Source organism: Pseudomonas auratipiscis, assembly GCF_036324085.1.
In the GTDB taxonomy this organism is placed as follows: domain Bacteria; phylum Pseudomonadota; class Gammaproteobacteria; order Pseudomonadales; family Pseudomonadaceae; genus Aquipseudomonas; species Aquipseudomonas auratipiscis.
The window spans coordinates 1-57,671 of record NZ_JAZDCU010000014.1; the positions used below are offsets into that span (position 1 = coordinate 1).

Genomic DNA, 57,671 nt, shown 5'->3' on the forward strand with positions numbered 1-57,671 from the left:
AGACGCCACAAATCGTCCCTTCAGCAGGCCGAATGGAACCCTTGCGTAGTGGGGCGACGGCCATGGATGGCCGGCGATAATGTGTCAACTATGTCTCCGTACACATGTCCACCATGTGTCCAGTCCATACACCCCGACAAAAAGTGGGTCGCCGTAAGGCCGAAACCAGCCAGTAGCGCCACCCCATCAAACGGATATGCCCATCGACACCCAAGCCACACCCTCCAAAAAGACCCAGCGTCATTACTGTGCCGATTTCGTCGTTCAGGTGATTCAAAGGCATCAAGCCGGCGCCCCCGACAACAAGCCACTCTGTCGATCACTCCCCCAGAACGGACGCGGCCTCCCCATGAAACGCATTACCGTGATCGACTCCCACACCGGCGGTGAACCGACCCGCCTGGTCACCGACGGCTTCCCTGCCCTGGGCAAAGGCAGCATGGCCGAGCGCCGCCAGCTTCTTGCCCAACAACACGACCAATGGCGCAGCGCCTGCATGCTCGAACCGCGTGGCAGCGATGTACTGGTTGGCGCCCTGCTGTGCGAGCCAGTTGATCCGAGTGCCTGCGCCGGGGTGATTTTCTTCAACAACACTGGCTACCTGGGCATGTGCGGCCACGGCACCATCGGCCTGGTAGTATCCCTCGCGCACCTGGGGCGTATCGGCCCGGGTGTGCACAGCATCGAAACCCCCGTGGGCACCGTGCAGGCAACGCTGCATGAAGATCACTCTGTCAGCGTGCGCAATGTACCCGCCTACCGCTACCGCAAGGACCTCTCGCTGGAGGTGCCTGGCATTGGTCTGGTGGTCGGCGACGTGGCCTGGGGCGGCAACTGGTTCTTTCTTATTGCCGATCACGGCCTGCAAGTTGCGGGCGACAACATCGAGGCGCTGACCGCCTACACCTATGCAGTACAGCAGGCACTGGATGAGCAAGGCATTCGCGGCGAAGACGGTGGCCTGATCGACCATATCGAACTGTTTGCCGACGACCCTCACGCTGATAGCCGCAACTTTGTACTCTGCCCCGGCAAAGCCTACGACCGTTCGCCCTGTGGCACCGGTACCAGCGCCAAGCTCGCTTGCCTGGCCGCCGACGGCAAGCTCCAACCCGGCCAGCCCTGGCAGCAGGCCAGCGTGATTGGCAGTGTCTTCGAAGGTTCGTTCGAAACGGCTGGCGAGCGCATCATTCCCACCATTCGCGGTCGCGCCCATATCAGTGCCGAGGCTACGCTCATCCTTCAGGAAGACGACCCGTTCGCCTGGGGCATTCGCCCGTGAGCGGCGCTGCCGTGGCCGATGTGATCGTGATTGGTGCCGGAATTATCGGCGCAGCTTGTGCCCAGGCGCTGGCTGCGCGCGGCCTGCGCGTGCTGGTCCTGGATGCCGGGCTGCATGGCGCCACGGCAGCCGGCATGGGCCATCTGCTGGTGCTCGATGACAACGCCGCGGAATTAGCGTTGAGCCAGTACTCGTTGCAACGCTGGCGTGAATTGGCAAGGCAACTGCCCGACGCTTGCGCCTATCGTAGTAATGGCACCCTCTGGCTAGCGGCCAATGCCGAAGAAATGGCCGTGGCCGAACACAAATACGGTGTGCTGCACGCACAAGGCATTGTCTGCGAACGCGTTAGCGGGCGCGGCTTGCGCCAACGCGAACCGGCCCTGCGTGAAGGCTTGGAGGGAGGTCTGTTGATCAATGGCGATGGCATTCTCTACGCCCCCGCTACCGCACGTTGGATGTTGCAGTCGCCCCGGATCGAGCAGCGCCGTGCGCACGTCACGGCGGTACAGGGTAACAGTGTGCGCCTGGAGGACGGTCAGTGGCTCAGCGCCGAGGCCGTGGTGCTGGCCAACGGCATCCAGGCCACCGATCTGTGCCCGGAGCTGCCCATTGAACCGAAGAAAGGCCATTTGCTAATCACCGACCGCTACCCCGGTAGCGTCACCCATACCTTGGTGGAACTGGGCTATGTAACCAGTGCCCACACTGCCAGCGGACCGTCCACTGCCTGCAATATCCAGCCGCGTCCGACCGGGCAACTGTTCATCGGTGCCTCACGTCAGTTCGGCACCACCGATCCGGGCGTGGAAGGCTGGATGCTGGCTCGCATGCTCAAGCGCGCCACCGAGTACATGCCCGGCCTTGCGCAGTTGAACGGCATTCGCGCCTGGACCGGCTTTCGCGCCGCCAGCCCCGACGGCCTGCCACTGGTGGGCCGGCATCCGCAGCAGGACGGCCTGTGGCTGGCCGTCGGCCATGAAGGGTTGGGCGTCACTACGGCGCCGGCGACGGCGGACCTGCTGGTCGCGCAACTGTTCGACGAAACCCCGCCCCTGGCCGCCCAACCCTATCTGCCGCAACGCTTCCTGGGAGCACTCGCGCATGCCTGACTTGATCCTCGATGGCCGTCCACTGCGTGTGGCTGAAGGTACCAGCGTGGCCGCTGCCCTGGCACTGGGCGGCGATGGCTGCTCGCGCACCGCAGTTGGCGGACAACGCCGCGCACCGCTATGCGGCATGGGCATTTGCCAGGAGTGTCGCGTGAACATCGACGGCCGCCGACGCCTGGCCTGCCAAACCCTGTGCCGCGAGGGTATGCACGTGGAGACCCGGGCATGAGCGAATACACCAACCTGCTGATTATCGGTGCTGGCCCTGCCGGTTTGGCAGCCGCGTTAGCCGCCGCATCTACCACCGCACACATCGTGCTGCTTGACGACAACCCGCTACCGGGCGGGCAGATCTGGCGCGACGGTCCGCAAGCCAAGGTTCCCGCCCTGGCGCGTCAACTGCGTGAACGAGTATTGGCCTGTGCCAATGTGCGCTACCACAGCGGCACGCGGGTAATCGCCTGCCCCGGCCAGAAGACCCTGCTGGTTGAGGATGCAGAGCATGGTTGGCAGATTCGTTATGACAAACTGATTCTCTGCACCGGTGCTCGCGAATTGCTCCTGCCCTTCCCCGGCTGGACGCTGCCCGGTGTCACCGGTGCCGGTGGTTTGCAAGCGCTGATCAAAGCCGGCTTGCCGGTGCGCGACCAGCGTCTGGTGATCGCTGGTAGCGGGCCACTGCTGTTGGCCAGCGCTGCGACAGCCAAAGACAACGGCGCCAAGCTGCTGGCCATCGCCGAGCAGGCATCGCTGGCAGCAGTTGCCGGCTTTGCCGCGCAATTGCCGCGCTGGCCGCACAAGTTGCTGCAATCCTTCACCCTGTTCGACCGCAGTTACCGTACGGGCAGCCATGTGCTTGCTGCCTTGGGCAGCGATCGCCTGGAAGGTGTGCGTCTGAAGCAAAACGGCAAAATCGTGGAAATAGCCTGCGATAGACTCGCCTGCGGCTTCGGTCTGATTGCCAATAGCCAATTAGGTCAAGCCTTGGGCTGTGAAGTGCGCCAGCAAGCAATAGCCGTGAACACCTGGCAAGCCACCTCACAATCCGACATTTACGCCGCGGGCGAATGCACCGGTTTCGGTGGCAGTGAACGGGCCCTGGTCGAGGGTGCCATTGCCGGCCATGCGGCGGTTGGTGACCGTCCGGCGGCGCAGGCATTGTTTTCTCGCCGCGCGCGCTGGCATGGTTTTGCTGCAGCCTTGAGCAAAGCCTTCGCCCTCGACCCGGCGCTGAAGTCGCTGGCCAGCGCCGACACCCTGGTGTGCCGCTGCGAGGACGTGCCTTACGCGGCCCTTGTCGGGCATGCCAACTGGCGTGAAGCCAAACTGGCCAGCCGCTGCGGCATGGGTGCCTGCCAGGGTCGAGTATGCGGTGCGGCCGCCGAATACCTGTTCGGCTGGCAGCCTTCGGCACCCCGCCCACCGTTCAGCCCGGCGCGCATCGAGACCTTGCTGTGCCTGGACGAAACGCCCGGTGCTTGAGGTAAATAGCGGGGGCGCACTATGATCCCGACGGTCGCCCACGGACCGTCAGCGCCATGCACGCCACACTCAACAGCCTCGCCCCCTGCGATTTGCCTACGTTGCTCGACAGCCTACAGCCCATTGCGCCCCTGCTCGATACGCTGAACGACGTGGTGTTCTTCATCAAGGACCTGCAAGCGCGCTACGTTTTCGTCAACCAGACCCTGGCACGCCGTTGCGGGCGCAAACACAGCGATGACCTACTCGGACTGACCGCCGAAAATGTCTTCCCCGAGCGCTTCGGGCCTCTGTATACCGAACAAGATCGGCGAGTATTGAGCAGTGGCCGGGAGTTGGCCGACCAGCTTGAGCTGCACCTGTATTTCGGCAACCAGTCGATCTGGTGCCTGACCCACAAACGCCCGCTCAAGGATGCCCAAGGCAATGTCGTGGGGCTGGCCGGTATCTCCCGCGACTTGCAGTTACCACAATCCAACCACCCGGCGTTCCAGAAGCTCGCCGCCGTCGATGCGCACATTCGTCACCATTTCACCCGCCCGATCAGTCTCGCCGAACTGACCGCAATCGCCGGGCTTTCCGTAGCGCAACTGGAGCGTCACTGCAAACGCATCTTCCAGCTCACGCCGCGTCAGTTGATCCACAAGGCACGGCTGGAAGAAGCCTCACGCTTGCTGCAAGACCCCGAGTTGCCCATTACCGAAATCGCTTTGCGCTGCGGTTACACCGACCACAGTGCCTTCAGCCGCCAATTCCGCGCGCTCACCGGCCTTTCGCCAAGCCAGTACCGCGATAGCCAACGCTGAGTGTTCCTAAATGGGGCGCCGCGTAAGGGCGGTGCTCCCATACGTAACACCCGTTCTGCAGTCGACCCGCCGCACTGAAACCACCCTACAAAACTCCACTTTCCTACAGGTGCCCTAACTCACGGGCTGCCGGCCAATTGCTGGTTCCGGACAAAAACAGGCACGCCCATTGCTAAGAAAATATCGTATACGAAATTATCAATACGATATCTAACAGCACACCCCAGACCACGAGGCATCTATGAAAAACCGCACATTTGCCGTAGCCCTCAGCGCTGTTCTCAGTACTGCCTGTATCGCCAACGCCCAGGCCGACAAGCTCGACGATATTATTGGCTCCGGCAAGCTGCGCTGCGCCGTCACCCTCGACTTTCCACCGATGGGCTTTCGTGACGAAGCCAACAAGCCAGCCGGCTTTGACGTCGACTATTGCAACGATCTGGCAAAAATCCTCGGTGTCGACGCCGAAGTGGTCGAGACCCCCTTCCCCGACCGCATCCCTGCACTGATCTCCGGCCGCGCAGACGTTATCGTGGCGTCCACCTCCGACACCCTGGAACGGGCCAAGACCGTTGGTTTGACCGTGCCGTACTTCGCCTTCCAAATGGTGGTACTGACCCGCGACAATACCGGCATCAATAGCTTCGACGACCTCAAAGGCAAAGCCTTGGGCAATACCAGTGGCACCTATGAAGCCATTGCACTGGAAAAGGACGTGAAGAGCTGGGGTAGTGGCAGCTTCCGTGCCTACCAGTCGCAGAACGACACGCTGCTGGCGGTTGCCCAAGGTCATATCGACGCCACCGTGGTGACCAACACGGTCGCCGCCGCCACCCTCAAGTCTGGCAAATACAAGAACCTCAAGGTCGCCGGTAACGCGCCCTACGTGATCGACTACGTATCGCTGGGCGCCAAACGCAATGAGTACGGTCTGTTGCGCTACCTCGACCTGTTCGTCAACCAACAAGTGCGTACCGGGCGCTACAAGGAGCTGTTCACCAAGTGGGTGGGGACCGAGATCGCCCCGACCGACCTGACCGTACCGCAGGTCTACTACTGAGGTGGGCGGTATGATCAGCACACCCAAACCCCTGGCCGGGCGCTGCCTGGTCGAGGGCGCGGCCCAGGGCGAACTGTTGTTCGCTGATACCGGGCTGAGCTTCTGGGGCGGGGTCGACCCGTTCAGCGGCGAAGTGATCGATCGTCATCATCCGCTCAGCGGCCAGTGCATTGCCGGACGCGTGCTGGCGATTCCCAGCGGACGTGGCTCCTGCACCGGCAGCAGTGTGATGATGGAACTGATCAGCAACGGCCACGCACCGGCAGCACTGGTGCTGACCGAAGCCGACGAGATCCTGACCCTCGGGGTGCTGGTCGCCCAGACCCTGTTCGAGCGCTCCCTGCCGGTGCTGTGCATCGGCAGGGAGGCGTTCGCCGAATTGTCCGGGGCAGGTTTTGCCCGGCTCGAAGGACGACACCTTGAGCTCTTTGCCCAGGCGCCTGCCGATCACTGGCAGGCCCCGGCGTTCTGCCCTGGCGCCAAGGTTTTCAATACCTTCAGTAGCAACCTGAACCTGGCACCGAGCGACCGCGCATTGCTCGACGGCACTCACGGCAAGGCCGCGCAAATTGCGATGCAGATTGTCCTGCGCATGGCCGAGTTGCAAGGCGCCGAGCAACTGCTGGACGTGACCCAGGCACACATCGACGGCTGTATTTATACCGGTCCGGCGAGCCTGCGCTTTGCCCAACAGCTGGTGCAATGGGGCGCGAAGGTGCGCGTGCCGACCACACTCAATTCCATTTCGGTAGACCAGCGCCGCTGGCGCGAATTGGGCATCGACCCAGCGCTCGGCGAGCCCGCCAGTGCCCTGGGCGACGCCTATATGGCCATGGGCGCGCAGTTGAGCTTCACCTGCGCGCCCTACCTGCTGGACAGTGCACCGACGCTGGGCGAACAAATCGTCTGGGCCGAGTCCAACGCGGTGGTCTATGCCAACAGCGTTCTGGGCGCGCGCACTCTGAAGTACCCCGACTACCTCGATATCTGCATCGCCTTGACCGGTCGTGCACCGAGCATTGGTTGTCACCTGGACGAGCAACGCAAGGCGCAGCTGATTGTCGAGTTGCCGGCACTGGACACCCTGGATGACAGTTTCTACCCGCTGCTCGGCTACCACATCGGTGCGCTATCGGGCTCTCGGATTCCGCTGGTGCGTGGGTTGGAACAGGCCCACCCCAGCCTCGACGATCTCAAGGCCTTTGGGGCAGCCTTCGCCACCACCTCCGCGGCCCCCTTGTTCCACATTGCCGGGGTTACACCCGAGGCACTGGACTCCACGCAGGTACTCGAGCCAGCCGCCCACTTGCCTTGCGAGCGCCTGCAACTGAGCGACCTGCTACACAGCTGGCGCGAGCTCAACAGCGCCCGCGAGCCCCGAGTCGATGTGGTGTCGCTGGGTAATCCGCACTTTTCCTTCAGCGAGTTCGCGGCGCTGGATCGTTTGTGCCAGGGCCGCAGCAAACATCCGCAAGTGGTGCTGGCGATCACCTGTGGCCGTGCGGTGCTGGAACAGGCGCGTGCTGCCGGGCATATCGACGGGCTCGAACGCTTCGGCGCAACCCTGGTGACCGATACCTGCTGGTGCATGCTGGGAGAGCCGGTAATCCCGCCCAGCGCACGCACGCTGATGACCAACTCCGGCAAATACGCCCACTACGGGCCAGGCCTGGCCGGCCGCCCGGTGCATTTTGCCAGCCTTGGCGAATGCGTGGAGTCGGCCTGCAGCGGCGTGGCCAGCGGACGGCTACCGACCTGGCTGCAACCCGCTGCATTCAAGGAGAGTCCCGCGCATGTTTGATTATACCTTCCAATGGCGCGCAGCCCTGCGCGCCCTTCCGGACATGCTCGCCGGCGCCTGGGTGACCTTCGAGACCGCGGCCCTGTCGATGATCCTCGGTGTGCTCATCGCCCTGGCCCTGACTGTGATGCGCCAAGGTAAGCAACCCCTGCTGCGCGGCTTTGCCAACACCTGGGTATCCATCGCCCGCAACACGCCGTCGTTGTTCCAGATCTACATCCTGTACTTCGGCCTCGGTTCGATGGGTATGCACGTCAGCTCCTGGATCGCCCTGTTGGCCGGGATCACCTTCAACAACGCAGGCTACCTGGCAGAGAACTTTCGCGGCGGTCTCAAGGCGGTGCCGACCACGCAAATGCGCGCAGCGCGCTCGCTGGGCATGAGCGCCTTCCAGGCTTACCGGATGATCATCATTCCGCAGCTGTTGCGCGTGGTGTTCTACCCGTTGACCAACCAAATGGTCTGGGCGGTGCTGATGACCTCACTGGGGGTGATCGTGGGCCTGAACAACGACCTGACCGGCGTGACCCAGGATTACAACGTCAAGACCTTCCGCACCTTCGAATACTTCGCCCTGGCGGCGGCCCTCTACTACGTGATCGCCAAGGCGATTGTCGCAGTCGCGCGGCTGATGGCCTGGCGGCTGTTCCGCTACTGAGGAGCTCGACATGTTTTCCACCGGTTTTACCTGGAACGACTTCATGTTCCTCCTCGAAGGGGCGTGGGTCACCTTGCAACTGACCTTCTGGGCCATTCTGATCGGCACCTTCGCGGGCTTGCTGTTCGGCCTGGCGCGTGCCTTGTGGCCGCGCCTGAGCCTGCCGCTCGCTTGGATACTGGATGTGTTTCGCAGCGTACCGCTGTTGATCCAGTTCGTGCTGTTCAACTCGTTCAAGAGCATCGTCGGACTGGACATCAGTGCCTTCAGTGTCGGCTGCATCGTGCTGGGCGTGTACACCGCCGCTTACTTCACCGAAATCGTTCGGGGTGGTGTGCTGTCGGTAGCGTTGAGCGTGCGCCGCGCCAGCCGTTCGCTGGGCATGAGCTACCTGCAGGACCTGCGCTGGATCGTTCTGCCAATGGCAACCCGGGTGGCGTTTCCCGGCTGGCTGAACCTGGTACTGGGGGTGATGAAAGACACCGCACTGGTGATGTGGATCGGCATCGTCGAACTGCTGCGCGCCTCGCAGACCATCGTTACACGGATTCAGGAACCCCTGCTGGTGCTGTGCATCGCGGGCCTCATCTACTACGTCATGAGCCTGGTGGTTGCCCGATTGGGCGCCCGCCTGGAAACAAGGTGGCAAGAAAATGATTGAGATCCAGAACGTACATAAATCCTTCGGCAACCTTGAAGTGGTCAAGGGTGTGAGCCTGACCGTGGACAAAGGCGAAGTGGTGTCGATCATCGGTGGCTCCGGCTCGGGTAAATCGACCTTGCTGATGTGCATCAACGGCCTGGAGCCAATCCAGAAAGGCAGCATTCGCGTCGATGGCATCGAGGTGCACAACCGCGCCACGGACCTGAACCGCCTGCGGCAGAAGATCGGCATCGTCTTCCAGCAATGGAACGCCTTTCCGCACCTGACCGTTCTGGAGAACGTGATGCTCGCGCCGCGCAAGGTGCTGGGCAAAAGCAAGGAGCAAGCTGAAGAGCTGGCCGTCAAGCAACTGACCCACGTGGGACTAGGCGACAAGCTCAAGACCTTCCCCGGCAAATTGTCCGGGGGCCAGCAGCAGCGCATGGCGATTGCCCGGGCGCTGGCCATGTCGCCGGACTACATGCTCTTCGACGAAGCCACCTCGGCGCTCGACCCGCAACTGGTGGGTGAGGTACTGGACACCATGCGCATGTTGGCCGAAGACGGCATGACCATGGTGCTGGTCACCCACGAGATACGTTTTGCCCGGGATGTCTCGGACCGGGTGGCGTTTTTCCGTAACGGCCTGGTGCATGAGATCGGCTCGCCGGAGCAAGTGATCGGCAACCCGACGCAGCCTGAGACCGCGGCTTTCCTGAAGTCGGTGAAATAGCAGCATCCACAACGGTGGGATCAACCCCACCGTCACGAAGGCGGTACTCAACATAAGGACCTTCCCCGAATGCGCTCTTCGAAGATCATCCACATCGTCAGTTGCCACGCCGAAGGAGAAGTCGGCGACGTCATCGTCGGCGGCGTCGCCCCACCTCTTGGCGCTACGGTCTGGGAACAGTCGCGCTGGATCGCCCGCGACGAGACCCTGCGCAACTTCGTCCTCAACGAACCCCGCGGCGGCGTGTTCCGCCACGTCAACCTGCTGGTGCCGCCCAAGGATCCACGCGCGCAGATGGCCTGGATCATCATGGAGCCGGCGGACACCCCACCCATGTCCGGCTCGAACTCGCTGTGCGTGTCCACGGTGTTGCTCGACAGCGGCATCCTGCCGATGACCGAACCTGAAACCCGCCTGGTCCTGGAAGCACCCGGCGGTCTGATCGAAGCCGTCGCGCAATGTCGCGACGGCAAGGTGCAGCGGGTCGAGGTGAAAAACGTGCCCTCCTTCGCTGATCGCCTGGATGCCTGGATCGAAGTCGAAGGCCATGGCTCACTGCAGGTCGACACCGCCTATGGCGGCGATAGTTTCGCCATTGCCGATGCCCGCCAATTGGGCTTTGCCATACGCCCCGACGAAGCAAAGGACATCGTCGAGATCGGACTGAAGATCACCCGCGCCGCCAATGAACAGTTGGGCTTTCGTCACCCGACGAACCCGGATTGGTCGCACTTGTCCTTCTGTCAGATCGCCGCCCCCATCGAGTACGAGAACGGCATTGCCACCGGCGCCAATGCAGTGGTTATCCGTCCCGGCAAGATCGACCGCTCGCCCTGCGGCACCGGCTGTTCGGCGCGCATGGCAGTAATGCAGGCCAAAGGCGTGCTGAAGGTGGGTGACCGTTTTATCGGCCGTTCAATCATCGGTTCGCAATTCGATTGCCGCATCGAGTCGCAAACACAAATAGACGGTCGCCCGGCCATCTATCCGTGTATTTCCGGGCGAGCCTGGATCACCGGTACCCATCAATTGATGCTCGATCCAAGCGACCCTTGGCCGCAAGGCTACCGACTGTCGGACACATGGCCCGGCGCATGATCGCTAACCCCTTGATTTAAAAACCACCCCTGTTAATCGGTCAGTAATACGCGAAAAAAAACCTGGTCGAATATAGGCACTTCAAATATCGTATACGAAATACAATAAACAACCGGAGAACATCATGAGCAAGTACGTAAACTGGAGCGGCGTCTTCCCTGCGGTCACCACCCAATTCAACGACGACTTCTCGATCAACCTGGAAAAGACCCACGAGGTCATTTCCAACGTGATCCGTGACGGCGTCTCTGGCCTGGTGGTGTGTGGTTCTGTCGGTGAGAACACCTCGCTGACCGCCGAAGAAAAAATCGCCGTGACCGAAGTCGCCGTCGATGCCTCGCGTGGCCGGGTTCCGGTGATTTGCGGCGTGGCTGAGTTCACCAGCGTGCAAGCTGCCAAAGTCGCCAACGCAGTGCGTCAGGTCGGCGTTGACGGTGTGATGTTGATGCCGGCACTGGTCTACGGCTCGAAACCGTTCGAGACCGCCGAGCACTACCGCTACGTGGCCAAGCACACTGACGTGCCGCTGATGGTTTACAACAACCCACCGATCTACAAGAACGACGTCACCCCGGACATCCTGATTTCCCTGGCCGACTGCGAGAACGTGGTGTGCTTCAAGGACTCTTCGGGCGACACCCGCCGCTTCATCGATGTGCGCAACGAGGTAGGCGACCGGTTCGTACTGTTTGCCGGCCTGGACGACGTGGTTCTGGAAAGCATTGCCGTGGGCGCCCAGGGCTGGGTGTCGGGCATGTCCAACGTGTTCCCCAAAGAAGGCGAAACCATCTTCCGCCTGGCCAAGGCCGGACGCTTCGCCGAAGCCATGCCGATCTACGAGTGGCTGATGCCAATCCTGCACCTTGATGCCCGCGCCGACCTTGTGCAGTGCATCAAGCTCTGTGAAGCGATCGCCGGTCGTGGTAGCGCGCTGACTCGTCCTCCGCGTCTGGCGCTGCCAGAAGCTGATCGGGTCTACGTTGAGCAGATCATGGCCAAAGCCCTGGCCAAGCGTCCGCATCTGCCAGACGTCGGCCTCTGAGTGACAACCGGGCCGGCGCCCCCAGGAGCCGGCCCGCCTGTTTTGCGCCCCCCTCTTTGCCTGGATCCTGGTGGGTGCTTCGCGGATCTCGACCCTTGCCGTCGACCTCACGCGCAAGACCCGTGGCAAGTCGCTGCACGAAGTCGACGCCCGCGCCGATGGGCGTATTGCCGCCGGGCAAACCAGCGCTGCTCGCCTAGGTAATTCTTTAGCTTGAATAACCCCTTCAACAGGAGTGTTCCATGCCGGATATCATCGGCCACAACTACATCGGCGGTGCGCGCAGCGCTGCCGGCAAGCTAACGCTGCGCAGCCACGAAGCCAGCAGCGGTGCAGCCTTACCCTACTACTTTCATCAGGCTACCGGCGAAGAGGTGGATGCCGCTGCTAACGCCGCAGCCCAAGCGTACCCTGCATTTCGTAGCCTGGCGCCACTACGCCGGGCGGAGTTTCTCGACGCTATTGCCACGCAACTCGACGCGCTGGGAGATGACTTCATCCAGTTGGTCACCCGCGAAACGGCACTGCCCAACGCCCGTATCCTCGGCGAGCGCGCACGCACCAGCGGGCAGATGCGCCTGTTTGCCCAGGTACTGCGCCGCGGTGATTTCCTCGGTGCGCGGATCGACCGCGCACAGCCCGATCGCCAACCGCTGCCACGCGCCGATCTGCGCCAGTACCGTCTTGGCGTAGGGCCGGTGGCGGTGTTTGGCGCCAGCAACTTCCCCCTGGCGTTCTCCACCGCAGGCGGCGACACCGCGGCGGCGCTGGCTGCCGGTTGCCCGGTGGTGTTCAAGGCGCACAGCGGTCATATGGCCACCGCCGAGGCCGTCGCCGATGCGATTATTCGCGCCGCCGAACAGACCGACATGCCTAAAGGTGTGTTCAACATGATCTACGGCGCTGGCGTCGGCGAGGCATTGGTCAAACACCCGGCTATCCAGGCGGTTGGTTTTACCGGCTCACTCAAAGGCGGTCGGGCGCTGTGCGACATGGCTGCGGCGCGCCCGCAGCCGATTCCGGTATTTGCGGAAATGAGCAGCATCAACCCGGTATTGGTGCTACCTGAGGCGCTGGCTGTACGTGGCGAACACATCGCCCGCGAACTGGCCGCCTCGGTGGTGCTCGGCTGCGGGCAATTCTGTACCAACCCAGGGCTGGTCATCGGCATTCGTTGCGCGGCGTTCAGTGTCTTCACCGAGCAGTTGGCTGCACAACTGGCCGAACAGCCTGCGCAAACCATGCTCAATGCCGGCACCCTCGCCAGCTACAACAACGGCGTGCAAGCGCTGCTCGCCCATCCAGGCATCAGCCATCTTGCCGGGCAAGCGCAAGTGGGTAATCAAGCTCACCCACAGTTGTTCAAGGCCGATGTACGACTATTGATTGAGGGCGAGCCGCTGTTGCAGGAAGAGGTGTTTGGTCCGGCCACCGTAGTGGTGGAAGTGGCCGATGCCCAACAACTACAGCAAGTCTTGAACAGCCTGCATGGCCAGCTTACGGCAACGTTGATTGCGCAGCCCGAGGATTTGCACACCTACGCCCACCTGCTGCCGATACTGGAACAAAAAGTCGGGCGCGTGCTGTTCAATGGCTACCCCACCGGCGTCGAGGTCTGCGATGCGATGGTACACGGCGGCCCCTACCCCGCGACATCGGATGCACGGGGCACCTCCGTCGGCAGCCTGGCCATCGATCGTTTCCTGCGTCCGCTGTGCTATCAGAACTGTCCGGATGCGCTGTTGCCAGCAGCGTTGCAGAATGCCAATCCGCTGGGTATTGCCCGGTTGGTTGATGGCCAAAGTAGCCGGGCCGCACTGTAGCGACACAGGCTATGTGTCCCGAGGGGCGGGAAATCCCGCTCCTCGGTTGACCTGGCCTGACCTTAGGCCAAGCCCACTGGCGGGGTTAATTCAATAGGGCCTTGAGGTCGTTGTACAAGGCTTCCGGGATTTCTACCCCCTCCTCCAGGCTACGTGCCCGCGCGGCATAGCGACGCTGCGATGGCAACCGCGCGCCCTGTCCTTCGATGTTCTCGAACACCGCTTCGGCCCGGGCCAGGTGTTGATCGGTGGCATCTCCCAGAAAGCGCTGTGGGTCCAGAACGATCAGCAATTCGCCATGGTACGGCGACGACTTGCTGCCATCGGCATGGGCCAGTGATTCAGCACTGGTCAGGTCACCGATCAATGGCCCAGCAATCAGCTCGACCATCGCCGCCAGTGCCGACCCCTTGTGCCCGCCAAACGTCAGCATCGCGCCACGGTCGAGTACCACGTTGGGATCGGTGCTCGGCTTGCCCTGCTCGTCCACGCCCCATCCTTCGGGAATTGCCTTGCCTGCACGCCGATGCAGTTCGATGTCGCCACGGGCAATCGCACTGGTAGCGAAGTCGAATACATAAGGATGTTTGCCTGCACGCGGCCAGCCAAAAGCAATCGGGTTGGTGCCGAACACCGGCTGATGACCACCGGCAGGCGCCACCCAGGCATGGCTTGGGGTAAACGCCAAGGCAACCAGACCGGCCTCGGCCAACTGCTCGATCTCGACCCACAGGGCTGAAAAGTGCACGCAATGATTGATCGCCAGGGCCGCGATGCCGTTGCGCCTCGCCTTGGCTTGCAACAATGGCAAGGCGGCCTGGAACGCCAGTTGCGAAAAACCGCCGCCAGCATCGACGCGTACGATCGATGGCGCCTGGTCGATCACTTCCGGCAGTGCGTCAGGCACCACCTTGCCAGCCTTCAACGAGCTGACACACCCCAGCACCCGGTACAGGCCATGGGATGCACAACCGTCGCGCTCGCCAGCGACGATGGTATCGCTGACCGCCTTGGCATGGTCTGGCGAAAAGCCGTTGTGCAAGAGAATCGAGTTCGCCAACGAATGGGCGTCGGACAGGGTCAATCGGATCATGTTCATCTCCTTGAGCAGACACCCCAGCCTGCCCGAGCGCTGACGCCGAAGCTTGATCGCTTTAGCCCATAGCGATGACGAACTCGGCACAGTCTAGGGTTCGACACCCTCGACGATGATTACCTCGGCCCGGGCTACCCCCTGACGATAACTGCACGCCTGCTGGTACTGCTCCGAGCGATAACAGGCCACGGCCTGCTCGTAGGAATCGAATTCGATAACCACACTACGTTGCGGCGTTGGCCGCCCTTCCATCGCTTCGCTGCGCCCGCCCCGGGCAAGCAAACGACCACCAAAGGCCGCAAAGGCAGCCGGCGCCCTCTGGGTGTATTGCTGATAGTGCGCTGGGTCGCTGACGTCGACATGGGCAATCCAGTAAGCCTTCATTGCATGCTCTCACTTCAAGTTATTATGTATTATGGTATACCATAAATCTTCCAACCTGACAGTGAGTACGCAGCAATGCCCTTCAACAGCATCGAAGAAATCCTGGAGGACTACCGCCAAGGCAAGATGGTCCTGTTGGTGGACGACGAAGACCGCGAAAACGAAGGCGACCTGTTGATCGCCGCCGAGCGCTGCGACGCCCAGGCCATCAGCTTCATGGCGCGCGAGGCACGTGGGCTGATCTGCCTGACCCTTACCGATGACCACTGTCAGCGGCTTGGCCTTGAGCAAATGGTGCCCGCCAATGGCAGCGCGTTCAGCACCGCATTCACTGTCTCGATCGAGGCAGCCCAGGGCGTTACCACCGGTATTTCCGCCGCTGATCGCGCCTGCACCGTCGCCGCCGCGGTCGCAGCGAATGCTCGCGCCGAAGACCTGGTACAGCCGGGACACATCTTTCCGCTGCGCGCCCGGGAAGGCGGTGTATTGACCCGTGCCGGGCACACCGAAGCCGGCTGCGACCTGGCCCGCCTGGCCGGGTTCAGCCCCGCCTCAGTTATTGTCGAAGTGCTCAACGACGACGGCACCATGGCCCGTCGCCCGGATCTGGAAGTGTTCGCTGCCCGACACGGAATCAAGATCGGCACCATCGCCGACCTGATCCATTACCGGCTGAGCAACGAACAAACAGTCAAGCGCATCGGTGAACGCGAACTGCTTACCGTGCATGGCGTCTTTCGTCTGGTGACCTACGAGGACTGTGTCGAAGGCGGCGTGCATATGGCTATGGTCATGGGCAACATTCGCCGTGAGCAGCCAACGTTGGTGCGTGTGCATGTGATTGACCCACTGCGCGACCTGGTCGGTGCCGAGTACGCAGGCCCTGCCAACTGGACCTTATGGGCGGCACTGGAGAAAGTTGCCGCACAAGGCAATGGCGTGGTGGTCATTCTGGCCAACCACGAATCCTCCCAGGCCCTGCTGGAACGGGTACCACACTTGACCCAACCGCCGCGCCCCTACCAGCGCGCGCAGGCGCGCACGTATTCAGAGGTTGGAACGGGCGCACAGATTCTCCAGGACCTTGGCGTGGGCAAGCTGCGTCACTTGGGGCCGCCGCTCAAATATGCCGGGTTGACCGGCTACGACCTGGAAGTGGTGCAAAACATCCCCTTCACTGCCTGATTGGCGCCTTGCGGCAAACTTTTGGCTATTGCTCCGCCTCGGGGAAATTGCGGCAACTCTTGCGCTCGGCCAGCTCCTTGTCGGTGGGACGCTGGTCGACGAACACCGCGTGCCCATCCTTGTAGATTTCCAGGTACCCCCACTCCAGGTCTTGTTCGCGCTGCCCGGGCTGTGGCGGCCTGCGCCACCACGGTTCTCGGCTGATCAGTTCCATGGACACGACTCCGGCTGAAAACATTCTTTCACTATAGACAGTGGCACACGAAGGCTCTGGCCCGTGGCTATACGCCCACCCATCAAGCTGCAGTGATAGCCGGTAGCTTCCAGGCTCTTGCGAAAAGCTTGGAATACCATAATATGATATCCCGTAGACCGAATAATCTGCTGACCGGTACCTGACAGGCCCGCCAGCCGCTACCACGCTTGAAATTGATGCTCCCCACTACAAGGCGGGCAACGCAAAGCCCGCTGATAAACACAAGAAACGAGGGCGTACCTATGCTGTTCACCAAACGCGCAAGTGCAGTGCTGGCTGCCAGCCTGCTGACATTGACCTGCCAGGTTGCCCTGGCCGCCGACAGCCTGAATTTCGTCAGCTGGGGCGGCAGCACCCAGGATGCGCAGAAGCAGGCCTGGGCCGAACCCTTCAGTGATGCCAGCAAGGTCCGCGTGGTCCAGGACGGTCCTACGGACTATGGCAAACTCAAAGCCATGGTCGAAAGCGGCAACGTGCAATGGGATGTGGTCGATGTCGAAGCCGACTTCGCCTTGCGCGCCGCAGCCGAAGGCCTGCTTGAGCCGCTCGATTTCAACACCATCAAGCGTGACCGCATCGACCCGCGCTTCGTTTCCGATCATGGCGTCGGTTCATTCTTCTTCTCCTTCGTTCTGGGCTACAACGAAGGCAAGCTCGGCGCCAACAAGCCGCTGGACTGGAGCGCACTGTTCGACACCAGCACCTACCCCGGCAAACGTGCCCTGTACAAGTGGCCAAGCCCCGGCGTGCTGGAACTGGCCCTGCTGGCAGACGGCGTGGCTGCCGACAAGCTCTATCCGCTGGACCTGGACCGCGCCTTCAAGAAACTCGACACCATCAAGAAAGACATCGTCTGGTGGGGCGGCGGCGCTCAATCCCAGCAACTGCTGGCCTCGGGTGAAGTGAGCATGGGCCAGTTCTGGAACGGTCGCGTCTATGCCCTGCAGCAAGACGGTGCGCCGGTCGGTGTGAGCTGGAAACAGAACCTGGTCATGGCCGACTTTCTAGTTGTTCCCAAGGGCGCAAAAAACAAGGAAGCGGCGATGAAGTTTCTTGCCGAGGCCAGCAGCGCCAAAGGCCAGGCCGAGTTTGCCAATCTGACTGCCTACGCCCCAGTAAACCTCGACAGCATCGGCCTGCTCAAACCCGAACTGGCCTCTAACCTGCCAACCGCTTACGCACAGGATCAAGTCACCCTGGACTTTGCCTATTGGGCCAAGAACGGGCCGACCATCGCCACCCGCTGGAATGAGTGGCTGGTCAAATGAAAGTCGCGATCAATGCCTTGCACGCTGCATCCGGTGCTCCCGGCAACGGCACCCAGGGAGCGGCAGTGACGCACACGACCCCATTTCGTCAGCGCTGGCGAGGTAGCCGTAACCTGCTCCCGGCCTTGCTGTTCCTCGGCCTGTTCTTTTTCGCGCCGCTGATCGGCCTGCTGCTGCGCGGCGTGTTGGAGCCCGTACCGGGCCTTGGTAACTACGAGCAACTGTTCGCCAACTCAGCCTACGCGCGCGTGTTGTTCAACACCTTTTCGGTAGCCGGCCTGGTAACCCTGATCAGCGTACTGTTGGGCTTTCCCCTGGCCTGGGCGATTACCCTGGTGCCCCGCGGCTGGGGACGCTGGCTGCTGAACATAGTGCTGCTGTCGATGTGGACCAGCCTGCTGGCGCGCACCTACTCCTGGCTGGTGCTGCTGCAAGCGTCGGGTGTGATCAACAAAATGCTGATGGCACTGGGCATCATCGATGCGCCGCTGGAGATGGTCCATAACCTCACCGGCGTGGTCATCGGCATGAGCTACATCATGATCCCCTTTATCGTCCTGCCCCTGCAGGCCACCATGCAGGCCATCGACCCGATGGTCTTGCAGGCAGGCTCGATCTGCGGCGCCAGCCCCTGGACCAACTTCTTCAAGGTGTTCTTGCCACTGTGCCGTTCCGGGCTGTTTTCCGGCGCCTTGATGGTCTTCGTGATGTCGCTGGGGTACTACGTGACGCCAGCCTTGCTGGGCGGTGCGCAGAACATGATGCTGCCTGAGTTCATTGTCCAGCAGGTGCAATCGTTCCTCAATTGGGGCCTGGCCAGCGCTGCTGCTGCATTGCTGATCGCCATCACCCTGGTGCTGTTCTACTTCTACCTGAAGTTGCAACCGGAATCCCCGGTCGGCAACAGCAACGGGAGGTGAGCCAAGATGCTCCTGACACCCAACGCCATGAGCCGGCGCTTGCGCTACGGCCTATACACCACCACCGGGCTGATTGCATTGTTCCTGCTGCTGCCGATCGTGTTCATCGTGCTGCTGTCGTTCGGCTCGTCCCAATGGCTGGTGTTCCCGCCGCCGGGCTGGACGCTGAAGTGGTACGGCCAGTTTTTCTCCAACGCCGAGTGGATGGACGCCGCCCTCGCCAGTCTGAAAGTAGCGCTGCTGACGACCGTCTGCGCCGTTGCCTTGGGCCTGCCGACCGCCTTTGCGCTGGTGCGCGGACGTTTTCCCGGGCGCGAGATGCTCTACGGTCTTTTCACCCTGCCGATGATTGTGCCGCTGGTGATCATTGCCGTGGCGGTCTATGCCCTGTTCCTCAAGCTGGGCTACACCGGCACGCTGTTTTCCTTCGTGGTTAGCCACGTCATCGTCGCCCTGCCGTTCACCATCATCTCGATCATCAATTCGCTCAAGCTGTTCGACCAGTCCATTGAAGATGCAGCCGTGATTTGCGGCGCCTCGCGCCTGCAGGCGATCGTCAAGGTGACCTTCCCGGCGATCCGTCCGGGCATGATCGCCGGTGGTTTGTTCGCCTTTCTGGTGTCGTGGGACGAAGTGGTGCTCAGCGTAATGATGGCCAGCCCTACCCTGCAAACCTTGCCGGTAAAAATGTGGACCACCCTGCGCCAGGACCTGACCCCGGTTATCGCCGTCGCCTCGACGTTGCTGATCGGTCTGTCGCTGCTGGTCATGGTGATCGCCGCCGCCCTGCGTCGGCGCAACGAAGTCAGCGCTTGAGCGCCTGGAGAATAATAAAATGAGTGCAGTCCTCAACGAATCCCAGCACGACAAGACGCTGGTCAGCCTGCGTAGCCTGAACAAGCACTATGGCGACTTCGCCGCGGTGGACGACATCAACCTCGACATCCAGGACGGCGAGTTCCTTACCTTCCTGGGTTCCAGCGGCTCGGGCAAGAGCACAACCTTGTCGATGCTTGCCGGCTTCGAAACGCCGAGCAGCGGCGAAATTCTGGTCAGCGGCCAGTCGCTGGTCAACGTACCGCCGCACAAGCGCGACATCGGCATGGTGTTCCAGCGCTATTCACTGTTTCCGCATCTGTCTGTGCGCGACAACATCGCCTTTCCCCTGGCCATTCGCAAACGCAGTGCCGCCGAGCGCGACAAACAGGTCGATGCCATGCTCAAGCTGGTGCAATTGGACAGCTTCGCCCATCGGCGTCCGGCGCAACTGTCCGGTGGCCAGCAGCAGCGTGTGGCGATTGCCCGGGCGCTGGTCTACGAGCCACGCATTCTGTTGATGGACGAACCGCTCGGTGCGCTGGACAAAAAACTGCGCGAAGACCTGCAGGATGAACTGCGCCAACTGCATCGTCGCCTGGGGATCACCATCGTCTACGTCACTCACGACCAGGAAGAAGCGATGCGCCTGTCCCAGCGCATCGCCATTTTCAGCCATGGCAAGATCGTCGGCCTGGGTACTGGCTACGATCTGTACCAGAACCCACCGAATGCCTTTGTTGCCTCGTTTTTGGGTAACTCCAACTTCCTTCGGGTAAGCGCTCATGGCAATGGTGCAGCGAGCTTCGAAGGCCAGCCCCTGGCCATGCGCCTGACACCAGGGTTGGCTGAAGGCCAGGAGGTGTTGCTGATGGTGCGGCCAGAAAAAGCCGTGGCCCTGACAACTGAACAAGCGGCGCACGAACCACTGCCAGCCGGTTGGAATCAGGTAACGGCGCGGGTCGGTGAAGTGCTGTTTCTGGGTGAAAGCCAGACGTGCAGCGTCGTCACACCGGGCGGCACTGCAATGACTGTCAAGGCGCTGTCTGCGGCGGGTATGCCGATGCAGCCTGGTGATCAGGTGAGTGTACGCTGGGCGGTATCCGATGCTTGTGTGTACACCCAATGGGCGCCAAGCGACCTGAACAAAGCAGCTGGAGCGCACTGATACATACACGCCACCATCGATGGGCGTGGGTGGTCTCGAGTCACCGTTGCGCCCTTACTGCGCATGACCAACGCCTCGCTGTTGCTGTTGCTGTGCTTCCACCTACAAAAATCGTGCAGACGCCACAAATCGTCCCTTCAGCAGGCCGAATGGAACCCTTGCGTAGTGGGGCGACGGCCACGGATGGCCGGCGAGCGCCGCAGGGCCAGGGACGGCCCTTCGGCGCGATCCCCACGGGAGCAAGGGTGGAATGAGGGAACCCGGAGCGCAGCGTAGGGCCGGATGCAGGGACAAGGGGTTTTGCCTACTTTTGCCCCGACAAAAGTGGGTCGCCGTAAAGGCGAAACCAGCCAGTGGTGCCACTGCATCAAATGGATATGCTCATCTACACCTGCGCCACCTTCTGGTTCTCACCTACGATAGGCTAATTGTGTAGTCGGTGACACATACAGCCAGCTGCTGATCCATTGGTCGCTAGGCAATATTGCTGCCGGAGCCGCCCCATTTCAGTGCAAACGCTCTAGAATGGGCAACCTTTACCTTCCGGCAACCCCATGGATATCGAGCTCGCCCGCACCTTTCTTGAAGTTGTCCGCAGTGGCAGCCTGGTTTCCGCTGCCGAACGCCTGCATGTCACCCAGACCGCCATCACCGCCCGCGTGCAGAAGCTCGAACAGCAACTGTCCTGCCAACTGTTCATTCGCAGCCGCAGCGGTGCCAGTCTGACTGCCGATGGCGAAGCTTTCGTGGTCTACGCCAATCAGTTGGTGCAAACCTGGGAAGCCGCCCGCCGCGACCTGCCATTACCCGAAGGGTGTCATCAGGTACTACACATCGGCGGCGAAGTGAGTCTGGGCAATCCAATGGTGCTCGACTGGGTCAGCGCCTTGCACCAAAGCATGCCCAGCCATGCCATTCGCAACGAAGTCAGCGACGGCGAATCATTGCTGCGCAAGCTGGAAATGGGTGTACTCGACGCGGTACTGGTATATCAGCCTACCTATGGCCCCGGCTTGCAGGTAGAGCAACTGATGGAAGAAAAGCTCATCCGTATCCGCCGCAAGGACAAACCCGAGCCTTACATCTACATCGACTGGGGCCAGGCCTTCCGCCGTCAGCATGACGCTGCCTTGCCCGAGTGCGCGCGCCCGGCGCTGAGTTTCAACCTCGGCCCCCTGGCGCTGCAGTTCATCCTCGAAAACGGTGGCAGCGGCTATTTCCGCACCCGGGTGGTACAGAGCTACCTGGACAGCGGTATCTTCGAGCGCGTGCCGCAGGCGCCGGAGTTCACCTACCCCACCTACCTGGTACACGCCCGCGAGCGCGATACTGAAGCCCTGCAACAAGCCTTCAGAATATTGCGCCAGGTGGTGGCTGACGGTGACAGCGACTGGTCACAACGCTGGGACCCGATCATCTGAATGTGCTGCGGTGCTGAGCAAGTGCCGCTTGAGCCCGGCAATCAAGTCAGTCTGCGTAATCATCCCCACCAACTGCTGCCCCTCGAGCACAGGCAGGCAGTGCAGCCCTTGTTCGCTGAGTAGAGGAATCAACGCGACAGCCGGTTCTTTGCTGCGCACGGTGATGACCGGTCGACTCATGATCTGCTCGACCCGCACCTGGCGACGACGCACCAGGCCTCGCCAACTGAACCCCTGTTGCGCCATGACTGCACCGACCAGATCGCTGAGGGTGACGATGCCCACCAGTTGCCGCGCCTCATCCAGCACTGGCAAAGCTTTCAAGTGATGGCGCGAGAGCGCTTTCCAGGCCTGCTGCAAGGTCATTCCCGGCGTGGCTTCCTGCACGTCCCGCGACATGACCGAAGCGGCGGTGATGCCACCGAGGCTACGCTGCAACGCATGCTGTTCAGTGGCGGCGATGATCCGCTCAAGCTCATCGCGGGTGATGTCGACAAACTCGCCCAACTCTTCCAGCGCCTGATCCAGGTCTGCGCCACTGACGCCGACCCGCTCACCCGGTGACACATCGGCGGTGTGATGCAGATCCTTTCGTAGCGCCGCCATCTTCGGATAGCGAACCCCGGTAAGACGGTTGTAAATCACCGCCACGCCAACCAATACCAAAGCGTTGAGCATGATCGGTTCAAACACCTTGTCGCCCAGCGCAGTGAGCGAAGGATCGAGCAGAACCACGCTGACGGCGACGCCGCCGCCCGGGGGATGCAGGCAGCGCAACAGGCACATCACCAACAACGACAAGCCAAGTGCCAACGCTGCCACCCACAGCGTCGAACCCAGCCAATGGTGCAGCACCAGGCCGACTACGGTCGCACAGGCATAGCTGCCGACAAAGGGCCAAGGCTGCGCCAACGCCCCGGAATGCACGGCAAACAGCAACACAGCCGAGGCCGCCAGCGGCCCGAGCAAGTGCAGGGCTACTTCGCTACCAAAGGCGTAACTGCTGGCAGCACCAGCCAGAAACAGACCAAGCAATGCCCCCACGCCTGCGCGTAACCATTCTTTTGGGGGGATGTTCAGCGGGGCCGGCAACAGCCGGGTAATCCAGTTGTTCAGACTGCGCGAAGACATGGGATAAAAAGTTACCTGGCAGTAAAAAAAGCCCGGCCAATAGGGCCGGGCTGAGTATCGCGAGGGCAATACCTAATGGGCTCCGTCCATGGAGATGGAATTTTTTGGACTTGCAGGTCATACGTGGAGAGGGATTCTGCCGGGGATGACGCAGGGGGTGGTAATTCAAAAAAATGAGGGGTGAGTGCAATATTTTTGCAGCGTGACTATGTTGTGGCCGCGCCAAGCCTGGGCCGGCAGCGTCGCACACATCTAACGTTTGAGCAGCAAGCCACGTAACAGTAACTCCAACGCTGCAACGCTTTGCGCCAATCGAGCAGTACCGTCTTCACCGTCCGCGATCCAGAACGCCGCTTCCGCCAGACTGCCGTAGATCAATGCGGCCAATGCCTGAGGCTCGGCCTTGGCCAGCATGCCCTGCTCGATGAGATCAGCGATCAGATGCTGCATCGATTCAAGGCAATGGCGCTGCGAATCCGGCGATGCGCCACCCAGTACTGCCCTCGCATCGCGCAACACGATGCGCTGGATTTCCGGTTCCAGGGCCATTTGCAGATAGCCACGGCAACGGTGGCGAAAACCATCCCAAGGGTTCTCGGCGCTGTCAGAGATGGCCTGCAGGCGCGCATCCATCTCGGTGTCGATCTGTGTTACTACTGCCGCCAGCAGCCCCTTCTTGTCACCAAAATGATGATAGAGCGCTCCTCGAGTTAGGCCTGCCTGTGCGGTAAGGTCATCCATCGAAGTGTCGGCATAGCCGCATTCACTGAATACCTTGCGAGCGGTCGCCAGCAAGGTGGCGCGGGTTTCTTCCATATCGGCGCGGGTACGGCGGGCCATTGCGTTTCTCCTTACATACGCCATGCATGTTTGTTTACATTCACCGCGTATGTATATACGCTGTTATTCATACGTCACGTATGTATTGTCATCATACTGCCACGCCAAGGCAAGCAATCGCTCCGCGGAGAACCAGATGGCCAACCCTTATCGACAGCTTTTCGCTGCACCCGGCACACGAGGCTTTGCCTTGGCGGGTCTGCTTGCACGTATTCCTCTGCCCATGACGGGCATCGGCATCATTACCATGCTCGCGCAATTGCGCGGAAGCTACGCGCTTGCTGGGGCCGTATCGGCCACCTTTGTGTTGACCTATGCGCTGCTGTCACCGCAGGTCTCCCGCCTGGTAGATCGCCATGGGCAACGCCGTGTGTTGCCTGCAGCAACGGCCATCAGTGTCATGGGTATGTTGATCGTGCTTGCCAGCGCCTGGTGGCAAGCCGCCGACTGGACATTGTTCCTGGGCGCGCTGCTGACCGGTTTCATGCCCAGCATGTCGGCAATGGTGCGTGCCCGTTGGACGGCGATCTACCGTGGCCAGCCACGCTTGCAGACGGCCTACTCGCTGGAAACTGTATTCGATGAAGCTACTTTTATTGCCGGCCCGCCGTTGGCCGTGGGGCTATCGGTGACGATGTTCGCGCAGGCCGGCCTGCTGGCAGCGGCAGTGCTGCTGATACTCGGCGTATTCGCCCTGCTCGCCCAGCGCGGCAGCGAACCACCGGTCCTGAATCAGAGTACGGCAATTCCAAACAGAAAATCGGTGATCGGCATCGCCAATGTAGGGTTGCTGGCGCTGCTGATGGTAGCGATGGGCATCATCGTCGGCACCGTGGACATCGTCAGCGTGGCTTTCGCCGAACAACTGGGTAAACCGGCTGCGGCCAGTCTGGTGCTGTCCGCCTATGCGGGCGGCTCATGCCTGGCCGGGCTGCTGTTCGGCACCCTCAAGCTACAGATGCCCTTGCACCGTCTGTTGTTGCTGGGCAGTTTGGCCACGGCGGCAACGACACTACCCCTGCTGCTGGCCGGCAGTATTGCGACCTTGGCAGGCACCGTACTGGTAGCCGGGTTGTTCTTTGCCCCCACCATGATCGTGGCCATGTCGCTGGTGGAACGTCTGGTTCCCGAGCATCAACTGACTGAGGGCATGACCTGGTTGTTGGCCGGACTGAATGTTGGTGTAGCCCTGGGAGCGGCGGCGTCCGGTCAGGTCGTCGACAGCTGGAGCGCCCCGGCAGGATTCAACGTCGCACTCTGCGCCGCAGCCTTGTTGTTGCTGGTGGCACTGTGTGCCTATCAGCGCTTGCGCGCCAATGATCAGCTATCACCGGCGGTTGCGGGATAGACGTTAATGCATTTCAAGGATTTGAATCATGAGTACATCTGCAACCACGAACACCTCCTCTACAGCACATTCCTGGCTGGCAGTGATTGCTGTCGGTTTTGCCACCTTCTCTGTGGTGACAACCGAGATGCTGCCTGTGGGCCTGCTGACAACCATTGCCGCTAGCCTGGACACCTCCACCGGCACTGCCGGGCTGATGATATCGCTGCCGGCACTGCTCGCGGCCTTGTTCGCGCCGGTGGTAATCATCGCCGCTGGCGGTATCGAGAGACGCACCATTCTATGCGCATTGCTGGGACTGCTGATGCTGGCCAACATCGCCTCGGCACTCGCGCCAGACATTGTCTGGATGCTCGCGGCGCGGATTGTCGTCGGCCTGTGCATGGGCGGTATCTGGGCCATCGCTGGCGGCTTGGCACCGCGGCTCGTTCGGCGCGACGCCATCGGACTGGCAACATCGATCATTTTCGGTGGGGTAGCAGCCGCTTCGGTTCTCGGCGTGCCGCTTGGGGCACTGATTGGTGACTTCGCAGGATGGCGCTGGGCTTTCGGCGCCATGGCCGCACTCAATGCAGTGGTGCTGGTGCTGCACCTCGCTTTCATCCCCGCACTTACCGTCGAGCGTTCTGCCAGCGTGCGCCTGTTCCTTCAGCAGTTTGGCAATCGTCGCTTGCAATATGGCCTGGGCCTGACCCTGATGCTGGTCGCCGGCCACTTCGCCACCTTTACCTACGTGCGTCCGCTGCTGATGTCCGTATCGGGCTTCGAGGCACAATGGATTGGCGCGTTGTTGTTCGGTTACGGCATTGCCGGTATCGCCGGTAACTTCCTGGCCGGGATCATCGCAGCACGGCGCACAGCGCAAACCCTGATGGCAATTGCCCTGGGCCTGCTGCTGACCCCTGCCCTGTTCCTGAGCATCGGCGGCTCGCACTTGGGCGGTGGTCTGGTGCTGCTGGCCTGGGGCCTGGCCTACGGCGGCGTCTCGGTCAGCTTGATGACCTGGATAATGAAAGCCGCACCCCGGGGGCTGGAAATCGCGACCGCGCTGTATGTGAGCGTATTCAATATCGCCATTGCGGCGGGATCATGGACAGGCGGACAAATCGTCGACAGCTTGGGCTTGAGGGAAAACCTCTACCTACTGGGTGGCTCTGCCACGATTGCCTTGCTACTGGCGCTTGCCATGAGCATGAGCAAAGCCCCGCAGGAAATCGCCGACTCACACTAGCTTGCCGAGGCGATCAACCAGGAGGTGCGAGCCATGCGCAGGCTGCACCGACAGTCGCCGATGCTCAGTTCGTGCGCAGCAGCGCGACAAACGCATCACGGGCCGGATGGTTGACCGATTGCTGATGCCAGTAGAACAGATTATCGACGCCGACCAGCTTCGGCCCAGGTCAATATCGCGCCCTGGGTCTGCAACCATCGCGCCTCGCGCGTGCCAGCAGCAAGGCCTGACGCTCTTCTCCTGCACCGGTAAAAGCGGCACAATCGCCGACTTTTTTCGGAACGGACTCCCCCATGCCGCGTATCGTCATTCTAGGCAACTCCGGCAGTGGCAAGTCGACTCTGGCGCGAGCCTTGGCCAAGCGCCTGGGCGTACCGGTGGTACATCTGGACAGGTTGTTCTGGGAACCTGGCTGGACAGAGCCCGACGCCCAGGCCTTCCGCGCCCGGGTTACCACGGCAGTGGCGGCGGACGCCTGGATCTGCGAGGGCAACTATGCCCGGCGCACCTTTGACCTGCGTCTTCCTCGCGCGCAGCTGGTCATCTGGCTGGACACGCCCCGCCTCACCTGCCTTGTCAGGGTAGGGATGCGCAGTGCCCTGAATCGGCCACGCGCCGATATGCCGGTAGGCTGCAACGAGAAACTCGACAGGGAGTTCCTCAACTTTCTCAAGTACGTGTGGCGCTTCGACCGCGACTATCGCCCTTCTATCGAAGCGGTGCGCCTAACCGTAGGACCACAGGTGCCGGTAATTCACTTGCGCGGTGCCCGGCAGATTGCCGCGTTCCTGCAGTCGCCCGCAGCCCTGCCCGGCTGATCAGTTCAGGCCCAGTTGCTTGGCCCTGGCCACCGCCTGGGTGCGGCGCTCCACACCAAGTTTGAAGTTAATCCGCTGGGCGTGGGTTTTCACCGTGTGCAAGGAGATAAACAGGCTTTCGGCAATTTGCTGGTTGGAGAACCCCTGGGCGATAAGCTTGAGGACGTCCATTTCCCGCCGACTCAACAATGCAGCGGGTTCACTTTCATTGCTGTTGGCTTCGCCGGCCCAGCGCGCCAGCGCCGGGTTGCGCAAGGCAAATGCACGCTCGACACTCGCCAAGCCCATGTGCCTGGCTTGAGCAAGCGCATCCAGCAGCGTTTGCTTGGCCTGTGCGGGCTTGTTGGCGGCGTGCAATGCCTCGGCGAGGCTGAATCCCACTTCGCAGGCCAGGGCGCGGCGACCTTGCTGCTGCGCCAGCGCGTGCAACTGCACAAGCGGGTCCAGGGCCGGCTCGATCACGTTGGTGGCAATGCTCGATTGCAGTTGCACCAGGTACAAGCGCAGGTGCAGATCAGGTGCGCCGTAGGGCGAATAGCTCAAAGCGGCCTTGGGTAACGCGGCCAGTGCTTTCTCCACTTGCGCCGCGCGGCCTTGGCGCAACCAGAGGCGTGCCTTGGCCCGCAGCACCAAGCCCTGGTACAGCGTTTCGTTGATCAGGTTGTACTGCATAGCGCGCTCGGCATCGGAAATCCGCGAAAACGCACGAGACAGATCGCCCTGCACAGCATCGAGTTCGGCCAGGCCCAAGTACCCCCAGAATGCTGCAGGGTCTTCGCACAACTGGCACTCCTGCATCCCCGCGTGAAACGCCTGTTCTGCCTCCGGATAACGTCCCAACTGCACCAGGATAGACGCCATGCGCAGTTGTACCCGCCCGCGCATGGGGCTCGCTTCAGCACCCCAGGCATTTGACAACTCGGTGTACAGACGCTTGAGCAAGGTCTCGGCACGCAACAGTTCACCGCGAATTTCCAATAGTTTGACATGCCCCAGCGCCATTACGCTTTCCATTGCCAAACTGGCATGCTGGCGCGCCTGCTTGGTGGCCTGGCGGTTGAGTTCCAGGGCCTGATCCAGATGCCCCGCAATCAGCGCCAACTCCACCAGCAATGCCATGCTGAATAGGCGCTGGCTCCACGACCGTTCGGGCAATTCGTCAACCGCCTCGCTCAGCCAACGTTGAGCCTGTTCGCCCTGTCCTCGGTGAAAGGCAATATTGCCGCGCAGGGCCTTCCACTGGGCGATGAGTTCGAACTGACGGCCAGCATCAGGTTGCGGCACAAAGCGCGCCAGTTGCTCGGTGTAACTCTGGGCTTCGTCGAGTCGGCCGCTGAGCAGCAACGCCCAGGCATTGAGTATCAACAAGCGCGGGTTGCCGGTTAACAACTCAATCGGCAATTCACGGCGCCATTGCATCAGCTGCGCCAGACTGCGGCCCTGCAACAAGGAGTCGCCGGTAAAACGTTGCATCAGGCTGGCCGCCATCTCGGGTTGTTCGGCACGCACCGCGTACTCCAGCGCCAGACGGACGTTATCCTGGTTCACGTACCACTGGCAGGCCCGGCGAAACACAGCCTTGGCCAGGGTCTCTGGCAATTGTCCGGCCAGTGGCCCCTTGACCGCGGGATGCACTTGATAGACCTGGGCATCGCTGCGCACCGACTCGATGAACAACCCGCAAGCGCTCAGCTGCTCAAGCAAACCGGCACCTTCGCCGACGCCGAGTAGATGCTCGCACAAGCCTGCGTCGAAGTACGGAAGTTGCGCAAGGGTAAACAGGGCCTGACGCCACTGCTCGGGCAGGTCGTCGAGCAGCTCGCGGCGCAGATATTCGAACAGCACTGCATTGAGTGAATCGAAAGGCGGCGGTTCAGTCTGGGTTTTCAACGCCAGCACGTACAAGCGTATACCGGCGCACCAACCCTGCGAGTCCTTATGCACATCACTGATAACCGGCCACGACCAGTGCAGCATGCGTTGCTGCAACAGCTCGTGAAGTTCGTGCTCATTGAAACCAAGCTCGGCACTGCCTAACTCGAACAGATCACCATCGAGCAGCAACCGCGTCAGTTGCAAGGCCGGCCGGCGGCGGCAGGCCAACCACCAGTTGACGTGTGCGCCCGCGCCCAGGATCAACTCGTTGAGCAGCGCATCCAGGTCACTATCGGGCAGCCGCGGGTAGTCGTCGATCACCAACCACAAGCCGGGGCCGGCGTTGTCGAGTTGACGTTTGAGCTGCTGGGGGTCGCTGGCGGACACGCCCAGGGCCTGCGCCAATTGTTGCCTGAAGGCCTCAGCACCAATGGCCTTGCCGCGGAGATTCAGATAGACCACTCGAGTATCTGCCGGGCAGTGCTGGGCACATTCACTCAACAGTGCACTTTTGCCGCTGCCCGCCGGGGCACAGAGCAAGCGCAAGCGGCACTGGGCGCTGAGCAGTGCCTCGCTCAGGCGCGGACGCGAAACGTGGCCCGGCGCGAGTCGGGCAAGACCGGCGAGGGAAGAAAAATGAGGGTTGGGCTGGGACATTGGCACGTTCAATTTCTTGTTCTGTATACAAACATGGTGCAGACCACCGCGCGCCAACGCAAATTTTGATACAAAAAAAAGGCAACCCAGGGTTGCCTTAAATACCAGCGTCGAACCTGTAACCGCTCTAGCAGGCGCTCGCGGTTCCCTTGCTCAAGGCCTCAGCGAACCCCAGCCTGACGCAATGCTGCAGGGGTGTAGTTGGCTGCAACACTCTGGAAGCCGAACTCGATACTGCGCTTGGCTTCGTTCTTCAGGCCCACCACCGAATAACGGCCAGCCACCAGGTCGTAGAGAGTTTCAGCGGTATAGCCGGGTACCTGCTTGTGGTAGTACTGCTGGATATGCCCTTCCCCTACACGCCATAGTTGGCCACGACCGTCATAATGATCAACCTCGGCCAGTTCCCAGCTGTCTTCATCGAAGTACATGTGGCGTTTGGCATAGACGTGACGCTCGCTAGGTTTGAGTTTGGCGACCACCTCCCACACTCGGTGCAGCTCATAACGCGTCAGGTCCTGGTTGATGTGCCCCGCCTTGAGAATGTCGGCGTATTTGAGTGTCGGCGAGTCCAGCTTGTAGCTGTTGTATGGGATGTACATCTCTTTCTTGCCGACCAGTTCCCAGTCGTAGCGATCCGGCGCACCGTTGAACATGTCGTAGTTATCGGAGGTCGCCAGGCCATCAGCGGCCGTCGCCGGACCGTCGTATGCCACTTGCGGGGCGCGTCGTACCCGGCGTTGCCCGGCATTGTAGAGCCAGGCCAGGCGAGGCTCCTTGACCTGGTCGATGGTCTCGTGCACCAACAGTACGCTGCCGGCCAGGCGTGAAGGTGCTGTTACCCGCTGGATGAAGTAGAAGAGAATATTGCCGGCCTTGCTCTTGTCCTGATCCTTCAGCTCTGCTGGGTACGAAATTTCGTCCTCGAACTCAACCATGCTGAAGGCGCCGTTAGCCTGTGGTTGAACCCGCGTCATCAGGCGCTTGATGTTGCCGCCGCGATAACGGGTGGTGTGGTTCCACACCACTTCCACCCCGGACTTGGGTTGTGGGAATGCGTAGTAACGGCTTTCGTTGAATCCCTTGAGGCCGTTGCCGCCATCGATCCCTTCGGTATTCAGCGCACTGAGCTTGGCAGCGGCATAAATTTCATCGGGTACTGCGGCGGTACGATGGGTTTTGTACACCGGGATCTTATAGGTCTGCGGGTAGCGCGCCAGCATCGCCAACTGTCCGGCGGAGAGCTTGTCCTTATATTGCGCGGCGTTTTGCGCAGTGATGGTAAACAGTGGCTTTTCGTCTGCAAACGGGTCAGCCAGAAAGCCCTTGCTGTCCACTGCGCCGGCGTTGGTGGGCAGGCCACCGGTCCAGGCCGGGATCGTGCCATCGGCGTTCCCGGCTTTCTCGGCGCCCAGGGGGGTCAGGCTGGTGCCGAGTTTCTCAGCTTCTTGAGGCGTGACGCTGGCCATGGCACTGCCGGCCAACAGACTGAGCAGCAAGGCACCGGTGTGTATCAGGTATGGGTTGTTCGACATGACTGTAATCCTCATTCGGTGTTGATGCTTAGAAGCTCATGCCCAGGCTGAGCGCCAGGAAATCGCGGTCAGTGGTGGTGTTGAAATCACCCCCAAAGAAGTTGGTGTAGGAAATACCTGCGCTGTAGGCATTCCGGTATTCGGCGTCCAGGCCGAGGCTGACTGCCTTGGCACCTTCGTTGAACAAGCCGTTGGGGCCATAACCGTCAACGTCATGTGACCAGGCTACGCTCGGCTTGAGATTGACCCCGGCAAACACGTTGGAGTAATCCCAGATGGCTCTTGCGCGGTAACCCCATGAGGTGGTGGTGGCAAAGCCCTTGTCATTGCAGTATTTGCCCGTATTCACCGCTGCCGGAGTACCGCTATAGGTGCCGGTATTGATCGCCTGGCAAGAGGGTTGGCCACCGGTGAGTACCCCCGGCAGCGCACCTGGGCCATACACCGGATCACGGCCGTACCGTGCCTCGGAGGTTTTCTCCAATCCGCCGATGTGGGCCACGCCGATTTCCCCGATCAGAGTCAGGCGATCCGCCCCCATGATCTGATCGAAAAAGTGCGTGAAAGTGGTTTGCAGTTGAGTGATTTCCTTGCGGTTGTAGCCGTGCAGGGTACTGCCGGGAATCGATGCCGGGTCCCCGCCCAGCAGCGAGTACTGGCCAAACGGGGCAAACGCCGGATTCATCCCGGCAATGCCACGCACACCGGCGTACAGCACATCGGTTGTATTCAGTTGCAGCGGCGCATTGGGGCGGTAGCTGATCTCACCGGACCAGGCCGTGCCGGTTGGTAAGGTAGTGGCAAAGCTCAGTCCGTACAGGCGGATATCTTCTGGGTACTCAATAAAGTACTGGCTGCCCCCGGCCACGTTGGCAATGGCGGCACCCGGGCGGGCCGCAGCCGGAATTCCGGGGACCGCACCGGCCAGCACTCCCGCTGATTGCTGGTAGTCGGCCTGACTGGCAGCCTGGGTACTGAAAAAAGGGGCGCGGCTGTGGTAGTTCATGAAGTAGGCGCCAAACTCGGTGTCCAGCGGTTCGAACATATAGCGCAGCGCCGCCCCCCACTGGCCGCTGTCGCGCGCATCATGGTCGCCGCCCCGCGGAATCACCACGCCCTCGCTTGTCGTCTGGTAACCCAGCAGTCCGCCAAACGCCCCAAGCTGCGGCGTCAGAACATTGAGGTTGCCGGTGCAACCGTCAGCGACCACGTCAGTCTGCGAAAAAAAGGTGCCGCAGTTATCAACCACGGTCTGGTCCCACTCCAGCTGATAAAAGGCTTCAGCAGACAGGCTGTCGGTCAGGCTCTGGGACACATAGAACATGTTGACCGGGATTAATCCCTCTTTGATCTCCGCCCCCGGACGGCGGAACGCCGAGACATCGACAGGGTTCACCGAGTTGATGCTGTTCTGGATAAACGTACTCTCGCCCCAGCTCACTACCTGCTTGCCCAGGCGCACCGAACCGGGTTGCTCGCCAATGATGTAGTTGTGGTACACGAAGGCATCGAGCAGTTGCGCCCCGGAAGACTTGGCGCCTTCCTTGCGACCATGGTCGTCGATGTTCTTGAATGGGCGCTCTTCGTCCTTGAGTTCGAAGTCGTACCAGTACTTGCCGCGCACGAACACGCCGCTATCGCCGTACTTGAGTTCAAGGTCGTGGATCCCCTTGAAGATCTTCGAGAAGGTTTCACCCTGTTTGAAGTTAAGGTGCCCATCGTCACCGGTCTGCGAAAGCCCGGTGCCGCCGTTGTGACCGCCAATGTAGCCTTGGTGCGGGCTTTGCGTAGACCAACTGGCCCCCACCGACAGCGACGAATCAAGCTGCCCGTCGATTTCTCCGAGGGTGAAACTGACGGCCTGGGCTTGTCCGGCGACGCTTAAAGCGATAGTGCTGGCCAAGGCACTGAGTTGGAACCGTGCGCGTTTTATTGTTGTAGTCATGCGACTAATCCCTGCTGTTTTCCAATCGGCGTGAATCGGTGGCCAACGCTAATGATTCAAGGATGCCGAGGTAACAGGCGAAGGAGTGATATTGGAATTCATCCCAAAGAGTGAGGGTTTTCGCAGCGTACGGACACCGTTCAGAGATCCCTCGCGCGCCGGGCAATGGCACAAGAGAATCATCCCCTGAGTCACTCTTTATCAGTATTGGAAGATGTAGACCGAGTACCTAAGGTGCGGGGTAGACATATTTGTCCCCTCAATCACAGGTGATTCATGTTCTCTACCCGATCGTCCAGGGCCCTTGCGATGGCAGCGGCATTACCCTGGTTTGCAGTGGCAGCCCATGCCGAGTCCCAGGCACCAAAGCCTGCCACCGAGGCCACTCGCCAGGCCAACGCTGCAGTACTCAAGGCGCTGCCGTTCAACGATCGCCAGGACTTCGAAGATGCCCAGCGCGGCCTTATCGCCCAGCCCAAGGAACTGAGCATCCGTGATGCCAATGGCAAAGTGGTCTGGGACATGGCGTCGTACCAGCGCTTCATCGGCTTGGACAAGGCCGCGCCCGACAGCGTCAACCCGAGCCTGTGGCGCATCGCGCAACTGAACATGCAGTACGGCTTGTTCAAGGTCACCGACAAGATCTACCAGGTGCGCGGCTATGACCTCTCCAACATCACCTTCATTGAAGGCCAGAGCGGTTGGATCGTGTTCGACCCCCTGCTTTCGGTCGAAGCCGCCAAGGCGGCATTGGCCCTGGTAGAGGAGCACCTGGGGAAAAAACCGATTGTCGCGGTCGTCTACAGTCACTCGCATGCCGACCACTTCGGCGGTGTTCGCGGCATCATCAATGAACAGGACGTCAAGGACGGCAAGGTGCGGATAATTGCACCGCCTGACTTCGCCGAACATGCCGTCAGTGAGAACATCATCGCCGGCAACGCCATGTCGCGACGCGCAGTGTACATGTACGGTGCGATGCTGCCACGCAACGCCCAGGGTGGCGTGTCTGCCGGGCTCGGCCAGACCATTTCCACGGGCCAGATTTCGTTGATCCATCCCACCGAGGAAGTTACCAGGACCGGCCAGGAGCTTACGGTTGACGGGGTAAAAATGGTGTTCCAGCTGACCCCTGGATCCGAAGCACCGACGGAAATGAACACCTACTTCCCGCAGTTCAAGGCCTTGTGGATGGCCGAGAACGTCACCCGGCAGATGCACAACGTGTACACCTTGCGCGGTGCCGAAGTGCGCGACGCACTGCAGTGGTCACACTTCATCGAACAAAGCCTGGAATTGTACGGTGACAAGGTCGATGTAGAGTTCCAGAGCCATCACTGGCCGACCTGGGGCAAGGAGCGCATTGAACGCTTTCTCGGTAAACAACGTGACCTTTACAAGTACATTCACGACCAGACCGTTCGCCTGATGAACGAAGGCTACAACGGCGAAGAGATTGCCGATGCGATCACCTTGCCACCGGAGCTGGATCAAGAGTGGTTCAACCGTGGTTACTACGGCACGCTGAAACACAATGCGCGAGCGGTGTATCAACGTTACATAGGCTGGTACGACGCCAACCCTTCAAACCTGGACAACCTGCCGCCGGTTCCAGCCGCGAAGAAGTACGTCGAGTACATGGGCGGTTCGGCTGAGCTGCTGCACAAGGCTCGCCTCGACTTTGACAAAGGCGAATACCGCTGGGTCGCCGAAGCGCTCAAACATGCGGTATTTGCCGACCCGCAAAACCAACAGGCCAAGGACCTGCTGGCTGATACCTATGAGCAGTTGGGATATCAGGCCGAAGCCGGCCCATGGCGTTCGGTGTACCTGCAAGGTGCCTATGAACTGCGCAATGGTGTGCCACAAGGTGCTGGAATGAAAACCGCCAGCGCCGACATGATCCGCGCCATGACCCCGGAAATGCTCTTCGACTACCTGGCCGTACGCCTGAACGGCCCGGCAGCGGCGGGCAAGAAAATATCCCTCAATCTCAATTTCACCGACCTCGACAAGCACTACAACCTGCGGGTCGAGAACGGTGTCCTCAACTACCGCGATCAGGCCGCCGACAACGCCGATGCCAGCCTGACCCTGAAGATGAGTACCCTGCTCGGTATCCAGATGGGCCAGGGAACCCTTGAGCAGAAAATCAAGGCAGGCGAGGTAAAACTGCAAGGCCAGCCGCAAGCGTTCAGCGACTTTACCGGCTTGCTGGACAACTTCAATTTCTGGTTCAACATCGTTACGCCCTAAACCCGCCAACTGCCCACCCTGCAACATGAGGGTGGGCAGCAGGTGCCTAGGCGCTATGGCGCGCCTTCCAACGGCGCACCACCAGTTTCTCCAGCTCTACGGCGAAGAACACCAATACGCCAATGCCCAACGCCACCATCCAGTTACCGAAGGACAACGGCACGGTGTGAAATGCCGTCTGCATGAATGGCATGTAGAAGATCAGGCATTGCAGCAGTATCAAACCAAGGGTCACCGTCAGCAGCGCCCCATTGCGCAGCAACGCCATGTTCAGCGAGAACTGATCCTGCAAGCGGCAGTTGAACAGATAGGCCCATTGCGCAGTTACCAGCGTGTGCAGAATCATCGAGCGGATGTGGTTGGTATCCTGGCCGTCGGCAACCATCCACGACTCCAACAGAAACGCTGCGGCGGTGAGCAGGCCGCCCACGAACAGCACTCGCCACACGGCATAGAAGTTCAGAATCGATTCGCCCGCCTTTCTCGGCAAGCGTCGCATCATGCCCGGCTCACCCGGCTCGAAGGCCAGGGCGAACGACAGGGTGGTCGAGGTGGCCATGTTCATCCAGAGAATCTGCAACGGTGACAAGGGCACCACCGCCCCGACCAGAATGGCCATGACGATCAGCAGCCCCTGGGCCATGTTCGAGGGCAGGATGAACAACACGGTTTTCTTCAGGTTGTCGTAAACCCTGCGCCCTTCACGCACGGCATTGGTGATGGTCGAAAAGTTGTCGTCGGTCAACACCATGTCGGCTGCTTCCTTGGTGACCTCGGTGCCCTTGATGCCCATGGCGATACCGACATCGGCCTGCTTCAGCGCCGGGGCATCGTTGACGCCGTCACCGGTCATGCCCACCACCTGCCCATTGGCCTGTAGCGCACGCACCAGGCGCAGCTTGTGTTCCGGGCTGGTACGCGCAAAAACCGAGTGCTGCATGGCCAGCGACTTGAGGGCAACGTCGTCGGCCTGTTCCAGTTCCTGGCCGGTCATGGCCCGCAAGTCATTGCCCATGCCCAGCATACGGGCGATGGCGACGGCGGTGTCCGGGTGGTCTCCCGTGATCATCTTGACCTGGATACCGGCCTGTTTGCACATCGCGATCGCTTCAATCGCCTCGGGCCGTGGTGGGTCCATCAGCCCGGCGACACCAAGAAATATCATGCCCTGACGCACGTCGGCGTGACTGATCTCGGTGCCTGCGTCACTGACTGGCCGGTAGGCGGCAGCCAGCATGCGCAGGCCGTGCTCGGCGATGTGGCTCATCTCCCGTTCCCAGTAGGCACGATCCAGCGGCTGCGGGCCATTGCTGCCCAATTGTTGCTCGCACATGCTCAACAGTACGTCAGGAGCGCCTTTGAGGTAGATCAGGCGTTGGCCATCCACGTCGCAGCGCCGCGCCATGTATTTATAGGCCGAGTCGAAGGGTATCTTGCCAAAACGCTGCACCTGCACCGGGGCCAGGTCTGCCTTGCGCGCCAGCACCTTGAGCGCACCTTCGGTAGGCGCGCCAACCACCGTCCAGCGCCCCTGCTCATCACATTGCAGGCTGCTGTCGTTGCAAATATCGACGGCGCGAATAAATGCCTGCAAATTTGCGTGCACGGCGAAATCCACTGCTTCGGTGGCACCGGCCAGGGTAATGCGACCGCGGGGCTCGTAGCTTTCCCCGCCTACGCCATAGAAGGTGTTGGCGATCAGCACATGCTTGACCGTCATTTCGTTCATGGTCAGCGTGCCGGTCTTGTCCGAGCAAATAACCGTCATTGCCCCGAGGGTTTCCACCGTCGGCAGCTTGCGGATGATTGCTTTGTTGTTCGCCATGCGTTGCACGCCCAGCGAGAGAATGATCGACACAATCGCTGGCAGCCCCTCAGGCACCGATGCAACCGCCAGGCTGATCAGCGACAGCGACAGCTCACCCAGGGCAAAGTCGTGCCAGAAGAAGCCGACAATGAACAACACCGCCATCATCCCGGCAATCAGCTGAAAGATGCGCCTGCCCAGTTGCGCGATCTGGCGCAACAAGGGGGTTTCGATTTCATCCACCGCGGCGATCATGCGATTGATCTTGCCCAACTCGGTAGCCGTACCGGTTTCGATCACCACCCCTTTGGCGTTGCCGGCGCTGACGCTGGTGCCCGAGAACGCCAGGTTGCTGCGGTCGGCCAACTGCGCGTCGTGGTCCAGCGCTTCGCTCTGTTTGCCAACGGTTAGCGACTCGCCGGTAAGCATCGACTCTTCGAGCTGTAAATTGTGCACCTCATACAGGCGCACATCGGCGGGCACCTTGTCGCCGGGACGCAACACCACGATATCGCCGGGGACCAGTTGGCTGGCATCGATCTCCAGCTTCTGCCCGCCACGCACCACACGGGCGGTGCTGCTGAGCATGCCGCGCAAGGCCGCCAGGGATTTCTCGGCCTTGTTCTCCTGAAAGAAACCGATGGCCGCGTTGATCACCGCCACGGTGATGATCACCAGGGTATCGGTCCAATGCCCCATCAATGCCGTGGCCACGGCGGCCGCAAGCAAGATATAGATGAGCACGTTGTTGAATTGGCGCAAGAAGCGCAGCCAGATGGGATCGCAGGCTTTAGCCGGCAGCGCATTCGGACCCAGGCGTTGCAGGCGTGCCTCGGCTTCTTCAGGGGCAAGACCGGTCACGCTGGTCTGCAGCTCGATCATGACCTGCTCGGCGCTTTTACGGTACCAAGGCTGTGAGTGGGTATCGGTTGTGCTGCGCGTTTGCGGTTGCAGTGATCCCATGCCGTCCTCCTGGCGTTCGTCCTGAGGTGAATGAGTCAAGCAGCGATTCGCTATTTTTGCGCGCAGCCAGGCAACAGTGCTTGATACAGATCAGCACTCAAGCCCCGGGAATGGAACAAACCCTGGGGCCTGGCGACAGCTCGAGGTTTTTACTGCCTCAGCGGGTGGGCAGGCGATACACCGTCATCGGCCACTGCACCCGTGATTGACCGCCGTTGAACAGGCTGACCCGATCCATTTGTGCGGCGGGCAGCCACAAAACTCCCTCCTTATCCAGAAACGGCGCGTCCACCCAATGCAGACGCCGATCTTCGATCAAGGTATCGATGCGTCCATCGGGTCGCCGTACCCGGATCGCGTCATGGGCCAGGTCGGAGAAGTACAGATTGCCCTTTTCATCCATCACCGTTCCTCCCGTGGGCGGCAAGTCGGCAAACGGCTGCACACGACTTGCCTGCTGGTGGGCGGTCAATTGCGCATCCGTCAGGTCGCTGATGCGCGCCTTCGACCAGGGGCCTTGCAGTGGTCCGTAGTACAGCCACTGACCATCGGCACTGACCTCCAGCGGGTCGGCGTTGACCCGCAGCGGACGGCCGTCGGGCGCGTTCAGCGTCTGCCCACTGAGAACGATGTTGCGCAGGCTACCTGCGGTTACGGAGGTATGACCATCCAGCACGCGCCTGGCGCTGCCGCTGTCCAGGTCGACAACGATGAGCCCCGGCTTGCCGGCATCGGTCAAAAACGCATGCCCGCCCTGAAAGCGCACATCGTCGATGTAGCTACCCGGTAGCGCAACCTGCGCGCTGAAGGGGTAAGTACGTACCACGCGCTTTTCCACCAGATTGATGGCAACAAGCTTGGCGCCGCCCGGTATTGGATCGCCACCGAACTCGGGCGCGCCGGTGTCGACCACCCACAGCACATTGCCTTCGAGGCGCAAGGCGTTGATGTTGACGAATGCCTGGCGTGCATCGCGACCGGGCACCCAGTCATTCCAGGGTCGATCGGGAAACGCCGTACGTCGGCCCTGGGCATCGATAATGCTCAGTTGCGGGCCGGTGGAGCCGGTCCAGCGCGGCCCGGCAACGTAGCTGTTGCCGCCAACATGCGCCACCGCATTCCACACCTGCTCGTGGCTCTGCAGGGCAACCTCAAGCTTTTTTTCCGGCGCCGGCTGGTGAACGCACCCCGACAACACCACTGCTGCAGCCATGGCACAACAGCTAACACGCAAAAACGACATGAATCTTCTCCTTGTAAAATTGCCCTGCCAAGTCGAACTCAGCAGTTCCACGGCGCATCGTTGTTGGCATCGATGCGGTATTGCGCGCGTGCCTTGGCATGTGCCGAAGCATCGACCATGGCCAGCGCCGAGACGACGATGTGATGGCGGTCCAACTCAAAGAAGCGGCGCAAGGCCGAGCGGGTATCGCTGCGGCCGAAGCCATCGGTACCCAAGGTGCTCAGCGGGGCTTGCAGATACGGTGCAATCAACTGCACATAGCCGCGGACATAGTCGCTGACCGCGACCACCGGCGTGCTGCCAGGCAGGCACTGCTGAACATGGCTGCGCGCGTCCAGGTCACCGGAGAACTCGCGCTGACGTTGCACTTCCCTCGCCTCCCGAGCCAACTCCGAGAAGCTGGTTACGCTCCACACTTCGCTGCTTACCTGCCATTGCTCCTCAAGGATTCGCGCCGCCTCGATCACCTCGCGCAACATTGCCCCCGAGCCCAGCAAGCGCACGGCCGGCGCTTGCGTGCCGAACCGCTGATACAGGCGCATGCCCCGAATCACATCCTCATGCTGGCTCGCCTCGATAGCGGCCTGGGCGTAGTTTTCGTTGGTAACCGTGAGGTAATAGAACTCATCCTGTTGTTGCTCGAGCATGCGCCGACTGCCGTAGTCGATGATCACCGCCGCTTCGCTGGCAAACGCCGGATCGTAGGCACGGCAATTGGGCACCGTCGCGGCCATCAACTGGCTGCTGCCGTCCTGGTGCTGCAAGCCCTCACCGGCAAGGGTCGTGCGCCCCGATGTCGCGCCAATCAGAAACCCTCGGGCACGCTGGTCTGCTGCGGCCCAGATCAAATCGCCGATGCGCTGGAAACCGAACATCGAGTAGTAGATGTAGAACGGCAGCATGGCTTCACCGTTGACGCTATATGACGTCGCAGCGGCGACCCAGGAAGAAATCGCCCCGGCCTCGGTGATGCCCTCCTCCAGCAACTGCCCGTCGGCTGACTCCTTGTAGTAGAGCAAGGCGCTGGCGTCTTCTGGTTGATACAGCTGGCCAACAGCGGAGTAGATCCCGATCTGGCGAAACAGCGTGGCCATGCCAAAGGTGCGTGCCTCGTCGGCAACAATGGGCACAATGCGCGGGCCCAGCTGTTTGTCCTTGAGCAGGTTGGTAAACAGGCGCACCACCGCCATGGTGGTGGAAATCTCACGCTCATCCGCGCTCAAGGCAAAGTGCGCGTAACTGTCGAGTGGGGGAACCGCAATGGCTTCGGCCTTACGCCTACGTTTGGGCAGATAGCCGCCCAAGACCTGACGCTGCTGGTGCAGGTAGCGCATTTCCGCGCTGTCCGGTGCCGGACGGTAGAAACGCATCTGTTCGACGGCCTGGTCATCGAGCGGCAAGTTGAAACGATCCCGAAACGCCTTCAAGGCTTTGAGGTCGAGCTTTTTCTGTTGATGCGCGGTGTTGCGCGACTCGCCAATCTGGCCCATCCCGTAGCCTTTCTTGGTTTTCGCCAAAATAACCGTAGGCCTGCCCTGGTGGCGCCTGGCGGCTTCAAAGGCGGCATGCAGCTTGCGAAAGTCGTGGCCACCACGGCGCAATCCTTCGATCTGTTCCGCGCTCATGTCTGCAACCAGTGCCTGCAGCTGCGGGTCCTGATTGAAGAAGTGCGCAAGGTTGTAGGCGCCGTCATTGGCGCCCAGGGTCTGGTACTGGCCGTCGACCATTTGGGCGAAGTGACGCAGCAACGCATGGTTGTGATCGCGGGCGAACAAGGCGTCCCAATCCGAGCCCCACAGGACTTTGATCACATTCCAGCCAGCACCGCTGAACAGCGATTCCAGCTCTTGAATGATCTGGCCATTGCCCCTTACCGGGCCGTCCAGACGCTGCAGGTTGCAGTTGATGACAAAGGTGATGTTGTCGAGGTTTTCCCGCGCAGCCAACGACAACGCCGCGACCGACTCGGGCTCGTCCATTTCACCGTCGCCAAACACACCCCAGACATTGCGCCCCTCGGTCGAGGCGATACCGCGATGCTGCAAGTAGCGCAGAAAGCGTGCCTGGTAAATGGCATTGATCGGGCCGATGCCCATCGAGCCGGTTGGAAATTGCCAGAAGTCAGGCATCAACCAGGGGTGCGGGTAAGAGCACAAGCCGCCCCCGTCGACCTCTTGCCGGTAGCGCTGCAGTTGCTCCTCCTGCAAGCGACCTTCGAGAAAGGCGCGTGCATACACGCCCGGCGCAGAGTGCGCCTGGAAGTACACCAGATCACCATGGCCGTGCTCGTTGCTGGCGCGAAAGAAATGGTTGAAACCCACCTCGAAGATCTCTGCTGCCGAGGCGTAGCTGGCGATGTGACCGCCCAATTCGCCATAGGCCTTGTTGGCGCTGGCCACCATCGCCAGCGCATTCCAGCGAATAATCGAGGTAATCCGCTCCTCCATCACCAGATCGCCCGGATACGCCGGTTGCTGCTCCAGCGCGATGCTGTTCTGGTACAGCGAATAGGCACTTGCGGTCGACTGCAGGCCCAGCCTATTGGCCTGCTCTGCCAGGCGCTGCAGTAGAAACCTGACCCGCGCCGCGCCGCCGACCTTGGCCACACCGGCCAGGGCCTCGAGCCATTCGTTGGTCTCGACCACATCCACGTCTTCGTGGGCAGGTGCTGCAAGCGTTGCTTTTTGTGCGAAATCGTTCATGGCACAGCTCTCGACAGGCTGGAGTAACCACCACGCGCCTTGCGCGCCTGGCGGTCTGGGGGATTGAAACAGGCGCTCAGGTTGAAACCTGCTCCAGGAACAAAAGCTTCAGGGGCTCGGCAAGCAGCGCGTCGCTGGCGGCTGCAAAGCGCTGAAAATACGGCATGGAAAAGTGCGCATCGAGGGCCGCTTGATCGCGGAAGGCTTCACGCATGTAGAAAGTGCCTGGCTCATCACGGTTTTCGAACAGCACATAGTCAAGATTGCCCGGCTCGGCCCGGGTTGGCTCGACAAGGGCCAACAAGGCCTGCTTCAACGCCTGCTGTTGCCCCTCTCGGGCGATGAGTACCGCGATGGAGACCAAGGGTTTTTTATCGTCGCTCATCATTCACGCTCCAACATTCACGCTTGAACATTCAAAGGTAGGTGACTGGGTGTTCACAGAAAGGTGAACAGTGACTTGGCTGGCAACCTGGATTTAGGCAGGCCGGCATTGAAATCTTCGCTGCTGTGATAACCGAGGCTGACCACTACCAGGCTGGTGAAACCCTTTTCCCGCAGGCCCAACTCAGCATCGAGCACCTTGCTGTCAAAGCCTTCCATGGGCGTGGCATCGACACCCAAGGACGCCGCACCAAGCAGCAGCGTGCCCAGCGCCAGGTAGGTCTGCTTTTCCATCCAGTGCTGGACGTCCTTCTGGTCATAGCGATGCAGGTCGACGTAACCGCGTCGGCCACGGTCCTGGCCCACTTTTGCTTCAGCGTTGTGGAAGCGTCCATCTGCCGCTTCCTGGCTCAGCACCGCCTGCAGGTGCTCATCCGGCATGTGGGTACGGGTGCAAAAGACAATGACGTGGGAGGCATTGAGGATTTTTGCCTGGTTGTAGGCAAAACCCACCTCGGTGCTGCGGGCAATTCGTGCGCGGTCCTCATCCTGCTCGGCGACAACGAAATGCCACGGCTGGGAGTTCACCGAGGATGGGCTGTTGCGCAGTTGCTCGAACAGCGCCAGCAAGGTAGCGGCGGGCACTTTGCGGCTAGCATCAAAGGCTTTGGTGGTGTAACGGCGTTGCGACAAGCTGACGATATCCATGGCTGGATTCCTTCTCGTAAAGATGGCTGAGGGGGGGTGCTTCACGCTTCAATGGGTGGGTGCAGGCGCTGCGTCGATTTTCAGGCGCATCAAGCTGTAGGGCTTTTGGCGTTGGTCCTGCCCGGAACGAAAGCCGGCTTGGCGGTGCAACTGATTGGCCGTGAAGTACAAGTAGCCGTCGGGGCCGATAGACAACGTGTCGGGCCAAAGCAGCCGCGGATCATGCACCAGCGTCTGCCAGGTGCCGTCGGGCAGGCGCTTGCGAATCGAGTTGTGCTCGTAGTCGCCGGCGTAGATCGCACCGTCGGCATCGGCTTCCATACCGTCCGATGCGCCCTTCTCGCCCAAGTCCTGCACCGCAGCGTCCAGTTGCTGCTCGCTGACCTGCGGGTTCATGAGCAGGTCAGTGGCCACCGCGTACAGGTGCCGACTGGACAGCGGGGTGAAGTAGAGCGTCTTGCCGTCGGCCGACAAGGCAATGCCATCGGAGGCTACTCCCAAGGGTTTACGAGTGCCGTCAGGACCCTCGACGGTTACCGGCAAACCCTCGACGACTGGAACGAAATCGGGGTCGACCGAGGTCGATCTGGCACCGCTCAAGCGTCGGATGGCTTTACCGCTGGCGATATCCATGACAATGATCGCCCCCGGGCCGCGCAGCGATGAGTCGGTGACGTAGAGGGTTCCCTGCGCCCCCTTGCGAAAGTCAAAGCGCATGTCGTTGACATAGGTGGTGGGCAACATGACGTTGTCGGGGAACACCAGGGTCTTGACCACACGATTGGTGGCCAGGTCCACGGCCACCAGCTTGGCGCCGCCCGGCTTCGGCTCGGCGAAACCAGGTGCCGCGGTATCCAGTAGCCAGACCCGCCCGCGCCCATCGGCGACAACGCTCTGGACGCTGATCAAACCCTTGCCCAGATCACTGGGGTGTTCCTGATTGAACGCCAAATTAGGATAGGCCACCACCTGCCCATCGCGAATCTCGCCAACGGTAAACGGCACCTTGTCGCCCCAGCGCGGGAAGTTGACGAAGATGCGTCCATGCTCGGTGACCGTGACCCCGGTGGGCATCGCGTCGTAGAACGCGTGCACCTGTTCGAGGCGGCCAAAGGCTCGGTCTGCAGGTGCCTGGGCCGGTACCTCGACCGCGGTGATGCCATACGCCAACGAAACCGTGAGTGTGGCTGCCGAGGCCAGTGCAAGTGCTGCAGGCAGTGTTTTATTGCGCATGGTGCGCTCCTTGGGGTGCAGCCTGGCTGCCCATCAGTTTGCGAGGGGTAATGTTCAGAAACCTTCGAGAACGATCTTGCCTTTTGCCTTGCCGCTCTCGACCAACGCATGGGCGCGGCGCATATTGGCGGCGTTGATCGGGCCGAAGTGCTCGCCCAGCGTGGTGCGCAGCACGCCTTCGTCAATCAGGCTGGCAATACGATTGAGCAACACATGCTGGGCAATCATGTCCGGCGTTTCATAAAGCGAGCGGGTGAACATCAGTTCCCAGTGCAACGACAGCGACTTGCGCTTGAGCGGCATCACATCGAGACTTTGCGGGTCGTCGATCACACCAAGGCGCCCTTGCGGTCGCAGTACCTCGACCAATTGCAGAAAGTGCTGCTCGGTGCCGTTGAGGCTGGCAACATGACTGACCTCGCCCACACCAAGTTCCTGCAACTGAGCCAACAGTGGCTGGGTATGGTCGACAATAAAATGGGCGCCGAGGTCGCGTACCCAATCGGCAGTTTCCGGGCGTGAAGCCGTGCCGATCACCGTCAATTTGGTCAGCTTGCGCGCCAACTGCACCAGCATCGAACCCACGCCGCCCGCCGCACCGACAATCAGCAGGGAATCGCCCTCGCCCGCGCCTTCGGCAACGCCAAGGCGGTCGAACAACAGTTCCCAGGCAGTAATCGAGGTCAACGGCAAGGCCGCAGCCTGAGCGGCGCTCAAGGTGTGCGGCTTGCGTCCGACGATGCGCTGGTCCACCCGTTGAAACTCGCTGTAACTGCCGTCGCGGGCAATGGAGCCGGCGTAGAACACCTCATCGCCAGGGCGGAACAGGCTCACCGCCGACCCCACTTCGCGGACAATCCCCGCCGCATCCCAACCAAGAATTTTTGGCTCTTTGGCGAAGGTGCCGGCGCGCACCTTGGTATCCACCGGGTTGACCGAGACGGCGCGTACTTCTACCAGCAAATCGTTGGGGCCCGGTGCTGGTCGGGCGGCTTGCGCGTCCTGCAACGACTCTGGATCTTCGATCGGTAAACCGTTCTGGGTAAATGTGATGACTTTCATGGCAACTCGCTGTCAGGGATGGGCTGATGCACAACATGGGCGTAGTTTTGCCTTCCCCAGAACAAAGAAAAACCGGCAGAATGCGCCAACACTTTCACTGCAGGAGTGAAAATGATCCGTATTGATGATCTGGGCATGTTTGTGCGCAGCGCCGCCCTCGGCAGCTTTACTGCCGCCGCACTGGAGGCGGACTTGCTGCCGGGCCAGGTGGCAGCAGCGATCAAGCGCCTTGAGCGCGAACTCGACGTGCGTTTGTTTGCCCGCACAACCCGCAGCCTGCGCCTGACTGCCGAGGGCGAGCAGTACCTGCCGACCGCAGTGTCGGTACTGGAAACCCTCAAGCACGGGCGAGAAACCCTGCGCAGCGAGAATGCCCCGTTGCGCGGCGTGCTCCAGGTCGCCGCACCTTCAGACCTGGGACGCAATATTTTGTTGCCGTGGCTCTCGGCGTTTCGACGCGAGCATCCTCAGCTCAACTTGCGCTTTTTTCTGTCCGACCAGATCGCCGACCTGTTTCGCGAGCCCGTGGATGTCGCCATTCGCTACGGTCTGAACCACGATGCCAACTACGTTGCCCTGCCGCTGGCGCCCTGGAACCGGCGTGTATTGGTCGCCTCCCCAGACTATCTGTTGCGCAAGGGCAGCCCGACGGTCGCCACCGACCTACTCGACCACGACTGCTTGCTCTACCTGCAAAGCGGCCGGGTCTATGACAAGTGGCGGGTGGGCGCGCAGACGGTCCAGGTATCCGGCCCGCTGTTCAGCGATGACGCTGATGTGGCACGGCGCTGGGCGGTCGAGGGCGAAGGCATTGCCTTCAAGTCCTGGCTGGATGTCAGTGCCGACGTTAAAGCCGGTCGCCTGGTGGTGCTTTTGCAAGATCACCCCGGCGAGCCGTTGCCGTTGAGCCTGGTCTGCCCCCATCGCAAACAGGTCTCACCAGCGGTGAGCCAACTGCATAGCTGGCTCAGCCAACAACTGGTGACCCTCAAGCGTGTTTGAGGCGTTTCACCGCCAGTCCGCGACACCCACGGCGCATTATCCGGAAAAAGCAAAATATGATTTCCCGCTGGCGGTGATTATCAAACCAGCCCGCTACTTCTAAGCTCGCCTTCATCAACTCCCACCCGAGTTTACGAGGAAGCGCCGATGCCTAGTCCATCCCAATTGTTTACCCCCGCCACTGTTGGCAGCCACTTCACCCGCAACCGTGTGGTAATGGCGCCGATGACGCGCTCGCGCAGCAGCCAACCCGGCGACATTCCCAATGCATTGAATGCCGCTTACTACGCGCAACGTGCTTCGGCCGCCTTTATCGTCACCGAAGCAACGCAGATTTCCGCCCAGGGCAAAGGCTATTCGTTTACTCCCGGCATCTACACGCCAGAACAAGTCGCAGGCTGGCGCCTGGTCACCGAGGCCGTGCACAAGGCGGGCGGACACATTTATCTGCAGCTGTGGCATGTGGGGCGTATGTCCCACCCTGACTTTCATGATGGAGCGTTGCCCGTGGCGCCATCGGCAATCCCGTTTGAAGGCAGTATCTGGAAAGTCGACCCGCAAACCGGCATCGGCAGCATGGTGCCCTGCCCTACACCGCGTGCACTGGGCCGGGATGAGATATTCGCTATCGTCGAGGACTACCGCAACGCCGCAGCCAACGCGATTGCCGCAGGCTTCGATGGCGTTGAAGTGCACGCGGCCAACGGTTACTTGATCGACCAGTTCCTGCGCACCACGTCCAACGTGCGGACCGATGAATACGGCGGTTCGCGAGAAAACCGCCTGCGCTTTCTCAAGGAAGTCATGGATGCCGTCAGCGATGAAATCGGCGCAGCGCGCACAGCCATCCGCATCGCGCCGTTCCTGACCGCCAGAGGCATGGCTTGCCCGGACATCCTGCCAACCCTTCTTGAGGCTGCCGAGTATTTGCAGGGCAAAGGCATTGCCTATCTGCACCTGGTCGAGGCTGATTGGGACGATGCGCCGCAGTTCCCGGAGAGCTTCCGTCAGGCGGTAAGAGCACGCTTTCATCACCCGATTGTTGTCGCCGGCAAATATGACGAAGAGTTGACCGAGTGGGTATTGACCAAGGGTTACGCCGACTATGTAGCGTACGGGCGCAAATTTGTTGCAAACCCTGACCTGCCGCTGCGCCTGGAAAAGGGTTATCCCTTGGCCGATTTTGATGGCTCAGCGTTGTTTGGCGGTACCGAACGCGGGTACACCGACTACCCGGCGTGGTCGGCCCGCGGTTGAGGTAGCCCCCGGCGCTCTGAGGCAGGTCAAGCCGCCAGCCTCAGGGCAATCATGTCCATCAAGCGTTGGACGCGACGAGGCACCGCATGGCTGGAAGGGTAGACAATCTGCAGGTCCACCCCCTGCAAGGCGTAGTCGGGCAGCAACTCGATCAACCGCCCTTCGTCCAGGTCTTCACGGACATCGAGCTGCGACTTGATACAAATGCCAAGACCCGCCAGGCACCAGCGTCGTACCTGCTCACCATCGTTGGCCACTCGCCGACCGCTGAGCGACACCTTGAACGCCCCCCCGTCGACCCAGAACTGCCACTCCCGGTGGATATTGTTACCGAAACGCATCAGCAGACACTGATGCGCGATCAACTCCCTGGGATGCTGCGGCGTTCCGTGCTTGCTGAGGTAGGCAGGCGCTGCGCACACCACCCTGCGCCCTTCACTGAGTTTCTTGACCCTTAGCGTGCTGTCACTCAATGCGCCGTACCGAATGGCAAAGTCCAAGCCTTGCCCGGCCAAGTCGACAAAGCCATCCGTCAGGTTCAGGTCAACGCTGATATCCGGGTGGTGTTCCAGAAACTCATCCAGTATCGGCACAATGCGATTGCGCCCCAGGTCGACAGGCGCACTGAGCCGCACCACGCCCGAAACCTGCTCGGTCCCCAGTTTGATGGTGCTTGCGATATCTTCAGCTTCAGCCAGCAACGGGCGAACCCGCTCCACCAACACCCGCCCCTCGTCGGTCAGGCTGATCGAACGGGTGGTACGCACCAGCAAGGTCGCCCCGTAGTAGCGCTCCAATGCCCCCAAGCGCTCTGAAACAGAGGTGGGCGACAAGCCGGCTTCCCTGCCGGCAGCAGACAACCCACCCTTCTCGACAATCAATAGAAACAACGCAAGATTTTCGAAAAGCATTATTCGAGGTTCCCGAGAGCGACTTGGCGATGCGATCGAGTCTACGGTATTTGTGCTGTCAATATCGCATCCCGCCTGATGTGCACTTAGCGTCGGGTGATCACGACCTCGAGGTATTCGCTGGGCACCACCAGTGAAGACGCACCGCCCACGTTGCTGTCGTTCAACAATTGCGCAAGGTCGCGCTCAAGTGCTGCAGCCGCCTCGCCATCGAGCGAAGCAAAGGCTTTGTGTACCGGGCCGTACCAGGTCTTGAACACGTCAATGAAGTGCGCCGCCGAGCGATAGCGAAAATTGAAATGTTGGTGGCTGATATTGATTGAACCGACGCTGTCATTGAACAACTGCTGCAACTGCTCCTCGTCTCCCCAGCGCGACGGTGGTTGCGCCCCAGCCGGTGGCGGCACATGCCGGCCCAGGGTCTTGAACATCTGCCCGACAAAACCTTGGGGCGTCCAGTTGGCCAGGCCGATGCGCCCGCCCGGCCGGCATACCCGGCCAAGCTCTCGCGCCGACTGCGCCTGATCCGGCGCGAACATCACGCCAAAGGTCGAGACAACTGCGTCAAAGCTATCGTCGGCAAAGGGTAAGGCTTCGACATCAGCAACTTGAAACACAACGTTCAGATGCTCGGCCCGCGCCCGTTCCTCGCCTCGTTTCAACAGCTCGGGCACGTAATCGGTAGAAGTAACCTGACAGCCGCGCCTGGCGGCCGCCAGGGTGGCATTGCCGTTGCCGGCAGCGACGTCCAGCACCTTTTCATCCCAACGCAAGTCGCAGGCTTCGGCCAATCGCTCGCCCACCAACTGCAAGGTGGTGCCGATCACAGCGTAGTCTCCGCTGGCCCACGCAGCTTGCTGGCGTGCTTTCAACGCATTCATATCAAGGGGGGTACTCATGGTCTTCACCTTGTTTGTGCGCGTGGCGGTCAAACAAGCTAAAACCTATGCCAACACGCCGGCAAGCGCTGCCGGTGCTGGTGCAAGAAGAGTTGGATACATAGATAGAACGTCAGAGCATAGCGAGCGACTGACGATCAAGCTCGACCTGCCGACGCTTGCGGCAGGTTGAGCTCGTCACTTCCTAGCGCTTGGCCTTGAGTTGCTCGTAGGATTTGACCATGTCGTTGGCCCAGCCATCGAGCACCGCTTTTGCATCGTTGGCAGTCATGACCTGATCGGAGTTTTCCAGCTCGGTGCCTGCGCCCTTGCGCACAACCTGGGCAACCACTTTGTTGTTGCTGGCATCGATGAATTGTGCCTCGGTCGACAGGCTGGTGTCCTGGTCACGAATGCCGGTTGCAGCACTGACGCCAGCGGCGACCAATGCAATCGGAATGACTTCATAAGGGCGCAGGCCCTTGGTCTTGGCACTCACGGCGGTAATCGCCGGACGCACGACAAGCACCCCCGGGCCGGGGCCCTTGGCCAGCGGCAGGACCTTGGCGAACTGGGTCTGCAGCGCCTGGTTGTAGTAGCGAGTGATACCTTGCAAGGTGGAATCCGGGATTTTTTCCGTGGCTTGCGGCTTGGGATAGAGCTGGCTTGGCTCGATGTAGACGCTGCTGAATTTGTTCACGTTCACTTTCGGGTCAATCCAGCGCATGACCGCCGCACCTGAGGGTGACGTCTCTTCCTTCAGGGAACTGTAATCCTTGAGAAAGCCGGAATATTGATCGGACTCCACGTACTTGCTGGCGCAGCCGGAAAGCGCAAGAGAGGTAACGCACAGCGTAATCATCAGGTACTTCGACTTCATGTTGTCGCTCCTTTTGGCGAAACCGCAACGGCATACATCAGTTGAAAATCCATTACACGCGCCCGACCGCTGCCAAAGCAGCATTACCCAGACGAGCGTAAGCAGCGACACTTGTCATATGAGTCGGATGACGAACAGCCCTGCAAGGTATGTGTAGGAACAAACGTAGCGCGTACGCATCAACTTACAAGTCTATTGTGCAGAAACGGATTTAACGTGACAGGCAGCCAAGTAATCACCAGGCAACAAAAAAGCACCCTGGGGTGCTTTTTTGTCAACGCTGTCAGCGAGTTAAGGCCACCGCACTGGCCCGTGCCTTGTGCAACTTCTTGTAGCTCTCGATCAAGCGCAGGTGGCGATCGAGGCCTTCCAGCTTCATGCTGGTGGGGGTCAGTCCATGGAAGCGCACCGTTCCTTGCACAGAACCGATTGCCGCGTCCATCCGCTCGTTGCCAAACATGCGGCGGAAGTTGGCCTCGTAGTCCGCAAGTTCCAGGTCTTCGTCGATAACCACTTCGAGCACCACGTTCAGGGCTTGATAGAACAACCCGCGCTCAACGGTGTTGTCGTTGAACTGCAAGAAGGTTTCAACCCGCTCTTTGGCCTCTTCGAACTGCTGCAAGGCCACATAGATAAGCAGCTTCAACTCCAGAATGGTCAGCTGCCCCCAGGCGGTGTTGTCGTCGAACTCGATACCGATCAAGGTGGTGATGTCGGTGTAATCATCCAACTCACTTTCTTCCAGGCGCTCAACCAGGGCACGCAGGTCGGTTTCCTCGAGACGATGCAGGTTGAGGATGTCTTCGCGGAAGAACAGCGCCTTGTTGGTGTTGTCCCAGATCAGGTCTTCGATTGGGTAAATTTCCGAGTACCCGGGCACCAGAATACGGCAGGCGGTGGCACCCAGATGCTCGTACACCGCCATGTACGCTTCCTTGCCCATGTTCTCAAGGATGCCGAACAAGGTTGCTGCTTCTTCGCTGTTGGAGTTTTCGCCCTGACCGGAGAAATCCCACTCGACAAATTCGAAGTCGGGCTTGGCGCTGAAGAAACGCCACGACACCACGCCGCTGGAGTCAATGAAGTGCTCGACGAAGTTGTTCGGTTCGGTCACTGCATAGCCGGCAAAGGTCGGCTGCGGCAAGTCGTTGAGGCCTTCGAAGCTGCGACCCTGCAACAGCTCGGTCAGGCTTCGCTCCAATGCCACTTCCATGCTCGGGTGAGCCCCGAACGAGGCAAACACACCGCCGGTACGCGGGTTCATTAAGGTCACGCACATGACCGGGAATTCGCCGTCCAGGGAGGCATCTTTGACCAGTACCGGGAAGCCCTGCTCTTCCAGACCCTGAATGCCGGCGAGAATGGCCGGGTACTTGGCCAGCACCTCTTGCGGCACGTCGGGCAGGCAAAATTCGCGCTCCAGAATCTCGCGCTTTACCGCACGCTCGAAAATTTCCGACAAGCACTGCACCTGCGCTTCAGCCAGGGTATTGCCGGCACTCATGCCGTTGCTCAGGTAGAGGTTTTCGATCAGGTTGGAGGGGAAATACACCACCTCACCGTCCGACTGGCGCACATAAGGCAGCGAGCAGATACCGCGCTGTTCGTTGCCGGAGTTGGTGTCGTACAGGTGCGAGCCACGCAACTCGCCGTCGGGGTTGTAGATGCCCAGGCAGTAGGCGTCGAGGATTTCCTCAGGCAGCGCATCCTTGCGACCTGGCTTGAACCAGCGCTCTTCCGGATAGTGCACAAACGCCGCATTGGCGATGTCTTCACCCCAGAACTGGTCGTTGTAGAAGAAGTTGCAGTTCAAGCGTTCAATGAACTCACCCAACGCCGAGGCCAGAGCACTTTCCTTGGTCGCGCCCTTGCCGTTGGTAAAGCACATCGGCGATTGCGCGTCGCGAATGTGCAGCGACCAGACGTTGGGAACGATATTGCGCCACGAGGCAATTTCGATCTTCATGCCCAGGTCGGCGAGAATGCCCGACATGTTGGCAATGGTCTGCTCCAGGGGCAGATCCTTGCCGACAATATAGGTGCTCGCGTCGGAAGAGGCGTCGAGCATCAACAAGGCCTGGGCATTGGCATCAAGGTTGTCGACTTCCTCGATGACGAACTCTGGGCCGGTTTGCACCACCTTCTTTACCGTACAGCGCTCGATGGAACGCAAAATGCCCTGGCGATCCTTGGCCGAGATATCTGCCGGCAATTCCACCTGGATCTTGAAGATCTGCTTGTAGCGGTTTTCCGGATCGACAATGTTGTTCTGCGACAGGCGGATATTCTCGGTGGGGATATCACGCGTCTGGCAGTACAGCTTTACAAAGTACGCCGCGCACAGAGCCGACGAAGCCAGGAAGTAGTCGAACGGCCCCGGTGCCGAGCCATCGCCCTTGTAGCGGATCGGTTGATCGGCCACCACCGTGAAGTCATCGAACTTGGCCTCCAGTCGAAGGTTGTCGAGAAAGTTAACCTTGATTTCCATGCGGGATTACCATCATAAGCAGCAAAACAATTTGGCCGCCATTATCCGGCTTTTCACTTGGAAGTCTTGCGCTTTTGCGCAACGGCCGCTGATTGGCGCCAGTCATCAAACTGAAACCAGACACACCGCGGCCTTGGCCCTCTTGAGTCGACAGGCACTACAGCGTCAGCTGACGCAGCAATGCAAAGGCTTGCTTCATCTGGTCCTCACTGACCACGAACGCCCGCAGTTGCCCGTCCATGTCCAGCCCTCGGGCAATCAGTCCCTGCGACTCCAGGCTGATCTGCCATTGCAGGTCCTTGCGACTGGTTTCTCCCGCCAGGTGCAGGGGCATTTCCGGGGTCTTGACCTTGACCAGCATTGCCGGAAACTTCACGTTTTCATTGCCGCCCAGTACGTTGCGCGCCAGGGCCATCGCGCTCAACTGGATGGGCTGCAGGAACGGCAGCAGCTTGCCCTGGATCTGCGCGCAATCACCAACGGCAAAGATGTGCGGGTCCGAGGTACACATCCGCTCATCCACTTCAATGCCACGGTCTACCCATAAACCCGCCTGTGCGGCGATCGTGGTGTCGGGTTTCAGGCCAATCGAGGCAATAATCACATCGGTGGTGATTCGCCGACCGTTGGACAAGGTCGCCAGCAGGCCGTCGTTGGTTTTTTCGATGGACTCCAGCCCCTGGTTGAACAGCATTTCCACACCCATCTGACACAGCCGGTGCTGCAGGCGGCTGCTGACTTCGACAGGCAGCAACGACGCCAGCAGGCTGTGGCACTTGTCCAGCAGAATGACCTGCTTGCCGGCGCGATTGGCATCCATGGCCAGCTCGGTACCAATCAGGCCGGCGCCGAGAATCAATACACGCTGCGCCTCTCTCAGGGCCTCCTGTGCGCGCCGGTACTCCTGCTGGCTGTTGAGCGTCACCATCCACTCGCGTCCGGGGATCGGCGGCACGATGGCCTGCGCCCCGGTAGCAAGAATGAGCTTGTCATAGGCAAAGCTTTCGTTGCCGGCAACGATACGCTTGTTTTCACGATCGATTGCCGTGAGCTGACAGTGCGAATTCAATGTCAGCCGATACATTTCGGCAAAATCTCCGGCAGACTGGCGCGTCATGTCGTCGGCGCTCTGCTTGAGGCTGATGACGTGACTGAGGTCGGGCTTGTTGTACTCATCGCAGGTGTCTGCGGCGATCAATCGAATCGGTACATCGCTGTCGAGCTTGCGCAGGTTCTTGACCACCTGGCGCGCCGCAAAACCGGAACCGACGATGACAATATCCTTGTTCATTTTGCCTCCGACGGCAGTTCGTCAAACACCGATTTCCCTAGCGAACATTCCGGGCAGAGGAAGCTGTCAGGTACATCGCACCAGGCAGTACCCGGTTGCACATCCTGCATGGGCTCGCCAATTGCCGGGTCGTAGATCCACTGGCAGACACTGCATTGCATGCGCGGACCGTTATCGACCTGCGCTTGCACCTCGCACACTTCAGCATCCGCAAGCGGTGCTTGTTGTGCGTTGGTCAAGGGCTGCAGCGCCCATTGGCGCGCTACCTCACGGCCGTGCGCACGGCAAACTTCCAGAGCGTCGCTGTCGGGCCGCCACTTGGCCTTGAGCGCCAGCGTGGTTTCAAAGCCGGCATCCATCAAGCGGGTCTGAATACGATCGACCGCGCCGCCGTTCCAGCCGAAACTGCCAAACGCGGAAGCCTTTTTGTTGCGAAAGCGCAAGCCAGTGATCTCTTCGAGCATGGCGGCAACTTTCGGCATCATCACGTTGTTCATGGTCGAGGAACCGACCAGAACACCTTTTGAGCGAAACACGTTGGTCAGAATCTCGTTCTTGTCGTGGCGCGCGACGTTGTAGATTTTCACTGCCACACCGGGATCGACTTCGTGAATGCCCTGGGCAATGGCGTCGGCCATCATCCGCGTGTTGTTGGACATAGTGTCGTAGAACAGCGTGATGCGGTCCTCCTGGTAGTCCGCTGCCCATTCCAGGTAACGGTGGACAATCTGCGTCGGGTTATCGCGCCACACCACGCCGTGGGCGGTGGCAATCATGTCAACCGGCAGGTTGAAACCGAGAATCTCGGTAATCTTCGGTGTCACCAGGCGACTGAAAGGCGTGAGGATGTTGGCGTAATAGCGTTGGCATTGCTCGAACAGTTCGATCTGGTCCACTTCATCGTTGAATAGATGTTCATCGCAGTAGTGCTGGCCAAAGGCATCGTTGCTGAACAGCACGGCATCGCCGGTGATGTAGGTCATCATGCTGTCTGGCCAATGGAGCATGGGCGTTTCGACAAAAATCAGTTGTTTGCCGTTGCCGATATCCAGGGTGTCACCGGTATGGACGACGTGGAAGTTCCACTCGGGGTGATGGTGATGACCATTGATCGACTCCACGCCATTGGCGGTGCAGTAGATCGGCGTGTTGGGGATTTGCGCCATCAGCTCAGTCAACGCCCCGGCATGGTCCTCTTCGGCATGGTTGATAACGATATAGTCGAGGGTGTCGAGGTCGATTTCGGCTGCCAGGTTCTTGATGAATTCGCGGCTGAACTTGTGATCGACCGTATCAATCAACACAGTCTTCTCTTCACGAATCAGGTAGCTGTTATAGCTGCTGCCTTTGAGGGTCTTGTATTCGGTGCCATGAAAATCCCGCACTTCCCAATCGCGCTGACCAACCCAGTGAATATTGCTTTTGACGTGAATGGACATGTAGCTGCCTCGGATGTCGAATTGAAAGTTCTACACCCGAGATGGCAAGGTCCGTGCCAGATCGTATGTCATTGATTTTTATGATAAATAAAAATAGCTATTGTCGATATGACTATTCGAGTTTACTGTCTTTATGACTAATCATTGTCGAAGTGACCAACATGAGTCTCTCGGTAGAATCCCTGGCGCGCATTGCCATTGAGTTGCAAAGCGGCATTTCCCATCAAGACCGATTCCAACGCCTGATCAACACCCTGCGCCAGTTGCTGGGGTGCGACGCCTCTGCCTTGTTGCGCTACGACCATCAACACTTCCGTCCCTTGGCCATCGATGGCCTGGCCCCGGATGTGCTCGGGCGACGCTTCAGCCTTGATGCCCACCCGCGACTCGAAGCCATCGCTCGCGCAGGCGATGTAGTGCGCTTTCCGGCAGAAAGTCATTTGCCTGATCCCTATGACGGACTGATCCCCAGCCAGCAAGCATTGAAAGTGCATGCCTGCATCGGCTTGCCGTTGTTCGCCGACCAGACGCTGATTGGCGCACTGACCATCGATGGCATGGACCCGGCGCAGTTCGATCACTTCAGCGACGAAGAATTGCGCCTGGTCGGCGCCCTCGCCTCCGCAGCGCTGAACAACGCCCTGCTGGTGGAGCAACTGGAAAACCAGGCCATTACCCCGCTGTCCATCAGCAATGTACCGGCGAGCAAACCGGGCACCGAAATCGTCGGACTCAGCGGGGTCATGCAGCAGCTCAAACGCGAGATCGAAATGGTTGCAGGCTCGGACCTGAACGTTTTGATCACGGGCGAAACCGGGGTCGGCAAGGAACTGGTGGCCAAGGCCATCCATGAAAGCTCATCACGCGCCAGCCAGCCTGTGGTTTACCTGAACTGCGCGGCACTGCCCGAATCGGTGGCCGAGAGTGAGTTGTTTGGCCATGTCAAAGGTGCCTTTACCGGTGCGATTCATCACCGCACCGGCAAGTTCGAAATGGCTGATAACGGCACGCTGTTCCTCGACGAAATTGGCGAGCTGTCGCTCAGTCTGCAGGCCAAGCTGTTGCGGGTTTTGCAATACGGCGACCTGCAACGGGTCGGCGACGACACCGTCTTGCGGGTCAACGTGCGGGTACTTGCCGCGACCAATCGCGACTTGAAGCAGGAGGTAATGAATAACCGCTTTCGCGCCGACTTGTATCACCGCCTGAGCGTATTCCCGGTGCATGTACCGCCGCTGCGCGAACGCGGTCAGGACATCACCTTGCTAGCAGGCTTTTTCTGCGAACAAAGCCGAGTACGCATGGGCTTGAAGCGGGTGGCGCTGGCGACAAACTGCCTGTCGCAGCTTATGCAATACACGTGGCCAGGCAACGTTCGCGAACTGGAGCATGCGGTGTACCGGGCAACCATACTGGCCCGGGCGACCCAGCAAAGCGAAGCGCTGCAGCTCGAAGCCCAGCATTTCAATCTGCTAGGGGGGCAGCTCGATACCCCAACGGCGGCCCAGCAGGCGCCCGTGCCCAACCTTGATCAAGGACTGCGCGATGCAACCGACAATTTTCAGCGGCAACTGATCGAGAACACACTTAAGCGTTGCGCAGACAATTGGTCTGCGTGCGCCCGCCTGTTGAATATCGATGTGGCCAACCTGCACCGTATGGCGAAACGCTTGGGGCTGAAATAGCGCCCCTCTTCCCCGCCACTTACCGGTGCGAATCGCGCTCGATGAAAT

General features: G+C 60.5%; 50 protein-coding genes (1 of these 50 running past the window's edge). 28 read left to right on the forward strand and 22 right to left on the reverse strand.

The features are described 5' to 3' along the window. The first annotated feature begins 349 nt into the window (after window positions 1-349). The 14 genes from V0R60_RS18650 to V0R60_RS18715 all read left to right on the forward strand — a co-directional run bounded on the left by V0R60_RS18650 (window position 350) and on the right by V0R60_RS18715 (window position 13,540). Window positions 350-1,282, forward strand: coding sequence for a 4-hydroxyproline epimerase (locus tag V0R60_RS18650; RefSeq protein ID WP_136476678.1), 933 nt, complete (start codon window positions 350-352; stop codon window positions 1,280-1,282). Continuing rightward, window positions 1,279-2,394, forward strand: a complete 1,116-nt coding sequence (locus V0R60_RS18655; protein ID WP_330080023.1) for an NAD(P)/FAD-dependent oxidoreductase — start codon at window positions 1,279-1,281, stop codon at window positions 2,392-2,394. Before V0R60_RS18650 ends, V0R60_RS18655 begins: the two co-directional genes overlap by 4 nt. Beyond that, window positions 2,387-2,623: a (2Fe-2S)-binding protein gene (locus tag V0R60_RS18660; RefSeq protein ID WP_330080022.1), complete on the forward strand. Its 237-nt coding sequence runs from the start codon at window positions 2,387-2,389 to the stop codon at window positions 2,621-2,623. Before V0R60_RS18655 ends, V0R60_RS18660 begins: the two co-directional genes overlap by 8 nt. Continuing rightward, window positions 2,620-3,876: an FAD/NAD(P)-binding oxidoreductase gene (locus tag V0R60_RS18665; protein WP_330080021.1), complete on the forward strand. Its 1,257-nt coding sequence runs from the start codon at window positions 2,620-2,622 to the stop codon at window positions 3,874-3,876. Before V0R60_RS18660 ends, V0R60_RS18665 begins: the two co-directional genes overlap by 4 nt. A gap of 56 nt (window positions 3,877-3,932) precedes the next feature. Next, the gene (locus tag V0R60_RS18670) at window positions 3,933-4,682 is read left to right on the forward strand and encodes an AraC family transcriptional regulator (RefSeq protein ID WP_330080020.1); all 750 of its coding nucleotides are present in this window, start codon (window positions 3,933-3,935) and stop codon (window positions 4,680-4,682) included. A 241-nt stretch (window positions 4,683-4,923) separates the two neighbouring features. Beyond that, window positions 4,924-5,742, forward strand: a complete 819-nt coding sequence (locus V0R60_RS18675) for an ABC transporter substrate-binding protein (protein ID WP_136476688.1) — start codon at window positions 4,924-4,926, stop codon at window positions 5,740-5,742. 10 nt (window positions 5,743-5,752) lie between these two features. After that, the gene (gene lhpI, locus V0R60_RS18680; protein WP_330080019.1) at window positions 5,753-7,543 is read left to right on the forward strand and encodes a cis-3-hydroxy-L-proline dehydratase; all 1,791 of its coding nucleotides are present in this window, start codon (window positions 5,753-5,755) and stop codon (window positions 7,541-7,543) included. Beyond that, window positions 7,536-8,201, forward strand: coding sequence for an amino acid ABC transporter permease (locus V0R60_RS18685; protein WP_136476692.1), 666 nt, complete (start codon window positions 7,536-7,538; stop codon window positions 8,199-8,201). The genes lhpI and V0R60_RS18685 overlap by 8 nt, the downstream gene beginning before the upstream one ends. Before the next feature lie 10 nt (window positions 8,202-8,211). Next, window positions 8,212-8,862 (forward strand): amino acid ABC transporter permease, encoded by a 651-nt coding sequence (locus V0R60_RS18690; protein WP_330080018.1) that lies wholly within the window; start codon window positions 8,212-8,214, stop codon window positions 8,860-8,862. After that, window positions 8,855-9,577: an amino acid ABC transporter ATP-binding protein gene (locus V0R60_RS18695; RefSeq protein WP_136476696.1), complete on the forward strand. Its 723-nt coding sequence runs from the start codon at window positions 8,855-8,857 to the stop codon at window positions 9,575-9,577. The genes V0R60_RS18690 and V0R60_RS18695 overlap by 8 nt, the downstream gene beginning before the upstream one ends. Window positions 9,578-9,646: 69 nt before the next feature. Beyond that, entirely contained in the window at window positions 9,647-10,675 is a 1,029-nt protein-coding gene (locus V0R60_RS18700) for a trans-3-hydroxy-L-proline dehydratase (protein WP_330080017.1), read from the forward strand. 124 nt (window positions 10,676-10,799) lie between these two features. Next, window positions 10,800-11,717, forward strand: coding sequence for a dihydrodipicolinate synthase family protein (locus V0R60_RS18705; protein WP_330080016.1), 918 nt, complete (start codon window positions 10,800-10,802; stop codon window positions 11,715-11,717). 70 nt (window positions 11,718-11,787) lie between these two features. Continuing rightward, window positions 11,788-11,934, forward strand: a complete 147-nt coding sequence (locus V0R60_RS18710) for a hypothetical protein (RefSeq protein ID WP_375547280.1) — start codon at window positions 11,788-11,790, stop codon at window positions 11,932-11,934. A 25-nt stretch (window positions 11,935-11,959) separates the two neighbouring features. Next, a complete protein-coding gene (locus V0R60_RS18715) occupies window positions 11,960-13,540 on the forward strand; it encodes an aldehyde dehydrogenase (NADP(+)) (RefSeq protein ID WP_330080015.1) in 1,581 nt (526 codons plus the stop codon). An 85-nt stretch (window positions 13,541-13,625) separates the two neighbouring features. Here V0R60_RS18715 and V0R60_RS18720 read toward each other — a convergent pair whose 3' ends face one another. Next, entirely contained in the window at window positions 13,626-14,633 is a 1,008-nt protein-coding gene (locus V0R60_RS18720) for an Ldh family oxidoreductase (RefSeq protein WP_136476707.1), read from the reverse strand. A gap of 93 nt (window positions 14,634-14,726) precedes the next feature. Further along, window positions 14,727-15,020, reverse strand: a complete 294-nt coding sequence (locus tag V0R60_RS18725) for a DUF1330 domain-containing protein (protein ID WP_136476709.1) — start codon at window positions 15,018-15,020, stop codon at window positions 14,727-14,729. Between the two features lie 75 nt (window positions 15,021-15,095). On the opposite strand from V0R60_RS18725, the gene ribBA reads away from it, so the two are divergent. Next, window positions 15,096-16,205: a bifunctional 3,4-dihydroxy-2-butanone-4-phosphate synthase/GTP cyclohydrolase II gene (gene ribBA, locus V0R60_RS18730; RefSeq protein WP_330080014.1), complete on the forward strand. Its 1,110-nt coding sequence runs from the start codon at window positions 15,096-15,098 to the stop codon at window positions 16,203-16,205. 25 nt (window positions 16,206-16,230) lie between these two features. Here ribBA and V0R60_RS18735 read toward each other — a convergent pair whose 3' ends face one another. After that, complete coding sequence (locus V0R60_RS18735; protein ID WP_136476713.1) at window positions 16,231-16,419, reverse strand: hypothetical protein; 189 nt, start codon at window positions 16,417-16,419, stop codon at window positions 16,231-16,233. Between the two features lie 284 nt (window positions 16,420-16,703). Between V0R60_RS18735 and V0R60_RS18740 the strand changes: the two genes are divergently transcribed. The 5 genes from V0R60_RS18740 to V0R60_RS18760 all read left to right on the forward strand — a co-directional run bounded on the left by V0R60_RS18740 (window position 16,704) and on the right by V0R60_RS18760 (window position 22,054). Then, on the forward strand, window positions 16,704-17,729 hold the full coding sequence (locus V0R60_RS18740; protein ID WP_330080013.1) for an ABC transporter substrate-binding protein: 1,026 nt from the start codon (window positions 16,704-16,706) through the stop codon (window positions 17,727-17,729). Then, complete coding sequence (locus V0R60_RS18745) at window positions 17,726-18,649, forward strand: ABC transporter permease (RefSeq protein ID WP_330080012.1); 924 nt, start codon at window positions 17,726-17,728, stop codon at window positions 18,647-18,649. Before V0R60_RS18740 ends, V0R60_RS18745 begins: the two co-directional genes overlap by 4 nt. A 6-nt stretch (window positions 18,650-18,655) precedes the next feature. After that, window positions 18,656-19,465, forward strand: coding sequence for an ABC transporter permease (locus V0R60_RS18750; protein WP_136476720.1), 810 nt, complete (start codon window positions 18,656-18,658; stop codon window positions 19,463-19,465). Window positions 19,466-19,484: 19 nt separating this feature from the next. Further along, entirely contained in the window at window positions 19,485-20,633 is a 1,149-nt protein-coding gene (locus V0R60_RS18755) for an ABC transporter ATP-binding protein (RefSeq protein ID WP_330080011.1), read from the forward strand. Window positions 20,634-21,187: 554 nt separating this feature from the next. Continuing rightward, a complete protein-coding gene (locus V0R60_RS18760; protein WP_136476724.1) occupies window positions 21,188-22,054 on the forward strand; it encodes a LysR family transcriptional regulator in 867 nt (288 codons plus the stop codon). Here the strand turns inward: V0R60_RS18760 and V0R60_RS18765 are convergent. Together V0R60_RS18765 and V0R60_RS18770 are read right to left on the reverse strand one after the other, a co-directional pair. Then, a complete protein-coding gene (locus tag V0R60_RS18765) occupies window positions 22,028-23,185 on the reverse strand; it encodes an HPP family protein (protein WP_136476726.1) in 1,158 nt (385 codons plus the stop codon). The two genes, V0R60_RS18760 and V0R60_RS18765, sit on opposite strands and share 27 nt — an antisense overlap. 252 nt (window positions 23,186-23,437) lie before the next feature. Further along, window positions 23,438-24,025, reverse strand: a complete 588-nt coding sequence (locus V0R60_RS18770) for a TetR/AcrR family transcriptional regulator (RefSeq protein ID WP_136476728.1) — start codon at window positions 24,023-24,025, stop codon at window positions 23,438-23,440. A 136-nt stretch (window positions 24,026-24,161) separates the two neighbouring features. Here V0R60_RS18770 and V0R60_RS18775 point away from each other — a divergent pair, with 136 nt between their 5' ends. The 3 genes from V0R60_RS18775 (at window position 24,162) to V0R60_RS18785 (ending at window position 27,422) form a co-directional block, all read left to right on the forward strand. After that, the gene (locus tag V0R60_RS18775) at window positions 24,162-25,373 is read left to right on the forward strand and encodes an MFS transporter (RefSeq protein ID WP_136476729.1); all 1,212 of its coding nucleotides are present in this window, start codon (window positions 24,162-24,164) and stop codon (window positions 25,371-25,373) included. 28 nt (window positions 25,374-25,401) lie between these two features. Then, on the forward strand, window positions 25,402-26,604 hold the full coding sequence (locus V0R60_RS18780) for an MFS transporter (RefSeq protein ID WP_136476730.1): 1,203 nt from the start codon (window positions 25,402-25,404) through the stop codon (window positions 26,602-26,604). A gap of 293 nt (window positions 26,605-26,897) precedes the next feature. Further along, window positions 26,898-27,422 carry an AAA family ATPase gene (locus V0R60_RS18785; RefSeq protein WP_136476731.1) on the forward strand — a complete coding sequence of 175 codons (525 nt, stop codon included), beginning with the start codon at window positions 26,898-26,900 and terminating at the stop codon, window positions 27,420-27,422. Here V0R60_RS18785 and V0R60_RS18790 read toward each other — a convergent pair whose 3' ends face one another. From V0R60_RS18790 to V0R60_RS18800, 3 genes are all read right to left on the reverse strand, one after another. After that, window positions 27,423-29,954 (reverse strand): LuxR C-terminal-related transcriptional regulator, encoded by a 2,532-nt coding sequence (locus V0R60_RS18790; protein WP_168198470.1) that lies wholly within the window; start codon window positions 29,952-29,954, stop codon window positions 27,423-27,425. It abuts the gene before it with no gap. A gap of 161 nt (window positions 29,955-30,115) precedes the next feature. After that, on the reverse strand, window positions 30,116-31,489 hold the full coding sequence (locus V0R60_RS18795) for a DUF1329 domain-containing protein (RefSeq protein ID WP_330080010.1): 1,374 nt from the start codon (window positions 31,487-31,489) through the stop codon (window positions 30,116-30,118). 28 nt (window positions 31,490-31,517) lie between these two features. Next, window positions 31,518-33,434, reverse strand: coding sequence for a DUF1302 domain-containing protein (locus V0R60_RS18800; RefSeq protein WP_136476734.1), 1,917 nt, complete (start codon window positions 33,432-33,434; stop codon window positions 31,518-31,520). Window positions 33,435-33,743: 309 nt separating this feature from the next. Between V0R60_RS18800 and V0R60_RS18805 the strand changes: the two genes are divergently transcribed. Then, window positions 33,744-35,690: an alkyl/aryl-sulfatase gene (locus V0R60_RS18805; protein WP_330080009.1), complete on the forward strand. Its 1,947-nt coding sequence runs from the start codon at window positions 33,744-33,746 to the stop codon at window positions 35,688-35,690. Window positions 35,691-35,736: 46 nt separating this feature from the next. On the opposite strand, the gene V0R60_RS18810 is transcribed toward V0R60_RS18805, so the two are convergent. The 7 genes from V0R60_RS18810 to V0R60_RS18840 all read right to left on the reverse strand — a co-directional run bounded on the left by V0R60_RS18810 (window position 35,737) and on the right by V0R60_RS18840 (window position 45,792). Continuing rightward, a complete protein-coding gene (locus tag V0R60_RS18810; protein ID WP_330080008.1) occupies window positions 35,737-38,460 on the reverse strand; it encodes a cation-transporting P-type ATPase in 2,724 nt (907 codons plus the stop codon). A gap of 157 nt (window positions 38,461-38,617) precedes the next feature. Then, window positions 38,618-39,703 carry an L-dopachrome tautomerase-related protein gene (locus V0R60_RS18815; protein WP_330080007.1) on the reverse strand — a complete coding sequence of 362 codons (1,086 nt, stop codon included), beginning with the start codon at window positions 39,701-39,703 and terminating at the stop codon, window positions 38,618-38,620. Window positions 39,704-39,741: 38 nt separating this feature from the next. Next, window positions 39,742-42,405, reverse strand: coding sequence for an alpha-ketoglutarate dehydrogenase (mdeB, locus tag V0R60_RS18820; RefSeq protein WP_330080006.1), 2,664 nt, complete (start codon window positions 42,403-42,405; stop codon window positions 39,742-39,744). A 76-nt stretch (window positions 42,406-42,481) separates the two neighbouring features. Further along, window positions 42,482-42,790, reverse strand: a complete 309-nt coding sequence (locus tag V0R60_RS18825) for a putative quinol monooxygenase (RefSeq protein ID WP_136476738.1) — start codon at window positions 42,788-42,790, stop codon at window positions 42,482-42,484. Window positions 42,791-42,843: 53 nt separating this feature from the next. Continuing rightward, window positions 42,844-43,497 (reverse strand): oxygen-insensitive NAD(P)H nitroreductase, encoded by a 654-nt coding sequence (nfsB, locus tag V0R60_RS18830; protein ID WP_136476739.1) that lies wholly within the window; start codon window positions 43,495-43,497, stop codon window positions 42,844-42,846. Between the two features lie 48 nt (window positions 43,498-43,545). Next, on the reverse strand, window positions 43,546-44,730 hold the full coding sequence (locus V0R60_RS18835) for an L-dopachrome tautomerase-related protein (protein WP_330080005.1): 1,185 nt from the start codon (window positions 44,728-44,730) through the stop codon (window positions 43,546-43,548). Between the two features lie 54 nt (window positions 44,731-44,784). Further along, a complete protein-coding gene (locus V0R60_RS18840; RefSeq protein ID WP_330080004.1) occupies window positions 44,785-45,792 on the reverse strand; it encodes a zinc-binding alcohol dehydrogenase family protein in 1,008 nt (335 codons plus the stop codon). A gap of 111 nt (window positions 45,793-45,903) precedes the next feature. On the opposite strand from V0R60_RS18840, the gene V0R60_RS18845 reads away from it, so the two are divergent. Next, window positions 45,904-46,794, forward strand: a complete 891-nt coding sequence (locus tag V0R60_RS18845) for a LysR family transcriptional regulator (protein ID WP_136476742.1) — start codon at window positions 45,904-45,906, stop codon at window positions 46,792-46,794. Between the two features lie 147 nt (window positions 46,795-46,941). Next, window positions 46,942-48,051, forward strand: coding sequence for an alkene reductase (locus V0R60_RS18850; RefSeq protein WP_136476743.1), 1,110 nt, complete (start codon window positions 46,942-46,944; stop codon window positions 48,049-48,051). Window positions 48,052-48,077: 26 nt separating this feature from the next. On the opposite strand, the gene V0R60_RS18855 is transcribed toward V0R60_RS18850, so the two are convergent. Together V0R60_RS18855 and V0R60_RS18860 are read right to left on the reverse strand one after the other, a co-directional pair. Further along, window positions 48,078-48,962, reverse strand: a complete 885-nt coding sequence (locus V0R60_RS18855; protein ID WP_136476744.1) for a LysR family transcriptional regulator — start codon at window positions 48,960-48,962, stop codon at window positions 48,078-48,080. A gap of 86 nt (window positions 48,963-49,048) precedes the next feature. Next, the gene (locus V0R60_RS18860) at window positions 49,049-49,861 is read right to left on the reverse strand and encodes a class I SAM-dependent methyltransferase (RefSeq protein ID WP_136476745.1); all 813 of its coding nucleotides are present in this window, start codon (window positions 49,859-49,861) and stop codon (window positions 49,049-49,051) included. On the opposite strand from V0R60_RS18860, the gene V0R60_RS18865 reads away from it, so the two are divergent. Further along, window positions 49,860-50,033, forward strand: coding sequence for a hypothetical protein (locus V0R60_RS18865; protein WP_168198471.1), 174 nt, complete (start codon window positions 49,860-49,862; stop codon window positions 50,031-50,033). The genes V0R60_RS18860 and V0R60_RS18865 overlap by 2 nt on opposite strands. A 12-nt stretch (window positions 50,034-50,045) precedes the next feature. On the opposite strand, the gene V0R60_RS18870 is transcribed toward V0R60_RS18865, so the two are convergent. The 4 genes from V0R60_RS18870 to norV form a co-directional block, all read right to left on the reverse strand. Then, window positions 50,046-50,720, reverse strand: a complete 675-nt coding sequence (locus tag V0R60_RS18870; RefSeq protein WP_330080003.1) for a DUF3313 domain-containing protein — start codon at window positions 50,718-50,720, stop codon at window positions 50,046-50,048. A 283-nt stretch (window positions 50,721-51,003) separates the two neighbouring features. Continuing rightward, the gene (locus tag V0R60_RS18875) at window positions 51,004-53,208 is read right to left on the reverse strand and encodes an OsmC domain/YcaO domain-containing protein (protein WP_330080002.1); all 2,205 of its coding nucleotides are present in this window, start codon (window positions 53,206-53,208) and stop codon (window positions 51,004-51,006) included. Between the two features lie 157 nt (window positions 53,209-53,365). Then, on the reverse strand, window positions 53,366-54,499 hold the full coding sequence (gene norW, locus V0R60_RS18880) for an NADH:flavorubredoxin reductase NorW (RefSeq protein WP_330080001.1): 1,134 nt from the start codon (window positions 54,497-54,499) through the stop codon (window positions 53,366-53,368). Then, complete coding sequence (norV, locus tag V0R60_RS18885) at window positions 54,496-55,938, reverse strand: anaerobic nitric oxide reductase flavorubredoxin (RefSeq protein WP_136476749.1); 1,443 nt, start codon at window positions 55,936-55,938, stop codon at window positions 54,496-54,498. The genes norW and norV overlap by 4 nt, the downstream gene beginning before the upstream one ends. 161 nt (window positions 55,939-56,099) lie before the next feature. Here norV and norR point away from each other — a divergent pair, with 161 nt between their 5' ends. Continuing rightward, window positions 56,100-57,623 (forward strand): nitric oxide reductase transcriptional regulator NorR, encoded by a 1,524-nt coding sequence (gene norR, locus V0R60_RS18890; protein ID WP_330080000.1) that lies wholly within the window; start codon window positions 56,100-56,102, stop codon window positions 57,621-57,623. Between the two features lie 19 nt (window positions 57,624-57,642). Here norR and V0R60_RS18895 read toward each other — a convergent pair whose 3' ends face one another. Continuing rightward, window positions 57,643-57,671 carry the final stretch of a hypothetical protein gene (locus V0R60_RS18895; RefSeq protein WP_330079999.1) on the reverse strand. 181 nt of this gene lie beyond the right edge of the window, so 29 of the gene's 210 nt are visible here — the last part of the coding sequence; its start codon lies off the right edge, out of view; it ends in the stop codon at window positions 57,643-57,645.

Bases quoted from the DNA above. Each gene is read 5' to 3' on its own strand.
- V0R60_RS18670 (WP_330080020.1), top strand. From the start codon at position 3,933: ATGCACGCCACACTCAACAGCCTCGCCCCCTGCGATTTGCCTACGTTG.
- V0R60_RS18700 (WP_330080017.1), top strand. From the start codon at position 9,647: ATGCGCTCTTCGAAGATCATCCACATCGTCAGTTGCCACGCCGAAGGA.
- V0R60_RS18835 (WP_330080005.1), bottom strand. From the start codon at position 44,730: ATGCGCAATAAAACACTGCCTGCAGCACTTGCACTGGCCTCGGCAGCC.
- V0R60_RS18720 (WP_136476707.1), bottom strand. From the start codon at position 14,633: ATGATCCGATTGACCCTGTCCGACGCCCATTCGTTGGCGAACTCGATT.
- V0R60_RS18780 (WP_136476730.1), top strand. From the start codon at position 25,402: ATGAGTACATCTGCAACCACGAACACCTCCTCTACAGCACATTCCTGG.
- V0R60_RS18695 (WP_136476696.1), top strand. From the start codon at position 8,855: ATGATTGAGATCCAGAACGTACATAAATCCTTCGGCAACCTTGAAGTG.
- V0R60_RS18750 (WP_136476720.1), top strand. From the start codon at position 18,656: ATGCTCCTGACACCCAACGCCATGAGCCGGCGCTTGCGCTACGGCCTA.
- V0R60_RS18660 (WP_330080022.1), top strand. From the start codon at position 2,387: ATGCCTGACTTGATCCTCGATGGCCGTCCACTGCGTGTGGCTGAAGGT.
- V0R60_RS18745 (WP_330080012.1), top strand. From the start codon at position 17,726: ATGAAAGTCGCGATCAATGCCTTGCACGCTGCATCCGGTGCTCCCGGC.
- mdeB (WP_330080006.1), bottom strand. From the start codon at position 42,405: ATGAACGATTTCGCACAAAAAGCAACGCTTGCAGCACCTGCCCACGAA.
- V0R60_RS18650 (WP_136476678.1), top strand. From the start codon at position 350: ATGAAACGCATTACCGTGATCGACTCCCACACCGGCGGTGAACCGACC.
- V0R60_RS18755 (WP_330080011.1), top strand. From the start codon at position 19,485: ATGAGTGCAGTCCTCAACGAATCCCAGCACGACAAGACGCTGGTCAGC.
- V0R60_RS18675 (WP_136476688.1), top strand. From the start codon at position 4,924: ATGAAAAACCGCACATTTGCCGTAGCCCTCAGCGCTGTTCTCAGTACT.
- V0R60_RS18860 (WP_136476745.1), bottom strand. From the start codon at position 49,861: ATGAGTACCCCCCTTGATATGAATGCGTTGAAAGCACGCCAGCAAGCT.
- V0R60_RS18825 (WP_136476738.1), bottom strand. From the start codon at position 42,790: ATGAGCGACGATAAAAAACCCTTGGTCTCCATCGCGGTACTCATCGCC.
- V0R60_RS18875 (WP_330080002.1), bottom strand. From the start codon at position 53,208: ATGGAAATCAAGGTTAACTTTCTCGACAACCTTCGACTGGAGGCCAAG.
- lhpI (WP_330080019.1), top strand. From the start codon at position 5,753: ATGATCAGCACACCCAAACCCCTGGCCGGGCGCTGCCTGGTCGAGGGC.
- norV (WP_136476749.1), bottom strand. From the start codon at position 55,938: ATGTCCATTCACGTCAAAAGCAATATTCACTGGGTTGGTCAGCGCGAT.
- V0R60_RS18840 (WP_330080004.1), bottom strand. From the start codon at position 45,792: ATGAAAGTCATCACATTTACCCAGAACGGTTTACCGATCGAAGATCCA.
- V0R60_RS18725 (WP_136476709.1), bottom strand. From the start codon at position 15,020: ATGAAGGCTTACTGGATTGCCCATGTCGACGTCAGCGACCCAGCGCAC.
- V0R60_RS18810 (WP_330080008.1), bottom strand. From the start codon at position 38,460: ATGGGATCACTGCAACCGCAAACGCGCAGCACAACCGATACCCACTCA.
- norR (WP_330080000.1), top strand. From the start codon at position 56,100: ATGAGTCTCTCGGTAGAATCCCTGGCGCGCATTGCCATTGAGTTGCAA.
- V0R60_RS18775 (WP_136476729.1), top strand. From the start codon at position 24,162: ATGGCCAACCCTTATCGACAGCTTTTCGCTGCACCCGGCACACGAGGC.
- V0R60_RS18865 (WP_168198471.1), top strand. From the start codon at position 49,860: ATGGTCTTCACCTTGTTTGTGCGCGTGGCGGTCAAACAAGCTAAAACC.
- V0R60_RS18715 (WP_330080015.1), top strand. From the start codon at position 11,960: ATGCCGGATATCATCGGCCACAACTACATCGGCGGTGCGCGCAGCGCT.
- V0R60_RS18805 (WP_330080009.1), top strand. From the start codon at position 33,744: ATGGCAGCGGCATTACCCTGGTTTGCAGTGGCAGCCCATGCCGAGTCC.
- ribBA (WP_330080014.1), top strand. From the start codon at position 15,096: ATGCCCTTCAACAGCATCGAAGAAATCCTGGAGGACTACCGCCAAGGC.
- V0R60_RS18815 (WP_330080007.1), bottom strand. From the start codon at position 39,703: ATGTCGTTTTTGCGTGTTAGCTGTTGTGCCATGGCTGCAGCAGTGGTG.
- V0R60_RS18870 (WP_330080003.1), bottom strand. From the start codon at position 50,720: ATGAAGTCGAAGTACCTGATGATTACGCTGTGCGTTACCTCTCTTGCG.
- V0R60_RS18740 (WP_330080013.1), top strand. From the start codon at position 16,704: ATGCTGTTCACCAAACGCGCAAGTGCAGTGCTGGCTGCCAGCCTGCTG.
- nfsB (WP_136476739.1), bottom strand. From the start codon at position 43,497: ATGGATATCGTCAGCTTGTCGCAACGCCGTTACACCACCAAAGCCTTT.
- V0R60_RS18765 (WP_136476726.1), bottom strand. From the start codon at position 23,185: ATGTCTTCGCGCAGTCTGAACAACTGGATTACCCGGCTGTTGCCGGCC.
- V0R60_RS18795 (WP_330080010.1), bottom strand. From the start codon at position 31,489: ATGTCGAACAACCCATACCTGATACACACCGGTGCCTTGCTGCTCAGT.
- V0R60_RS18800 (WP_136476734.1), bottom strand. From the start codon at position 33,434: ATGACTACAACAATAAAACGCGCACGGTTCCAACTCAGTGCCTTGGCC.
- V0R60_RS18735 (WP_136476713.1), bottom strand. From the start codon at position 16,419: ATGGAACTGATCAGCCGAGAACCGTGGTGGCGCAGGCCGCCACAGCCC.
- V0R60_RS18850 (WP_136476743.1), top strand. From the start codon at position 46,942: ATGCCTAGTCCATCCCAATTGTTTACCCCCGCCACTGTTGGCAGCCAC.
- V0R60_RS18855 (WP_136476744.1), bottom strand. From the start codon at position 48,962: ATGCTTTTCGAAAATCTTGCGTTGTTTCTATTGATTGTCGAGAAGGGT.
- V0R60_RS18705 (WP_330080016.1), top strand. From the start codon at position 10,800: ATGAGCAAGTACGTAAACTGGAGCGGCGTCTTCCCTGCGGTCACCACC.
- V0R60_RS18760 (WP_136476724.1), top strand. From the start codon at position 21,188: ATGGATATCGAGCTCGCCCGCACCTTTCTTGAAGTTGTCCGCAGTGGC.
- V0R60_RS18685 (WP_136476692.1), top strand. From the start codon at position 7,536: ATGTTTGATTATACCTTCCAATGGCGCGCAGCCCTGCGCGCCCTTCCG.
- V0R60_RS18785 (WP_136476731.1), top strand. From the start codon at position 26,898: ATGCCGCGTATCGTCATTCTAGGCAACTCCGGCAGTGGCAAGTCGACT.
- V0R60_RS18690 (WP_330080018.1), top strand. From the start codon at position 8,212: ATGTTTTCCACCGGTTTTACCTGGAACGACTTCATGTTCCTCCTCGAA.
- V0R60_RS18790 (WP_168198470.1), bottom strand. From the start codon at position 29,954: ATGTCCCAGCCCAACCCTCATTTTTCTTCCCTCGCCGGTCTTGCCCGA.
- V0R60_RS18665 (WP_330080021.1), top strand. From the start codon at position 2,620: ATGAGCGAATACACCAACCTGCTGATTATCGGTGCTGGCCCTGCCGGT.
- V0R60_RS18845 (WP_136476742.1), top strand. From the start codon at position 45,904: ATGATCCGTATTGATGATCTGGGCATGTTTGTGCGCAGCGCCGCCCTC.
- norW (WP_330080001.1), bottom strand. From the start codon at position 54,499: ATGAACAAGGATATTGTCATCGTCGGTTCCGGTTTTGCGGCGCGCCAG.
- V0R60_RS18770 (WP_136476728.1), bottom strand. From the start codon at position 24,025: ATGGCCCGCCGTACCCGCGCCGATATGGAAGAAACCCGCGCCACCTTG.